Here is a 57,671-nt window from a genome sequence, read left to right as displayed (position 1 = left end):
GGAACGGCTCGCGCGCATCGACGCGTCGTTCGACATGCATTACTGCACGCGGTCGCGCACGCGCACGGCGTTTCTCGACCACATCGCGCGCGCGCCCTATGCGGGCCGCGCGCAGTTTCATTTCGACGACGAAGCCGCCGAGCAGCGCTTCGATATCGCGGCGCGACTCGCCGTTCCCGAACCCGGCACGCATCTGTATGTATGCGGACCGAAGGGCTTCATGGATGCCGTGCTGACGACCGCGCGTGCGAACGGATGGCCGGAAGCGCAACTGCATTACGAGTTTTTCGCGGCCGAAGCGCGGCAAACGGAACACGACGGCCGGTTCGAAGTGCAGATCGCGAGTTCGGGCCGCGTGATCGTCGTCGAGAAGCACGAATCGGTCGTGCGGGCGCTCGCGAAAGCCGGCATCGAGATCGAGACCTCGTGCGAGCAGGGCCTGTGCGGAACCTGCGCGACGCGCGTGCTCGCGGGTGAGCCCGAGCATTTCGACCATTGCCTCACAGCCGAGGAGCGCGCAGCGAACGATCAGTTCATGCCGTGCTGCTCCCGCTCGAAATCGGCGCGGCTGGTGCTGGATCTGTAGCGGGCGAGCCGGCTGCGCCGGCCGATTGCGGGGCGCCGTCGCGGTAAACGAAAGGCGGACGCGCCGCACGCATCCACCGCGAGGTCTCCGGCGGATGCGTGCGGCGCGACGCTTCGATACGACGACCGAAGTCGTCGCGGCGCATCAGAACTTGTGCCGCATCGCGACGCGCAGCGCGATCTGATGATTGGAGGTCGACGGCGTCAGCTGGTTGATCGACGCGACCGCGCTGCGTCCGGTCGAATCGGTCCCGCTCGCGCGCTGATAGGTGCCGACGAGGTAGACGTCCGTGCGTTTCGACAGGAAGTAGTCGGCGCCGAACGATGCCTGGTTGTAGTGTGCACCGCCGGTCGCATCGGCCCCGCTGTTCTTCGTGTACACGTAGTTCGCGCCGACGACGAAGGCCGGCGTGATCTGGTATTTCACGTTCAGTTCGGCATTGTTGAACTTCGCGGTGCCGCTGATACCGCCGGCCGGCACGGGGCCCGACGTGGTATCGCCGAGATGGCGGAACTGCGTGTTCGAATAGGTCGCGCCGACCGTCAGTGAGCCGATCGTGTAGGCCGCGCCCGTGCCGATCACCTGCAACGTATGAGCCGACGCATAACCCGAAATGATCGGCGACGCGCCGAAGTTCGAGCCCGGTACGCCGTTGACGGTCGCGGCGACGGTCCCGCCCGCGCCATAGAACGACGTGTTCGGGTTGCGCACGTTGAGGTAGCCCGCGCCCATCGACAGCGGGCCGTTCGTGTAGCTGGCGCCGGCCGACCAGATCTGGTTGCGGCCCGTATGCCCCGACACGCCGCCCAGCGAGTACAGCGCGGTCGCCGTCAAGCCGTGAAAGACCGGGCTCGTGTACTTGATCGCGTTGTTGACGCGATTGGTGTTGTTGAAGTTGTCGTTGTCGGACGGGTGGGCGGCGAGATAGCCGCCCCACTGATCGCCCGCTTCGAGCAGGCCGACCGAATCGACGACGGAATCGTACTGACGGCCGAGCGTGACGGTGCCGTACGGGCCGGACAGGCCGACATACGCTTGCCGGCCGAATTCGAGGCCGCCCTGGCCGAGCTTGCCGGTATTGAGATCGAAGCCGTTCTCCAGCACCGCGAGCGCGCCGTAGCCGCCGCCGAGGTCCTCCTTCACGCGCAGCCCCCAGCGGCTGCCGTTCAGCACGCCGCTCGCGAGGCTATACAAATGATGGCCGGACGCGTTGCTGACGTAGTTGACCCCTTCGTCGATAATCCCGTACAACTGCACGCTGCTCTGCGCATGTGCCGTACCGCCGACGCAACCCACCGCTGCGCAAAGCGCAATCGTCCTTTTCATTGACTGTCTCCAAAGTTTCTTCTGAATGGTCGTATCGTGACGTCGCGACCGGTGCGACCAATCAATTGATCCGGAAAACTAATTGACTGAACAACGAACACCCGCTTGCCGCAACGTTCGATCGATTAGATGCGTGGCCGATATCACCGTCAATCGATCGGGCAATCCGATTCCGTGCAGTGAAAGAGGTGCTGCGCGATGTGTGGCGAACAGCGTGGAGACCCTTAAGGGTAAAGCCGCAGGGCGATGGTTCGATCGCGATGACGGTCGAGATCGATCGCGTACAGGTGTGGGAGGGCGTGCCGATTCATGGCGCGACGATGTGCCGGCAGGATCGAAGCGTCGTTACTTCACGAGGTGAATCTTTCTTCGCGATCGGTCGGACTTCGACGTCGCGTCGAGACGGCGCGTGCCGCTGCTCTCGACGTTTTCCTTGGCAATGCGCATCGCCTGATCGAACTGCGTGCCGGTGGCGACGTGACGATGGTCGACGCTCACGAGCCACCCGCGCCCGCTGTGACACCAGCGGATCCGCCGCTCGTCGAGCAGCGCGGCGAACCATCGCCACAGCGCGGCATCTTCCGCGTTGGCGTTTTCTCTCGCGCGCGCACGCGCGACCGTCATGCTCGATCCGTGATCCTCGATTCGTTGCTTCTGCATGGTCTGAGTCCTGCAATGAGCCAGGTCGGCCCGTTCGTTCCGGCACCGCGCCGTCTCGGTCGAACAGGGCAGCGCCTTCGACGGCGACACGCCACGCGGTAGCGTCAACAGTGTCGGTTCGACGGGCGCAGCGTCAATAGCGTGCAGGCGACGATTCCGTACTTCGGAAGCCGGATGCGCCACGCCGAGCGCACCGCGCATGACGCGCACCGCGTACCGGACCAAAACGCGCGATGCAGACGTTCCGACGTACGGAACAGGCTGCGCGTGCGCATTGACGCTCCCCGGTGAGCGAATCACGATGGGCGGCGATGCCTGTCGCATCGTCCGTCTAGCGTCGTCGCTTCGGACAGGCGCCCTTCGGGACGCGATGGCGACGCGCGCGAACTTCAACCCGTCATGACGACGATTCCGGCTGGCGCATGCGATGCCGGAGCGCTCGACCTGACCTTCGATCTCGCCCATCCATGAACCATCCAGCATGCGCGCCCGCGCACGCATCGGCCGATGCCCGTCAGGCCGGCGACTGCGATGCGCTTTCCTCGCTGATTCGCCCCGGCGACACCGTGATGTGGGGCCAGTCGCACGCCGAGCCCGTGACGCTGATGCGCGCGCTGGTCGCGCAGCGCCACAGCTTCAAGCGCATTCGCGTCTTTCTCGGCATCGGCCTCGCCGACGTCCTGAGGCCCGAGCATGCCGACGCCATCGATTTCCTCGCCTACTGCGGCAGCGGCGCCAACCGCAAGCTGGCGCGCGCGAACGTGCTCGACATCCTGCCCGCGCACTATTCGCAGCTGCCGGAACTGGTCCGCAGCGGCGCGTTGCGGATCGACGTCGTGATGCTGCAGGTGTCGCCGCCGGACGAGCACGGCCGCTACAGCCTCGGGCTCGCGCGCGAGTATCTGGTGGAAGCGCTGAAGCACGCACGGGCGATCGTCGCCGAAGTGCATCCCGACGTGCCGTGGACCTACGGCGGCCCATTCTTGCGTGCCGCCGACATCGATTTGCTGGTCGCGTCGGACACGACGTTTCCGGATGCCGCCGCGACGACACCCGGGCCCGTGGAGCAGGCGATCGGGCAGCACGTCGCGTCGCTCGTCGAAGACGGCGCGACGCTGCAGACGGGCATTGGCGCGATCCCGGACGCGGTGATGGCCGCGCTACACGACAAGCGCGACCTCGGCGTGCATACCGGCAGCATCGGCGACGGCATCGCGGCGCTGTGCGAAGCCGGCGTCGTGACGAATGCGCGCAAGACGATCGACGCGGGCATCACCGTCGGCGGCGTCATCATCGGCTCCGCGCGCGTGCGCCGCTTTGCCCATCGCAATCCCGCGCTCGAACTGCGCGGCACCGAATACACGCACAACCCGCACGTGCTGCGCCGGATCGAGCGCTTCACCGCGATCAATTCGGCGGTGGAGGTTGATCTGACGGGGCAGGTCAACGCGGAAGTCGTCGGCGGCACGTATGTCGGCGCGGTCGGCGGCGTCGGCGACTTTCTGCGGGCCGCGCAGGCCAGCCGCGGCGGCGTGCCGATCGTGGCGCTGCCGTCCACCGCGGGCGCACACAGTCGCATTGTGACGAAGCTGTCGGGCCCGGTGACGGTGCCGCGCAGCGACGCGTGCGTGATCGTCACCGAATACGGGATCGCCGATCTGCGCGGCCTGTCGCTCGCGCAGCGCGTGCCGAAGATGATTGCGATCGCGCATCCCGATCATCGTGAACGGCTCGCGCGCGAGGCCGGCCTGTCCGCCTGACGCAGCCACCTAAGTCGATCGGCGCGTGCATCCGGCCGGTTCGATCCCGTCGAAGCGAGGTTTCAATTATTCGAAATTGGCCTGTTGGCCCGACCCGCGTAAGCTGGATCGAAAATGGCCATCACATGGAGACAATCGGAATGGGCAATGCAAAGGGGCCGCTCGCCGGCGTCAGGATCGTGGAACTGGGCGGCGTCGGGCCGGTGCCATTCTGCTGCATGCTGTTGTCGGATCTGGGCGCGGACATCATCCGCATCGACCGCCCGCCCGGCTACGACGGCGGCCAGCCGGGCGATCCGCGCTTCAATCTGCTGAATCGCGGCCGGCGCAGCGCCGCGTTCGACCTGAAGAAGCCGGAAGCGACCGACGCGGTGCTCAAGCTCGTCGCGCAAGCCGATGCGCTCGTCGAAGGATTCCGTCCCGGCGTCGCGGAAAAGCTCGGCCTCGGGCCCGACGCGTGCCTCGCGGCCAATCCCGCGCTCGTCTACGGCCGCATGACCGGCTGGGGACAGGACGGGCCGCTCGCGCAGGCACCGGGCCACGACGTCAACTACATCTCGCTGACCGGCGTGCTGCACGCGGTCGGCGCAGCCGGCGGGCCGCCCGTGATTCCGCTGAACCTGGCCGGCGATTTCGGCGGCGGCTCGCTCTATCTCGCGCTGGGCGTGGTGTCGGCGCTGCTCGAAAGCCGGCGCTCGGGGCAGGGGCAGGTCGTCGATGCCGCGATGGTCGACGGCTCGGCGTCGCTGATGACGCTGTTCTACGGCATGTTCGCGAGCGGCTACTGGAAGGACGAGCGCGGCAGCAATCGTCTCGACTCGGGCGCGCCCTGGTACAACGTCTACGAGACGAAGGACGGCCGCTGGGTCAGCGTCGGCTCGAATGAAACACGCTTCTGGCGCAATACGCTGGCGCTGCTCGGCTTGCGCGAGGAAGACATGCCGGATCAGCACGACCGAGCGCGATGGCCGGAAGTTCATGCGAAGTTTACCGAACTGTTCCGCACGCGCACGCGCGACGAATGGTGTGCGCTCGCCGAAGGCCGCGAGGTCTGCATCGCGCCCGTGATGTCGCTGACCGAAGCGCCCACTCATCCGCACCTGCGTGCGCGGCAGACTTTCGTCGAACGTGACGGCGTCGTGCAGCCCGCACCCGCGCCGCGCTTCAGCCGGACGCCCGGCGCGATCCAGTCGTCGCCGGCGCGTCCCGGCGAGCATACCGACGCAGTGCTCGGCGACTGGGGATTCACTGCCGCGGAACTCGCGACGCTGCGCGAGGCCGGCGCGATCGCGTGACCGGAACGCTGCACGCATGACGCGCCCGCCCCGCACGCGGGCGCGTTGCTGCCGTTCTTCAGCCGAAGCCTTGCTCCTTCCCCGCGCATCGCGTGAACGTCACGCGGCGCGGCGGCACGCCCGTCGCCTCCCTGCCTTCGCAATGCCCAGACACCGCTTGTGCACCGCACCCAAGCGCTTCGACATTTTCGAATCGCCGCTTCAAAAATGGCCAGTTGGTTCGCGACGCTGCAGGCCCTAAGCTCGATTCCACGATGAACAGCGCGGCTGCCCGAGCAGACGCCGATAACTGGAGCGAAGACAAATGGCTAACTTTCTCGACGAATCGCAAAGTATGTGGCTCGACACCGTGAACAAGTTCATGGACAACGAGATCACGGTCGAATACGTGCGCAAGTGCGACATGAATCGCGATTACCCGTACGAGGCCTACGAGAAGATTGCGAAGCAAGGCTGGCTCGGGATCCTGATTCCCGAGGAAGAGGGCGGCTCGGGCGGCGACATCTTCGACTATTCGCTGATGGCCGAAGGCCTCGGCAAGTTCGGCTTCGACTTCGCGTGCTCGGTGCTGGTGCCGACCTTTACCGCGATGAACATCATCAAGTTCGGCACGCCCGAGCAGAAGAAGAAATACGTGCAGCCGTTCATCGACGGCAAGATCCGTTTCTCGGTGTCGATCTCCGAACCGGACGCGGGCTCCGACGCCGCGAACACGAAGACGCGTGCGCGTCGCGACACCAACGGCGACTGGATCGTCAGTGGCCAGAAGCTCTGGTGCAGCGGCGCGGCGGCGAAGGATACCGTGATCGCGATGCTCGTGCGCACCAGCACGGACGACAAGCACAAGGGCCTGTCGGTGCTGCTGATCCCGAACGACACGCCGGGCATGGTCATCAACAAGCTGCCGACGCTGTCGCGCCACGCGACGGGCACGACCGAGATCTTCCTCGACGAGGTGCGCGTGCCGGCCGACGCGCTGCTCGGCGAAGAGGGGCAGGGCTGGCGCATCATCACCGAGCACCTCGAGCTCGAGCGCTGCGCGGTCGCGGCCGCCTATACGGGCAATGCGCAGCAGGCCGTGAATACGGCGACGCGCTATGCGCACGACCGCATCCAGTTCGATCACCAGCTGTACGACTTCCAGGTGATTCGCCACATGCTCGCCGACTGCCAGACCAAGGTCGACGCCGCGCGCCTGCTCTGCTATCGCGCCGCGCGCATGGCCGCCGATCACGTGCCGTGCAGCCGTGAGGTGTCGATGGCGAAGCTGTACGGCTCGGAGACGCTGAAGGAATGCGCGCTGGCCGGCATGCAGATCCTCGGCGGCTACGCGAACCTGCCCGAAGCCGACATGGAGCGCTACCTGCGCGAGAGTATCCAGTCGACGATCGGCGGCGGCACGTCGCAGATCCAGCGCACGATCATCGCGAAGTCGATGCGCCAGTAACGGCCACCGCGATTTTCATCGGCGCGGCTCGCATGTGGCCGCGCCGCACCCCGCCATTCCATCATCAGGAGACACCGCCATGAGCGGCATCAACAACAGCATCAACATTCCGCTCGACGAGCTCGAAGTCGGCCAGAAATTCCGTTCGCCGGGCCGCACCGTGACCGAGAGCGACGTCGTGATGTTCTGCATGTTCACCGGCAACTGGATCGAGATCCACTCGAACAAGGAATATGCGGAGAAGACGCGCTGGGGCGAGCGCATCGTGCAGGGCATGTTGACGTTCTCGCTGATTTCCGGCCTGCTGCAGTTCGGTCCGGCGATCCAGGCGAACTACGGCGTCGACAAGATGCGCTTCCTGAATCCGGTGAAGATCGGCGATACCGTCTATGCGACCGCCGAAGTCATCGCGAAGAAGGACAAGGACGACAAGTTCGGCGTCGGCACGATGCTGATCCAGGCGTACAACCAGCGCGGCGAAGTCGTGCAGCGCAGCGAATGGAGCCTGCTGATGCTGCGCAAGCGCGCCGACCTCGACGCGCTGATCGCCGAAGCGCAGCCCGATTTCAAGGTCTGAGGAGCGCAGCCATGACTCCTCGTCCGGTTGCGGCGATCGTCGGCATGGGCGACGCCTACGCGTCGCGCGCGAATCGCAAGGACCCGCTGCAGTTGGCCGCCGAGGCGACGCTCAACGCGCTCGCCGACGCAGGCATCGGCAAGGACCAGGTCGACGCCGTGTTCACGGGGCGCTCGCCCTGGGCCGACAAGCGTTCGCAGTGGAGCAACATCTTCATCTCGCACATGCAGATGCCGGTGACGATCACGAGCGAGCTGACGATGCACGGCGCAGGCCTGACGTCGACGCTCGCGATCGCGTCGCAGATGATCGCGGCCGGCCGCGCCGAATACGTGCTGTGCCTGCAGAGCGACGCGACCGAGCTGTTCGTCGACGCGGTCGCGATGGGCGCGGAAGCCGATGCGGATCCGCAGTTCGAGATTCCGTACGGCCCGACGATTCCGGCGCTCTATGCGCAGGCCGCGCAGCGCTATTTCCACGAGTTCGGCATCACCGAGGACGATCTCGCCGATGTCGCGATCGCGAACCAGCGCTGGGGGCGTCATCATCCGCATGCGGCGAAGGCGAAGTTCGGCGAGATCGATCGCGCGGCGGTGCTGTCGTCACCGTACGTCGCGACGCCGCTGCGCCGCTGGATGTGCTCGACCTGGGGCGGCGGCACGGGCGGGGCGCTGATCGTCACGTCGCCGGAGAACGCGCGTCACGCGCGCGATCCGGTCTACCTGCTCGGCTACGGATCGGCGACCACGCACGAGTACCTGACCGATCGCATGAACCTGCGTCGCTGCCGGTTCGACAGTCTCGGCGCGTTGCCGAACCTGACGACTACCGCGACGGCCGAAGCGGCGCGGCAGGCCTATGCGATGTCGGGGCTGACGCCCGCCGACATCGACATGGCACAGATCTCGGTGAACTTCGCGCACATGGGGCCGATCGTGATGGAGGATCTCGGCTTCGCTAAGAAGGGGCGCGGCATCGAGCTCTATCGCGAAGGCCGCACCGGCGTCGACGGCGACCTGCCGACCGACACCAACGGCGGCTGGCTGTCGTTCGGGCAGCCCGGCATTTCGTGCAACATGGACAGCATGATCGAGGCCGTCCGGCAGTTGCGCGGGCAGGCGCTCGGGCTCGCGCCGTCGCGCCGGCCGCAAACCGTGCTGGTGCAGGGCGCGGGCGGGATGCTGGCTGCCGGCGCCGTGCTGCTGCTGTCGTCCGCAACGTGATATCCGACCGGAGCATTCCATGACCGAAACGCATTCTCCGAATGCCTGGCCGCAGCCTTACCGGCTGCTCGATGCGCAACCGTACTGGGACGCGCTGGCCGAAGACAAGCTGACGTACCAGCGCTGCACGTCTTGCCACGAAGCCGTGTGGCCGGCTCACTCGTTCTGCACGCATTGCGGCGCGAAGTCGCTCGACTGGACCGAATCGTCGGGCCGCGGCGAAATCTATTCGCACAGCACGATCATGCGCGGGCCGACGCCGGTGTGGGCCGGCATCGTGCCGTACACGGTCGGCTTCGTCCGCATGGACGAAGGCTATTACCTGTTCGCGCAGATCGATGCGCCGGCCGAGACGATCGCGATCGGCCAGCGCGTCGAGGTCCGCTTCGTGCAGCGCGGCGAACAAAAGTTGCCGGTATTCGTGCCGTCGACAACCTGAGGGCCGCACGCGGCGCGCCGGCTCACCGGCGCCCGCGCGGCGTGCCCCGCTCACGGAGGAGACATCGTGAAGCCCTTTGATTTTCATATCGTCGACGGAGGCTGACATGGCCGGACCGCTCGACGGAGTACGCATCCTCGACCTGACGTCGAATTTCATGGGCCCGTACGCGTCGCTGTTGCTCGCCGACATGGGCGCCGACGTCTGCAAGATCGAATCGCGCGACGGCGACACGACGCGCCATATCGGCCCGAGCCGCCATCCGGGCATGGGCGCGATCTTTCTGCACCTGAATCGCAACAAACGCAGCCTCGTGCTCGACCTCAAGCATCCGGACGGGATCGGCGCGCTGAAGCGCATGGCGGAATCGGCCGACGTGCTGCTGTACAGCATGCGGCCGCACACGATGGCGAAGCTCGGGATCGCATACGAGGACGTACGCAAGCTCAATCCAAGCGTCATCTACTGCGGCGCGTTCGGCTTCGGTCAGAACGGTCCGTATGCGTCGCGCCCGGCATACGACGACCTGATCCAGGCTGCGGTCGGGGTGCCGGTGCTGCAGAGCCGCAAAGCCGGACCGCCGACCTATGTCGCGACGGCGATCGCCGATCGCGTGGTCGGCATGGCGACCAGCAACGCGGTGGCGATGGCGCTCTACCGGCGCGAGAAGACCGGTGTCGGGCAGCAGGTATTCGTGCCGATGCTCGAGACCTTCGCGCACTTCGTGCTTGGCGACCATCTGTACGGGCACACGTTCGTGCCGCCGCTCGGCGACTGGGGCTATGCGCGGATGATGAATCCCGACCGCCGGCCGTATCGCACGCGCGACGGCTATATAGGCGTGAATGTCTATGCGGACCATCACTGGCAGCGTTTCTTCGTGCTGTGCGGGCATCCGGAGATGGCCGACGATCCGCGCTTCAACAACATCGGTGGGCGCACCGAGCATATCGCGCCGCTGTACGCGTTCCTCGCGAGCGTGTTCGAGACGCGGACCACGGCCGAATGGGTGAACGCGCTGACCGAAGCCGACATTCCGGTGATCGAGATGAATACGCCGGAAACGCTGATCGACGATCCACACATGAAGGCGGTCGGCTTCTTCGCCGAGCTGGATCACCCGTCCGAAGGCCGGATCCGGACGCTCGGCATCCCCCAGCAATGGAGCGAAAGCGCGCCGGCGTTGCGCTATCCGGCGCCGCGCCTCGGCGAGCATTCCGCGGCGTTGCTGGCCGAGTACGGCTTTGGTGCAGAGGAAATCGACCGGATGCTGCGCTCCGGCGGCGCGTATGCGCCGGACGCGAGCGGCTCGCCGCAATCGCAGTAAAACGAAATCAGGAGAAGCGACATGTTGCGTGACCTGCCGCTGTCGGGTGTTGTGGTGGTCGAACTGAGCGATAGTGCGTCAGCGCCGTTCGCCGGAAAAATCCTGGCGTCGCTCGGCGCCGAAGTCTGGAAGATCGAGCGCCCGACCGGGGACTCGGCGCGCGGCTGGGGGCCGAGCGAATGGAAGGGCAGCGGCGCGGCGTATCACGCGCTGAACCGCGGCAAGCGTTCCGCCTGTATCGACATCAAGGACCGCGAGCAACTGGCGACGCTGCACCGGTTGATCGCCGAGCACGCGGACGTGTTCATCCATAACCTGCGGCCGGGCTCCAGCGCACAATACGGGCTCGATGCCGACAGCCTGCGTGTAACCAAGCCGGAACTGATCTACTGCGAGATCGGCGCGTTCGGCCATCTCGGGCCGCTGAACACGCTGCCCGGCTACGATCCGCTGATGCAGGCGTTCTCGGGGATCATGAGCATCACGGGCGAGGAAGGGCAGGCGCCGGTTCGCGCCGGCGTGTCGATCGTCGACTTCGGCGCGGGGCTGTGGGCCGTGATCGGCATCCTGTCAGCGCTGTATCGCCGCCAGATCAAGCACTGCGGCGCGACCATCAACGGCTCGCTGCTGGAAACGGCTATCGGCTGGATGACCGTGGCGATCGCGAACTACAGCGCCGACGGCGATACCGGCGGCCGACACGGATCGGGGGTCGCGTTCATCGTCCCGCATCGCGCGTATTCGACGGCCGACGGCTATCTAATCGTCAGCGCCGCGAACGACGCGTTGTTCGCCAAGCTGTGCGCGGCGCTCGAGCGCCCCGAATGGGCGCGCGACGAGCGCTTCGCGACCAATGCGGCGCGCCTGCGCAATCGCACGGAGATCGACCGCCTGATCGGCGAGCGGCTCGCGACGGACAATCGCGCCTCGTGGCAGACGCGCTTGCAGGCGGCGGGCATTCCCGTCGCGCCGATCCAGACTACCGCCGAGGTGGTCGCGCACGCGCAGACGCACGCGCTCGGCATCATCGAAAAACCGTCCGACGACGAGATCGGCCTGGTCGGACTGCCGCTGTCGTTCGACGGCAAGCGCCCGCCGCCGCTGCACGCCGCGCACGACATCGGCGCCGACAACGCGTCGCTCGACGCGCTGCTGCGCACCGGCCGCTAGGCGCGTCGTGGCAACGGTCTGACGATTGGCGGCGCGGCGCAGCGCGCCGGGCAACCGTTGCGGATGCGCTGCCGCGCCACGGAAACCGCCGCACGCGCGCAGCCGTGCGCGATCGCGCGGCCGCGTCCCGCCGCGCCGTTCGCGTCGATCCGGTGTACGATCGGCGTCGAACGCCGCGATCCTTCACGCGCCGCGCGCGCCGCCACGCCTCGTTTCCCGCACGACGCTCCCGGCACGACGACGATGGCGCGCGAGCGGCCGCGACGCGCGACAACGTCATCGAGACGTGCATGAGGGGAGACATGAGTACATTCAATCGCCTGCACCTGATCCGGCAGGTCGATCTGTTTACGCTGAAGCTGTTTCTGTCGGCGGTCGAGGAGCAGCAGATCGGGCTTGCGGCCATTCGCGAGAACGTCGCCGCGTCGACCGCGACCAAGCGCATCCAGGACCTCGAGGACATCGCCGGCATCAAGCTGCTCGAACGCAGCCCGAAAGGCGTGGCGCCGAGCCCGGCCGGCGAAGTGCTGGTCCGCTACATTCGCCGCATCTTCGACGACCTCGACGACATGCGTTCCGAGATTTCGTCGTTCACCGACGGCATGCGCGGAGAACTCTCCGTCGCGTCGGCGCGCTCGATCATCGTGCCGTTTCTCGCGCGTGAGATCGGCGAGTTTCAGCGCGAGTATCCGCTCGTCGATCTGGTCGTGAACGAACTTGAGAACGTCGAGATCGTGCAGGCCGTCGCGCGCGGCGATGCGGACGTCGGCGTGTTCGCGGCCGCGCACGAACTCGATCTCGGCGGCGTCGACGTGACGCCTTACCGCGAGGATCGCCTCATCGCGGTCGTCCCGCTGGGCCACCCGCTCACGGCGCGCGCCAGCCTGACTACCCAGGATCTGCTGTCGGAAAACCTGATCGTGGTCGGCGCGATGCTCGGCGCAATCCGCGCGGCCGCGCGCCGTATCGGTGTCGATTTCGAGCCGCGGTACGGCGTCAGGAGCGCGGGCGTTGCCGTCAGCCTCGTGCAGGCCGGACTCGGCGTGACGGTGCAGCCGGAGTGCCTCGTCAGTCACGAACTGTTCAGCCGCGTCGCCGTGATGGAGCTGGCGGAGCCGTGGGCCGTGCGCCGCATCCATATCGCGACCGCGCGGGGCCGCGAGCAGGGCCCGATCGCGCGCGCGCTGATCCGGCAACTGCTGGACCGCCCCCCCGGCGACGCGCCGGCGGCGTGACGAAACGCGCGGCCGTCAGGGCTTGCGGTATTTCAGTGCGTCGACCAGCAGCGAGAACGCGGAGGTCTCGTTCCGCCGGTTCGCGTAATAGAGGTGGTAGCCCTCGAAGGTCTTGCGCCATGCGCTCAACACCTCGAGGAGTTGCCCGGACGCAAGCGCCGTGCGCACGTATTCGACGGGCAGATAGGCAAGCCCGAGGCCGGCGAGCGCCGCGTCCCGCACGGGTGCGATGCTCGTGTACACCAGCGGGCCGTCCACCTTGATGCGTTGCTCGTTGCCGGCCCTCGTGAAAATCCACGGAAGAAATTCGCCGTGCGTCGGCAGGCGCAGGTTGATGCACGCATGCGACACGAGATCGGCCGGGCGCTTGGGCGCCGGGTGCCGGTCGAGATACGACGGCGCACAGACGACGGCCATCGGCACATCGGGACCGATCCGCACCGCGATCATGTCCTTCGCGACGAGACGCCCGCGCCGCACGCCCGCGTCGAAGCGGCCGTCGACGATATCGGCCAGACCGTAGTCGGTCGTTATCTCGATCCGGATGCCCGGATGATCGGGCAGGAAACGCGCGATGGCCGGCTGCAGCACGCTTTGCACTGCGAATTCGTCGGCCGTCAGCCGGATCACGCCGGTCGGCTTGCCGATCAGTTCGCCGATCTCCTCAAGGCCGGCATCGATTTCGCTCATCGCTGGGCCGACGCGGTTCAGCAGCCGTTCTCCGGCCTCGGTCAGCGACACGCTGCGCGTCGTGCGCACGAACAGCCGCAGGTCGAGCCGCGCTTCCAGCCCGCGGATCGTCTGGCTCAGCGCCGATTGCGATACGCCGAGCCGTGCAGCCGCACGCGTAAAGCTACGCTCTTCCGCCACCATCACGAACGCAGATAGATCCTTGAGGTTATTGCCGGCCATTGAGAACCCCTGCTTATGACTTTAAGCAGATTTTGCAGGATTATCACTCTACGGGCCAGCGTCTAACATAGGTGCAGTTTCCAATTTTCACCGCAGCGAGGACAACGCCATGCCGCAATCCGTCACGTTCCCCAACCGCTCGGCAAACATTGCCGCCGATCTGTACGTCCCGCCGAACTTCGATGCCGGCACGAAGTATCCGGCCATCATCTGCGGCCACCCGATCAGCAGCTGCAAGGAGCAGACTGCGTCGATCTACGCGCAGAAGCTGGCCGCGCTCGGCTTCGTGACGCTCGCGTTCGACGCATCCCATCAGGGCGCGAGCGGCGGCGAGCCGCGCTACATCGAGGATCCGGCGTCACGCGTCGAGGACTTCCGTTGCGCGGTCGATTATCTGGTGACGCTCGATTACGTCGACGACGAGCGTATCGGCGTGCTCGGCATCTGCGGCGGCGGCGGCTATGCAGTCAACGCGGCGATGACGGAGCGCCGGATCAAGGCGGTGGGTACCGTCGTCGCGGCGAACTACGGCCGCATCATGCGCGAAGGCGACCTGTCGGCCGACGCGGCGCTCGCGACGCTCGACGCGATCGGCAAGCAGCGTACCGCCGAGGCGCGCGGCGCCGACCCGCTGATCGTCACCTACATTCCCGCATCGGAAGCCGCGCGCAAACAGGCCGGGGTCAACGATATCGACATCGTCGAAGCTGTCGACTACTACACGACGCCGCGCGGACAACAGTCTGGCTCGCCGAACAAGCTGCGCTTCTCCCGCCTGCAGGCGGCGGTGGGCTTCGACGCGTTTCACCTTGCGGAGCAGCTGCTGACTCAGCCGCTGCAGATCGTCATCGGCAGCAGGCCCGGCGCGTTCGGGTCGTACCGCGACGGCTATGAACTATTCGAACGCGCGCGTTCGAGCCGGAAGAACCTGTTTGTCGTCGAGGGCGCAAGCCACTACGATCTGTACGACAAACCCGAGTACGTCGAGCAGGCCATGTCGAAGCTCGGGCCGTTCTTTCAAGACAATCTCGGGCCCGCGCGTTGACGCTGGTGGGGCATTCCCGCGCACACATTTCAATTTTTCGTCGGACCGGCGTTCATGCCCGTGCTGCGGCGCTGGCGTGACGACGTCGACCTATCCAGAAAGCGTTTCATGGCAAAGATCTGGCTTGTCACCGGCGCCTCGTCATGCTCGACTATTTCGAACGCGAGGCCGGCAAGCAGGCGGGCGATACTGCGAAGGCGGCGCGCGTGATGGTCGATGCCGTCAAAAGCGACGTGACGCCGTCGCGGCTGACGCTGGGCAAGGACGCGTATCGCGCCTGGGACGCGGCCATCGCCGCGCGTCAGGCCGATCTTGCCGCATGTCATGATCGCGGCGAAGCCACGGCCTACGATGGCGTCGAAGTGACGTCGATCGAGTCACTTTCCGCGTAGGTCGGCGGATACCGCACGCGCTCCGACCGTTCGTGCCGCGCCCGATCCACGATCGGGCGTGCGCATTGCCGCCACCGGCATTTCAAAGTACGGAAGGGACGCCCGGCGCGAATTGACCGGTGCACCGATGCCCGCGCATCGTGACGGTTTGTGCACCGCGTGCCCGCGTATCGCGGCCGCACGCGCGATGCCGCAGCGCGCGCCGCCCTGGCCGCGCCACGACAGGAGACAGCATGCAATCCCCCCACGCCGCCGGCGCATCGGCGTCTGCCCGGACGGATGTCACCGCGGCCATCGCTGCGCATGTCGCGTCCGTCGCGAACCGGTGCGCGACCGATGCCGATACCGTGGCACTGCGCCGACTTTTCCTCGACAACTTCATCGTCTCGCTGTGGGGCGCGACACGGCCGTGGACGGCCCAGATTGCGCGCTGGTCGCGTCGTTTCGCCGGCACGGGCGCGAGCCCGGTGTTCGGCGCCGACTGGACGGCCGACGCATCGGTTGCCTCACTCGTACACGGCACGGCCTCGCACAGCTATGAACTCGACGACACGCATAACGAGACGCTGAGCCATCCCGGCGCGGCCGTCATTCCTGCTGCGTTGGCCGTCGCGGCGAGCACGGGCGCGTCGCAGGCCATGCTGTTCAGGGCGGTGGCCGCCGGCTACGAAACGATGGCGCTGGTCGGCGCCGCAGCGGGCGGAATGGAAACCGTGCATCGCGGCTTCCATCCCACGGCGATTTTCGGCACATTCGGTGCGGCCACCGCCTGCGTCGCTCTACACGCCTACCGCGACGACTCGCCCGTCACGCCGGAATCGCTAGTCCGTGCGTGGGGGCATGCGCTGTCGCAGGCAAGCGGTGCGATGCAGTTTTCGGCCGAAGCGTCGGGCGGGGAGGTCAAGCGCGTTCATGCGGGCATCGCGGCACGCAACGGCGTGCTCGCCGCGGAATTCGCGCGAATGGACGCCGTAACGGCGCCGCGGCGCGTCGTCGAAGGCACCTACGGGCTCGCGGCGCTGTTCGGCGGTCCGCTGCGCGCGGGCGAGTTCGGCGGCACGCTCCAGATCCATTCGATCAGCCTCAAGCCCTACGCATGCTGCCGCCTGTTCCATTCGACGATCGATGCGCTGGCCGAACTGACCGCCAGCTTCACGATGCGGACCGACGACATCCGCGAGATCGTGATCAGCGGCCCGCAGCTCATCGCTGATCAGCACATGCTCGCGCAGCCCGAATCGACGATGACGGCCCAATACAGTTGCCCTTATATCGTTGGTGCGACGCTCAGCTACGGACCGACCCGCTATGACGCTTACGACGACGCGTTCCTCGGCGATCCGCAGATCCGACGCATTGCCGAGCGTGTACGTTTCGAGGCGAGCGACGCGCTGACGCAGTATTACCCGACCCGCTTCGCGACGGGCGTACGGATCGTGCGTGACGACGGCAGCGCACAGTCGAGCGTCGTAATCGACAGCGTCGGTACGCCTGCGAGACCGCTGACGCTCGACCAGATCGTCGCGAAGGGCGAGGGCCTGGCGTCGCATGGCGTGTGCGCGTCGGCGGGCAGAGCGTTCGCCGCGTTCGTTCACGACGAGCGCAACGATGGCCGGATGCTTGCGCAGACGCTGGCAGCCGTGTCGTGCGAAATCAACGCAAACGGGAGCGAGGGATGACTGTCCATGACAATGCCGCGACAACGGAACGCGTCACGCGCGAGCCGCTGCACACGAGGCAGATCACGTTCGAGGGGTTCAGACGAAGCGACGGTCTCTTTGAAATCGAAGGCTATCTGACCGACCGAAAACCACACGATTTCGCGCCGCCGAGCAGCCCGCGCGTGGTGCCGGCGAACGAGCCGATCCACGATCTCGGCTTGCGTGTGGTGTTCGATCTCGACATGATCGTCCACCAGGTCGAGGTGTTCATCCGCGCGTATCCGTACCGCGAATGCCCGGGCGGCGGCGCGACGCTGCAAGCGCTGGTGGGGCTGCGCATTGGTGCGGGCTGGAGCGGCGAGGTCCGCAAGCGGCTGCCGCCCGGCGACACATGTACGCATTTGCGCGAGATCCTGATTCCGCTCGCCACCGCGGCCATTCAGACCGTCAATCCGCTGCGTTCGCAAACCTTGCTCGACGAGACCGACGCCAGCGGAAAACCGCTCAAGATCGACAGTTGCTTCGCATACGGCGCGTCGCGCGAGCTCGTCCTGCAGCGCTGGCCGGCGTTTCACCGCCCGGATCGAAGCTGAACAGCGGGTGCGGCCAAGCGCTCGCGGCAAGCGTTGATCCCGTCACCGGGCGCTGCCCGGCACGCCCGGTGACGTTCGTCTTTTTCCCGTGCTTTTCCCTGCGCGTCGACGTCCCGGCGCGGCCATCTGGCCAGCATTCCGAGGCGCGTGTCCGAACGCGAAGTTTGACTTCGATTGATAAGTCACGCTTATTAGCGTAAGTGCTTTAAGCAGTCTAGTTGCTGACGATATCGATCGCTATATTTGAACCGGTCCGGGATGCAAACGTCGAATCGCCCCGGCAAGACATCTAGCGGAGAATCCATGAAATCAGTCAAATTCATCAACGGCTCGCTCGAAATGGCGGGTAACCTCTATTTCCCCGAAGGCTTCGATGCGTCGCGCCAGTACGCGGCCATCGTCTGCGTTCACCCGGGCGGCGGCGTCAAGGAGCAGACGGCCGGTCGTTATGCGGAGCAACTCGCGCGCGAGGGGTTCGTTACGCTCGCGTTCGACGCGTCGTTCCAGGGAGAGAGCGGCGGCACGCCGCGGTTTCTCGAGGATCCCTATGCGCGCGTCAACGACGTGCGTAGCGCGGTCGATTTTCTGGCGACGCAAGACTTCGTCGATCGCGACCGGATCGGCGCGCTCGGCGTATGCGCAGGCGGCGGCTATGCGGTCCACGCGACGATGACCGACCGGCGCATCAAGGCGGTCGGGGCCGTCAGCGCGGCCAATATCGGCAGCATGTTCCGCGTCGGCTGGCATGGCAACGAGGCGTCGGAGAAGTCGATCGCGTTGCTCGAGCTCGGCGCCGCAGCGCGCACGCGCGAAGCCGCCGGCGAGCCGGTCACCTATGTCCCGTTCACGCCGACGAGCCTCGATGGCGTCGAGGATCGCGACATGCGCGAAGCGTACGACTACTACCGTACGCCGCGTGCGCAGCACCCGAACACGTCGAGCCAGTTCACGACGAGCAGCCTGCCGCAACTCGTGACCTACGACGCGTTCGCATTGGCCGACGTGCTGCTGACGCAACCGCTGCAGCTGGTCGCCGGCAGCGAAGCGGGCTCGCTGTGGCACAGCCAGGACCTCCTCGAAAGAGCGGCCAGCACCGACAAGCACCTTCACGTGATCCAGGGCGGCACGCACATGTCGCTTTACGACACGCCGGAGCAGATGCGTGAAGCGGTGTCGACGCTGGCGCCGTTCTTCGGCAAGCACCTGTAGTCACGCGGGTACCGCGCGGGCGGGTGTCGCGTCCGCTCGGATCAGGTCCGCGGCCTTTTCGCCGATCATGATGCAGGCCGCGTTGGTATTGCCCGCGACGATCTTCGGCATGATCGACGCATCGGCGACGCGCAACCGCGCGACGCCGCGCACGCGCAGCCGCGGATCGACGACGGCCTGCGCATCGACACCCATCCGGCAGGTGCCGACCTGGTGCCAGCCGCTGTTGCCGTAGGTCTTGAGATGGGCGAGCCACTGTTCGTCCGTCGTGACGGCCGCGCCCGGCACGCGTTCCTCGATGATCCGCGATGCGAGCGGAGCAGTGTTCGCGATGCGCCGCATCAGCCGCAAACCCGCGATCGAGCGCCGGATGTCGCCGGGATCGCTCAGGTAATTCGGATGAAACGCGGGTGCATCCAGAGGGGCCGGCGACTTCAGCTCCATATGGCCGCGCGAGTCGGGCGTCAACAGGACGACCGCCGCACCGATGGCCGGGAAATCGTCGACGACCGGCTCGCCGGACGCCGAAAATTTGAACGTCATCGGGCTCACCGTCAGTTGCAGGTCGGCTTCCGGTCGCCCCGGCTCGCTGCGCGCATAAGCCGTCACGGGTGCCGCGCCGAGCGCGAGATACCCGCGGCGAGTCAGCAGATAGCGCACGCCTTCCAGATACTTGTGTAGCCCGCGCAGCCGGTGGTTATAGGAGCTGTCCGGCGTGACGTGCCATGCCAACGACCCGAACCAGTGATCCTGCAGGTTGCGACCCACATCGGGCGAGTCGACCGTCGCCGCGATCCCGTGGCGATGCAGGGCCGCGGCGTCGCCGATGCCCGATAGCATCAGCAATTGCGGCGAAGCCAGTGCGCCGCCCGACAGGATCACTTCGCGCGCGGCAGCGAGGTGCCGCCGAACGCCGCGATCCAGCACCTCGATGCCGGTCGCATGACCGGCTTCGAGAACGACGCGCATCACGCGCACACCGGTGCGCACGGTCAGGTTGCGGCGATGACGCACCGGTTCGATGAACGCGTCATAGGACGAATGGCGGCGCCCGTCGCGGATCGTGTATTGCCGATAGGCGACGCCTTCGTACGGCGGCCCGTTCAGATCCGCGCTGCGGGCAATGCCGGCCTGCTCGGCCGCGGCGATGAAATCGTCGGCGCTCGGATGCGAGATGGCCGCGTCGCTGACGTGCAGCGGGCCCTGTGCACCATGATGGTCGTTCGCGCCGCGCTGGTTCGTTTCCGACCGGATGAAATACGGCAGCACGTCGGCCCAGCTCCATCCGTCGTTGCCGAGCTCCGCCCAATGGTCGAAATCGCTCGGCTGGCCGCGCATGTAGATCATGCCGTTGATCGCGCTGCTGCCGCCGAGGCCTTTGCCGCGCGGCCAGTACACGGTGCGTCCGTCGAGCGTCGGCACAGGCTCGGTATCGAACGCCCAATTGAACCGTTTGTCCATGAACAGCTTACCCGCACCGGCGGGCGTGCGCACCCAGAAGTTTTTCATCTTCGGGCCGGCGTCGACTAGAAGCACGCGCATCGCGGGGTCCTCGGACAGGCGGCTCGCCACCACGCAGCCCGACGAACCTGCTCCTACTACGATGTAGTCGTATGTTTCCATTGAACGAGAGACCTCATGCCGATTTCGGGATCAGCGGCACGACTGTCGCCGCGATGATCGCGGGGATCGCGAACGCGTAGAAATTCCAGTGCAGGCCGAGGTTTGCGCCGACGATCCAGCCGCCGATCATCGGCCCGAGGATCGAGCCGAAACGCCCGACGGCCTGTGCGCCGCCCAGCGCCGACCCGCGGCACGAAGTCGGGAAGTGTGCGGCGATATACCCGTAGATCAGGCTGCTGGTGCCGATCGAACTGAGCCCCGCGCCGAATACGGCGAGCATCAGCCAGGTGGAATCGAGCTTCTGGCTCAGCACGATCAGCGACAAGCCGCCGAGCACGAGAAACGCAAACATGACGCGTCGCGTGCCGACGCGATCGGCCAGCCACGCGCCGCCGAGCATGCCCACGACCGCCCCGAACTGCATCACCAGCAGGAACTGCAGCGACGAGCCAAGCGGATAGCCGGCCGCTCGCATCAACTGCGGCAGCCACGCATTGAGCCCATAAATAATCAACTGCACGCAGAACGTCATGAACGCGAGCAGCAGCGCCGTGGCGCGGAACGGGCGGGACAGCACCAGCCGGTAGCCGCCTGCCGTCCGCGCGGCGCCATGCGAAACGCGTTGGGCATCCTTGTCGCGCAGGATCTGGTCGAGATCGAGCGAATAGCGGGCCGCGAGCGTGCGCGCCTCGTCGATACGGCCGCGATTGACGAGGAAATCCGCGGACTCGGGAAGCAGGAAGTACATGACCGGCAGGATCAGCGCATACAGTGCGCCGAGCGCGTACAACGTGCGCCAGCCGTGCTCGTGAAGCAGCACGATGGCCAGCAGCGCGCTGACGATGCCGCCTACCGAGTAGCCGGTCAGCGTGAGCGCGTTGTAGAACTGGCGACGGCCCTTGGGCGCGTACTCCACCGCCAGCGCCACGGCGGACGGCACCACGCCGCCCATGCCGATTCCCGTGATGAAGCGGGCCGCGCCCAGGAACGTGGGGGAGGCCGCGAACGCGCAGACGAACGAGCCAACCGAGAACCACAGCACGCCCACCATGAGCAGGCGGCGGCGGCCGATACGATCGGTCAGCGGACCGGCCACCGCGAGGCCGACCATCAGCCCGACCAGCGTCCAGCTGCCGATCATACCGGCGGCGGCAGGCGTCAGATGCCAGCCGGGCTCGGCCAGCAGATGTGGAACGGTTGCGCCGTAGACGATGAGATCGTAGCCGTCCGCCACGATCGTGAGGAAGCATAGAAGCACGACGAATAGACTGCTGCGGACCGGCGGCGTTGCTTGATTCATGTTGTCTCCATACCTTTGTTGTAAATGTATTGCCTGACGAATCCTTCTGGATTCCCAACCATGGCGATCCTCCTTGCACGCAATCAATGCCGAAGGATCTATTCCGGAAACGTCCCGGATTTTTCTTATGCGTCGAGTCGGATCCCGCTCGAACGTCGCAATGGGCGTGTGCGTGCACGCCTTGCCGGTGATGACGGACACCGCCTTCGGGTCGCCGGGATGGCCGGCCGGCGAGCGCGATGTCTGCCGTGCAGTTCGATGCTGCTGCAGCCTCGTGCCGATGCGCGCGTATCGCGTTCATCACGGCTGCAATCCGTGATGGGCAGCGTAAGAGCATGCCGCCGGCGAACCAATTGAGTTTTCATGAAGCCGCGATTCGACGGGATCGAATTCGGCAGCCGTGTACCGGCAATCGATCCGCAGGTGCAGGCCGCGCGCCGCGCCTCGGCGTTTCCGGCCCTGCGCATGTGCCCATTCGAAAACCGGAGCGAGGGTTTTGGCGAAAATCTCACGATGTGTCGAACGAGTAAGGAGCGACGCTGCGCCGAAGCAGGGAAGCGGCCGTGCATACGGCCATGAACGCGCGGTCAGGCCGTCGCCGATCTCAAATGCGGTGCGCCGAGCAGAAAGCTCTGCATCCCGACACAGCTGACGATTTGCATGACCTGCAGCACTTGTGCCGGCGTCGCACCGTAGCGAAGCGCGTTACGCATATGAATGCGGACGCCCGGTTCGAACAGATGCGTCGTCGATACGTCGATTGCCACATACAACAGCTCCTTGACGATGGGCGGTAGCGCCGCGGTCTGCCACGGCGCCGACGAAAAGGCCGTATAGCCGTCGAAGAATGCGGGCGAGCTGCGTACCATGCCTTGCAGTTCGTCGCTCCAGTAGCCACGACGCTCGCAGAACTCGGTGCATACCTTGTCGAACGCGCGGTCGAGCGGGAACGCGGCATCGACCGATTCACCGGCGGCGGCAAGCTCCTCGAGCAGGATCGGCACACCGACCATGTACGCATGGATTCCGAGCACGGAGGCGATCTGTAGCACCTCGCGCAGTTCGGCTCGGGTGGCGCCATGTTTGCCGGCAGCGTCGATGTGCTGTCCGACGGCTTCGGCATTCAGATGCGTCACGCTTGCGTTCGCGGCAATCAGGACGAAATGCCGGATCTTCGGCTCCAGGTGCGGCGAGCCGAGCGCGACTTCCGCCATGGACAGGTAACGGTCGAAGAACGCGGGATCCTCGTTCAGACCGATATCGAGGGCGTCGTTCCAGAAGCCGTGAAGTCGTTCGAACCGGGCCTTGAGTGAGACGGGATCGCTCATGATGGTCGTCTACCTGAGATTCGGCGCCGAGGATGGGCCGCGATAGCAGGATAAGGGCCGACTTGCCGCGCGCGAATCCGTTTCGTTCGAGCCTTCCGTACGTTGAAAATCTTCCTGTATCGATTGACCGGCTGGCTCCCCGCGATCGCCGATGCGGCGGGGCGCGTGGACCTTGTTCCTTGTATCCGCATGGTCGGTTCGAGACGACGTGCTGTCGCCACCGCGATTTAGCCGCGAGCCGAGTATGTGGATGCGTCGGTTGCCGGGGCGCGGGCGAGCGGAGCTGCGGCGTCCGTTGCGCGCCCGATCTCGCTCGGAAGTCGGGTTCCGTTGTACGGAAATGACCGCTCGCCAAAATTGACCGTCCCCCGACACGGCGGCACGCTTTACACGCACCTGTCGGCGTCGTTCCGATCGGCACGGTCGGCGCAATCTCAATCGTTCCATGCCGCACGATCGACGCCCGACAGAGACCACTACGGAGACAAGTCATGCCCCTTTTCAACAGCTTGCGATCGAATCGTCGAGACGATGCCGATACACCGGCGACGTCCCGGGCCACACGGGGCGCTGCAACGGCCTCGCGCGTCGCGGAGTAACGCACATGGTACTGGATTCCGACATTGCCACGATACTGAAAAGCCTCGAATCCGCGCCGCCGATGGAGAGCCTGTCCGTCGAGGCACTCCGCGAGGGGCTGGCGTATCCGCCGCTCGACCGGTGCACGGTCGTGGGCGAAACCGTCGATTTCGACATACCGCTCGACGGGCGCGTGCTCGCGGCGCGCCTGTACCGGCCGGTAGAGCGAAAAAGTGACGGCGTGACTGTGTTCTTTCACGGCGGCGGTTTCGTGATCGGCAATCTCGACACGCACGATCACGTGTGTCGCGACCTCTGCGCGGGAAGCGGCGCCGCCGTGATTGCTGTGGACTACCGGCTTGCGCCCGAACATCGCTTTCCCGCCGCGGTCAACGATTGCTTCGATGCGGTGTGCTGGATCGCGCAGCACGCCCACCTGCTGTCGCTCGACGCGTCGCGCTTGGTCGTGGCCGGCGACAGCGCGGGCGGCAACCTCGCCGCCGTGACGGCGCTGCGAATCCGCGACGAAGGCGGCCCTCCACTATGCGCGCAGGTGCTGGTCTACCCGGTGACCGACTATCACACGCCGCCTACGCGTTCCTACGTCGAGAACCAGTCCGGCTATCTGCTCACGCGCGGGGCGATGGTGCGGTTCTGGCGCCACTACGTCGAAAACGAGCAGGACGCGTTTCATCCGCATGGGTGCCCGCTGCGCGCGAAGTCGCTAGCGGGATTGCCGCGTGCACTCGTGGTGACGGCCGGTTTCGATCCGCTGCGCGACGAAGGCGACGCCTACGCGAATCGCCTGTTCGACGCCGGCGTGCCCGTCACGTTGCGGCACTACGAGGGCATGATCCACGGCTTCTTTCGGATGGGCCTCGCATGCGCGGCCGCACAGGAAGCGCTGATGGCGGCTGCGGCCTGGATAAGCGATGCGATGGCGCGTTGACACGTCTAGCCTGTTTGATGAACCGATCCGGAATTTCGAATGGAAACCTTGAAACATATCGGCTTTTTGGGCCTCGGACAGATGGGCGGCCCGATGGCCGAGCGCTTGCTCGGGCAATCGTTCCGCCTGCATGTCTACGATCCGTCGCCTGCGGCCCTCGAGCCCTTTATCGAAGGCGGCGCGGTCATCCATGATTCGCCGCGCGAGGTCGCCGATGCGGCCAGCATCGTCTTTGCCTGCTTGCCGAATCGCGATGTGTCGCTCGCGGTCGGCCTCGGCCCGGACGGCGTCGTGCATGGCAAAGCGATTCGCGTGTACGCGGAGATGTCGACGATCGGTCAGGACATGATCGAGCGAATCGGCGCCGGGCTGGCCGAGAAAGGAATCGACATCGTCGATGCGCCGATCTCGGGAGGCGCGCCCGCTGCGCGGGCCGGCACGCTCGCGATGCTCGCCGCCGGCACGCCGGCCGCGGTCGAGCAGCTCATGCCGCTGCTGTCGCTGATCGGCAAAGCGGTATTCGTGATGGGCGAGCGCGCCGGCATGGCGCAGATCATGAAGATCGTCAACAACATCATCATGGCGACCAATCTCGTCGTCTGCTCGGAAGGGCTCGCGATGGGCGCGAAGGCCGGTCTGGACCCGGACATGATGATGCGGCTGCTCGACGCCGGTACGGCACAGAGCTTTGCGGGCTCGAAGATGCTGAGCCGCGCCGTGTCGGGCCGATTCGACTATGGCGCGGCGCTGGCCATCATCGAAAAAGATATGTCGCTCGGGTTCGACGAAGCGCGTCTGCTGAATATCGCGACGCCGACCATCGACCGCGCGCGCGACGTCTGGCACGCGGCCTACGAAGCGGGGCGCGGGGCGCAGGACTTTTCTTCGATTCTGACGTTCGTCGCGGAGCAGGGTGGCACGCGCGTGCGAGGGCGGACCGCCTGAGTTTGCGTTAGCGCGACGCGCTGCCGCCAATCCGCCTGCATGCCGTCACGGTTCGAAGCGAACGTCGCGAAGCGCGACCTCGAGTTCGTGTGCGGCTTGTTTGAGCGCCGGCACGATGCGCTCCCTGACGGCGCCGATATCCGGTTCGAACCGGATCGCGCCGCAACTGAGCGACATCGGTGTGGCGGCGCGGCCGACGCTGATCGGCCGCGCGATGCCATAGGCGTGACGCTGGTACTCGCCGAACGACATGCATACGCCGTTCGTGTCGAGATCGTCGAAGGCCTTCTCGATGCCGGTTCGCATCGCTTCGCGCTGTGGGCCGGCCGCTTCCAGCAACCGCGCGACGTATTGTTGCCGCTCCGGCTGCCGCAGCGTCCAGAGCCATGCACGCCCGATCGCCGTGCAGCCCATCGGCAGCAACGAACCGACGCCGAGCCGCAGCGTGGCGATGCCTGCGCTGGTCCGATGGGCGATATAGAGCATGTCGAGCCCGTCGGGCGCTGCGAGGGCGACCGACACGTTCAACTGATCGGCAAGCCGCTGCATCAGCGGGTTCGCGAGTCGCGTGACAGGATTGGTTTCGAGGTAGGCATAACCAATGCCGAACACGCCCGTCGCGAGCTCGAAGCGCGCGCCGCCGGCGACGCGGTGGATGTAACCGAGATGGATCAGCGTAGAGGTCAAACGCGAGACGGCCGACCGCGACATGCCCGTGCGCTGCGCCAGTTCGCCGTTGGTCAGCGGTGCCCGCTCCGCGTGAAACGCGCGCAAGATCTGCAGGCCGCGATCGAGCGTCAGCGTGACATGAGTGGCTTCGGGCATTGCGGCTCCTGAACGATCGGGTTGCATGGCCATCGCGGTCCCTTGTTGTCAGACACCGTGCGGCGCGCGCTCGCGAAGCGTCTGCGCGATCGCGACGAGCCGCGGGCCGAGTTCGCGCTCGAGCCTCGCCTGCGCAAGGCGCGCCGTGCGTCCGACGCAGCCGAGCACCAGCGGCGGGCGATGGGGAAGCGATACGGGCGCGGCGACACACGCGAGTTCCGGTTCCCAGTCGCCGTGCAACATGCCGAATCCCAGTTCGCGCACCTGCGCGACTTTTTCGACCATGCGACGTCCGATGGTGGGCCAGTTGTCGTCCGCACGCTGCTCGAGCTCGCGCTGCAAGTAGCGGCATTCCGCTTCGGGCAAGGCGGCCAGCAATGCCCATCCCATCAGCGAATACGCAATATGCATGCGCATGCCGGGCCGCAGCCGCAGATCGAGCACGGTGCGGCTCCCGATCTGCGTATCGAGAATCAGGATGTCGAGACGGTCGCGCGTGCCGAGCAGCACGTAGGTATCGGTCGCCTCGGCCAGTTTCCGCATTTCGCTGCTGGCGAGGCGCTGAAGGTTCGGGTCGACGACGGCCGCGTAGCCGAGCGCGAGCGACGCGGGCGCGAGCGCGTATTTCCGGCTGCTCTTGTCGTGGTGCAGGTAGCCCAGTGCGACGAGCGAGCGGAGCAGGCGCAGCGCCGTCGGCGGGGGAATGCCGGTTGCTTGCGCGATCTCCAGATTGCCGAGCCAGGCCTTGTCCGGGCCGAACGCCGACAGGATCGCCAGCCCGCGCGCGAGCGGCGTCACCATCGCGCTGCTCGGCGCGCGTTCACCGCGCGGCAGTTTCGGCCACGCGGTGTCGACGCCATGCGGGCCATTGCCGGACCTCGCATCGACGTGCGTCGGCAAGGATCTACCGGGTTGCATGCGTGTCTCCGTCTGTTTCTTCGATGGCGGACCGTATTTGGGTCCGACGCGCGTGCGCGCGTCCATGCGGATCGTACTACCTTCGCGCGAACCATGGAGTCGGGACGTGCCCGAGATCGAGACGGAGGGTGCGATGTCGCAGGTCAGTGCGACGCGCGCGCGACGACGCGGCGCAGCCGGTCGCAGATGAATTCCAGCCCGGTACGGCTCCCGGGCAGAATGCCAATCATCATGAGAAAGCCGTGCATCTGCTCGGCGGCGCGAAGATGCTGAACCGGCACGCCGGCCTCCTCGAGACGCCGCGCGTAAGCCTCGCCTTCGTCGCGCAACACGTCGTGCTCGGCGGTGACGACGATCGCCTCCGGTAGGCCCGACAGATCGGCTTCCCGAAGCGGCGACGCGAGACTCGACTGCCGGGCGTCGTCGGTCGGCGCATAGTGCGTCCAGTACCACATCATCGCGTCGCGATTGGTCAGCAGCTGATTGTCGGGCGAGACGTATGAAGGCCGATCGAATACGCAGTCGGTCACGGGATAGACGAGCAGCTGCCCGGCGAACGATACCGCTCGTTCGCGTCGCGCGAGCAGCGTCACCGCAATCGCGAGGTTCGCCCCCGCACTATCCCCGCCGACGAGCACCGGCAGCGTCGTCCCGAGCAGGGCGCGCTGCTCGGCGACGAGCCACTGCGCGGCCTGCCACGCATCGAGCACCGGCCGCGGAAACGGATGTTCCGGCGCCTTCCGGTATTCGACGAGCGCGACCGCAACACCTGCGCCGACCGCGATTTCGCGGCAAAGCGGCGTGAATTCTTCGATGCCGCCGACGACCCAGCCGCCGCCGTGAAAATACACGAGCAGCGCTTGCGGACGTTCATGCGGCACGAACAGGCGCGCGCGCAGCGTGCCGCCGTCGACCGGGATGTCGAGCGCAATGGTGGCACGCACGTCGGCGCCCGCGGACAGGATCGTGCTGATGCGCGCAAACGCGGCGCGCGCCTCGTCCGGCGTCATCAAATGACGCGGTTTCGACGCCGTCGCGGCGAGCTTGTCCATGAAGGCGCGGGTTTCGGTATCGAGGCTCATGATGGCGACTTTTCAGTAGCGCGATGCAGCGTGGCGCCGTTACGAGTAAGCGGTCGACTCCTTGACGCAGTCGAGCAGTGCATGCGATGTTTCAGTGAGCGCGTTTGCCGATGCTTTGCCTGCCAGCGAAAGCGCTCGGCAGCGCGCCCTGCGCGTCAGTTCAAGCCGACTTCGGCCCGCAGCGCGAACACCGGATCGTGCTGATCTCGGCGGCCGAGCATCCATGCCGGATTGAGCTTGGCGTCGGCTGCATCGACGAGGTGCGACTCGATCGCATCGAACACCGTTCGGCGACACGCGATGCGCCATTCGTCGTTGCGCTTCTCGAAGCGGTCGACATAGCGGCCGAATACCTGGACGCGGCTGTTGTGCGTGCTGTCGGCATGTTTCGCGTCGAGCATCGACCGATGTTCGCTCGCCTGCGGCGCGAGCTCCAGCCGCGCGACGAAATAGGTTTCGACGGCGGCGACGCTATCGGACGCGAATTCCACGAGACAGTTGCCGAGGAAGTGCGTGGACGTCAGCAGGCTGGGCGCATCGTGCCGCTCCCTGACCCACGCAATGAACGCGTCGCGCGTGCCCTTGAAGTCGGCATGGTCGTCGTGGCAATCCTCGAAGAATGCGGAACGGACGCGTTCCCAGTCGCGACGATCGACGCCGCGCGCGTAACGAAGCATCACGTCCCGGATCTGGTCGTTGTCGATCAGGCGTTGCATGGCGGCAGACATGGCGTCGCGCTCCTTTCGTTTCCCTGCCGCAACGATGAAGAGCCGGGCTGGCTCGCGTCAATTCGCGCGATGCGCGTCTGCCGTACTTTGAAATCGCCGACGATCGTGCGGCGCGACATGCCAATCTGCCGGCATGCCTGGCGCGTCGGTCCCGCCCTCGGCACGCACGACCGCGACGTCGGCGATTTCAAAGTACGGGAAGGCGTCGCTGTCGGAATTGATGCCGACCGGCGTGCGGTCATTCAATAGGTTCCTGACAAGCACCAATCTTCAGGAGACAACGCAATGAACCAGACCTCGGACGTGCTGGACGCCGTCATCGTCGGCGCCGGCTTTGGCGGACTGTATGCGATCAAGCGGCTGACCGATGCCGGCTTTCGCATCCAGGCATTCGAATCGGGCGACGGCGTCGGCGGAACGTGGTACTGGAATCGCTATCCCGGCGCGCGCGTCGACCTCGAGTGCTGGGACTACTCCTATTCGTTTTCTGCGGAGCTTCAGGACGAGTGGGACTGGCCCGAGCGCTATCCGACCGCGGCGGAGCTCATGCGATACCTGAATCACGTGGCCGATCGCTTCGATCTGCGCCGGCACATACGCTTCAATACGCGCGTCGAGTCCGCCGTATTCGATGAAAAGCGGAATCTCTGGAACGTGACGACATCCGATGGAAAAGTCACGCGCGCACGTTTCTTCGTGCCGGCGACCGGCGTGCTGTCGGTGCCGAAGCCGCCCGAGATTGCGGGAATCGAGACGTTCGCGGGCGAAAGTCATCACACCGGCCGCTGGCCGCACCACGAAGTCGATTTCAGCAACAAGCGGGTCGGCGTCATCGGCACCGGCTCGTCGGGTATCCAGGTGATTCAGGCACTTGCCGGCAAGTGCAAACACCTGACCGTGTTCCAGCGCACGGCCGTCTATGTCGTGCCGGCGAAGAATCATCCGCTGACGCCTGAAATGCATGCGCGCGTGCGGGCGACTTACGCGGAACGGCGCGAGATCAGCCGCCTCACGCGCTTCGGCATCGCCGTGCCGTTCCCGGTCGAGTCCGCGCTCGACGCCACGCCCGAAGAGCGCAAGCGCAAATATGAGAACGCGTGGGAAAACAGCCAGCTGCTCGGCTTTCGCATGTGCTACGGCGACATTCTGTCGAACGAGGCCGCCAACGAGACCGTCGCCGAGTTCATTCGCGGCAAGATCCGCGAGACGGTGAAGGACCCGGCGACGGCCGAGAAACTGATGCCGCGCGGGTTCCCGTTCGGCACGAAGCGCCCGTGTCTCGGCGATACCTACTACAGCGTCTACAACCGCGACGATGTGACGCTCGTCGACCTGAAGGCGACGCCGATCGAGCGCGTGGTGCCGGAGGGCATCGTGACGAGCGACGGGCTGCACGAGCTCGATGTGCTGATCTACGCGACCGGTTACGACGCGCTGACGGGCGCGCTCACGCATATCGACGTGCGCGGCGTGGGCGGCGTCAGGCTCAACGACAAGTGGGCGGCCGGCGCGAAGACCTACCTTGGCCTGATGACGAGCGGCTTTCCGAACCTGTTCACGGTGACGGGACCCGGCAGCCCGGGGCCGCTTGCGAACATGTCGATGAGCATCGAGCAGCACGTCGACTGGATCGCGCGCTGCATGGTCGATTTGCGCGAGGCGGGCGTCGTGCGGATCGACGCGGAGCCGAAGGCGGAAGAGGACTGGATGCAGCACGTCCAGGACGTCGTGTCGAAGACGCTCTATCTGAAGGCGAATTCCTGGTATGTCGGCGCCAACGTGCCGGGCAAGCCGCAGGTGTTCCTGCCGTATCTGGGCGGGCACGGCACCTACCGGAAAAAATGCGATGCGGTCGCGGCATCCGGTTACACAGGTTTTGTGCTGACGGGCGCCGAAGAGCGCAAGACCGAGTCGCGCGATACAGCGGTCGAACAGCAGGCGTAACGAACTCATCGCTGAGCGTGCTCGAGGGCCGCCCTGGTGTCACAAGCGCAAGGGCTGCCTGTCGAGCATCCCGGACTCGACGACATCGTGGTGCTGCACGCGTTACAGACGTGCGCGTGCAAGCGAATCGGCGATGGGGATCGATGCTCGGACGGGAATCGTTCGAACAACATGAAGGAGACGTGAAATGGGCAGGCTTGACGGCAAGGTTGCATTCGTGACCGGTGCGGGCGGCGGCATCGGCGCTGCGATCTGCAAGCAGTTCATCGCCGAAGGTGCACGCGTGCTGGCCGGCGATATTCATCTGGATCTCGCGGAAGCGGCAGCCGAAGCGAGCGGTGGCGCGGAACGGATCGTCCCGCTGAGGCTCGACGTCACCGACAAGGAGAGCGTCTGCGCCGGTTTGGCGCGCGCCGCAGAGGCGTTCGGAAAGATCGACGTGCTCTGCAATACCGCCGGCGGATCGACGCCGCATGATGCGCGCGTGACCGACGCACCCGAAGAAGAGTTCTGGCGGGCGATCAAACTCGATCTCTTCGGTACGTTCCTGGTCTGCAAATACGGCATTCCTTATCTGCAACGAGCGGGTGGCGGTTCGGTCATCAACTTCTCATCGATGGTCGCGCTGATGGCGCTCACCGATCGCGATTGCTATACGGCGGCGAAGGGCGGCGTTCATGCGCTGACGCGTTCGATGGCGCCCGAGTATGCGCGCGACCGCATCCGCGTGAATGCGATTGCGCCGGGACTGACGCTGTCGGAGCGCGTGCGTCATCTGGTGGACGAGCGCGAGGAGCTGCGCAAGCTGGCCGACCAGTGCCTGCTGGGGCCGTGCGAGCCCGTCGATATGGCGCATGTGGCGGTCTATCTGGCGTCTGACGAATCGCGACATACGACCGGGCAGGTCATTCCCGTGGATAGCGGCGTCACGATTTATTGAGCGGCGCGCCCCGCTTGCCCGACACCCCGCGCAGACCGGGAATCGCGGCGGCAGCGGATAACGGCCATTGTCATGCACGGGCATAGATGCCGCTCGCCCGGCGAACATGACTGGCTCGAGATACGCATTCTCTGAAGAGCAGACCATGAGCAAAGGAACTGCAATCGTGACCGGCGGCGCCGGCGTCCTCGGCCAGGCAATTTCCAAAAGTCTCAGGAACGACGGATGGAGCGTGATCATCCTCGATCGGCAAGAGGCGCTCGAGGGCTTCGTCCCGCCCGAAGGGATACGGACCGATGCGCTGGACGTGACGGATTTCGCGGCCTGTCGCGCCTATTTTGCCGGGCTGACCGAACTGTCGGTGCTGGTCAACAATGCTGGCATGGCCAAGCTGTCTCTCGTTCGCGAAATGCAGCTGGAGGACTGGAACCGGACGCTGGAAGTCAATCTGACCGCACCGCTGGTTTTGACGCAACTCGCAACCGATCTTCTGGTGCGCAGCGGCCATGGCGCCATCGTCAACATTGCCTCGATCGCGGGAATCCGGGCAGGTTTCGGCCGGGTCGCCTACGGCGCGTCGAAGGCGGGCCTCATTCAGCTCACGCGACAGACGGCGTTGGAATATGCGCCGTTGGGCGTGCGTTGCAACGCGGTCGCGCCGGGGCCGGTCGATAGCGACATGGTGCGCAAACAGCTGTCGACGGACGACTTCGAAGCGTACCTCGAGGACATTCCGTTCAATCGCATGGCCGAACCCGACGAAGTGGCCAATGCAGTCGCGTATCTCGCCTCTGAAAAATCGCTTTACATCACCGGGCAATGCCTGGCTGTCGATGGTGGGTTCCTTGCTGCCGGGGCGGGCATCAAGAAGGCCCATCAGATGGCCTCTTGAGCCTGGCCCGTCGATACCGAGGAAACCGAAATGTTCAGTCATGTGAATCTGGGAAGCAACGATCTGGAGCGGTCGAAGAAATTCTACGATGCCGTGATGGGCGTGCTCGGCATTGGACCCGCGATATCGGTCAATTTTAATTCGCCGCGCATCTTCTATACGCACGGCGATACGTTACTGACCATTGCCATACCGCTGAATGGCAAACCGGCGCATGGCGCTAATGGCGGAACGATCGGATTTCGTATCGACAGTCCGGACAAGGTCGATGCATGGCATGCCGCAGGCATGGCCAACGGCGGAACGACCTGCGAGGATCCCCCGGGCGTCCGCGACACGCCGGTAGGACACCTTTATCTGGCATATATGCGCGACCCGGACGGCAACAAGCTGTGCGGATTTCATTCGCTGTGACGGACGAAGTGGGTCGCTGCCCCGAACCATCGAATGACGATGAGCGATCCCATGCAAGAACACCATCCACGTCAAGACGGCCCGGTTTCAACGGAGGAGCAGAAACAATGCTGATCAGCAACAAAACGGCAGTGGTAACCGGCGCGGCGGCCGGGATCGGCGCGGCCATCGCCGAACGTCTGGCCGAAGAGGGCGCTCATGTGATTCTGACTGACGTCGACGACGCGCGCGGCAACGAACTTGCAACGCGACTGGTCGACCGCGGCCGGAAGGCGAGCTACCTCCATTGCGACAGCGGCGACCTCGAATCGATCGCCGCGATGACGGCAAGAGCCGTTGCAGAAAACGGCCGCGTCGATGTGCTCGTGAACAACGCGGGCGTGACGCGGAAGATCAAACTGCTCGACTTGACGCCGGCGGATTGGGACTGGATCCAGAACGTCAATACGCGGGGACTGTTCTTCACGATGCAGGGTTTCGCGCGTCACATGGCCGAGGCGGGCGGCGGCGTGATTGTCAACATCGCATCGATTGCGGGCAAGGGCGCGAAGGCCACCTCGAACGCGTCCTATGCGGCTTCCAAGGCCGCGGCGATCGTGATGTCGCGTGTGGCCGCGAACGAACTCGGCGGCAGCGGCATACGGGTGAACGCGGTTTGCCCCGGCGCCACGCGTACCGCGTTGCTCGACGATCTGGAGAAAGCCAATCCGGTCGGTTTTCGCAAGATGCTGGACGACACCGCGCTCGGCCGGTTCGCCAGCCCGCGCGACATAGCCGACGCAGTCCTGTTTCTGGCATCCGATTTGTCGAGCAGCATTACCGGTCAGTCGATCAACGTCGACAACGGCTTGATGTGGGATTAAGTGGCAAGCCGTCATAGGCCGGGCGGCGTGCGATGCTGATTGCGCCGTCGCGCGCCGGCCGGTTCAGATGCTTCGGGATTGAGACTGCGTCGGCCCCGTGTATAAGCCATCTGCATCGCTCACCTGATCTGCCGCTGCACCAACGCGATTGCGCCGCCTACGAGCGCGAGGCCGACTATCATCTCGAAGCCGTCCAGCACGCTCAGGAAGCTTGCCTGATGAGCGATCATCGTCGCCAGTCGGCCCAGCGACAGGCCTCGCGCCGCGTTCGGGTCCAGGCCTTGTGCTTCTAGCGCATGCGTCATCGTTTCAAGCGCGTTCTGGAACGTCGGGTTATACGGGTTGGCGAATTCGACGAGACGCGTGTGATGCACGGCCGTGCGATGCTGATCGACGATGATGAACGTCGCGGTCGACATCGAGTAGGCCATCTGCTTGACGACATTCTTGAAGCGGTACCCGTGCGTGAATTCGTCGTTCGAGAAAATCTGAAATGCGGCGCTCGCCGTCGGCAGCGCGATGAACATCAGCAGGAATCCGCGCAAGACCAATGGCGGCAGAAGCCAACTCGTGCTGACGTCGGGCGGCAGGTTGAGCATCCAGATGCCGATCACGGCCGCCATGATGAAACCCGGGACGATCAGCCATTTGCGCTTGATGAGACGCGAGTACCGGAAATACGCGATCGCCATCGGAATCGCCGCGAGCGACGTAATCCCGACGAGACGGCCGGCATTTTCGACCGGGTAGCCGAGCCCGCCTTGCAACAACCGCGAAACCAGGAAGCCGATCGCATTGCTGATGAAGTAGTAGAAGGCATAGAGCACCATACCTTGCCGGAAGGGCCCCTCACGCAGCGCGTTCAGGCGCACCAGCGGACGCGGATGATGCCACTGTTGCCACGCGAACCAGCCGATCGCCGTCACGCCCGCGACGGTGACCAGCGGCATCAGCGGTGTCGTGCTGAACACTTCGAAGCGCAGTTGCTGCACGACGATCTGCAGCGCGCCCAGTGCAACGGCAAAGACGAGATACGGCCACAGATGCGCGGCGCTGCGCCGCTCGAGCGGACGCCTGCCGATGTGCGGCACGACCAGGAAGGCAAATACCGCGAGCACGGCGCCGCCGACGGTCGAGCACGTGTACAACGCGCGCCAATCGAAGTACGCCACGAGATAACCGCCGGCCATCGGCGCAAGCGCGCTTCCGAGCAGGATCATGATCAAGAAAATGCGCGTCGCGCCGGCGCGATCCTTCGGCGTAAAACCCGTCTGCAACATGATGCGGCAGGTGCCGAGCATCGGTCCGATGAAGTAACCCTGAAAGCCGCGCGCCATCGCGAGCGAAAGCGACGATTCGCTGAGCGAGGCGGCCATCGATCCCGCCGCGAACATCAGCAGGCAGCCGCTCAGGTAGCGCCGGAAGCCGAGACGCTCGATCAGCCACTGCTGTTGCACGATGCCGAGCACGGAAGCGGTCGCATAGGCCGTCGACGACCACACCAATTCGTCCGGCGACGCGTTGATGCCGCCCGCGATATAGCTCGTAAAGAACGAAAAGATCGTGTTGTCGAAGTAGTCGATACCGACCGACAGCGCGATCGCCCAGGGCAGTAGGTCGCTGCGCAAATGTCTGAGCGTGAAGAGGCGGGCGCGGGCGGGTGTGAATTTCATGGCGCGGCGGCCTCGGGCGTCGGCTTAGGAGGCATTTGCCTGTGCACCGATACGGCGGGCGGGAAGGGCAGCGCATGGGGCGCGGTGCCGGTACAAACGTGAGGAGACACCTGAACTCCGGAATGAATCGGATGAAACGCGGGCTGGAAATCAGACGGAACCCATCTTTGATGACGCCACCGGTTGAAGGTCCAGGTGGCGATTTTCATGACGATTGCGCGCATGGCTGCGAGAAGCGGCGGCGTGGTGCCCTCGGTTGCTTTCCGGAAGTTATGACCGGCGTGCCGCAGCGCTACGTGGACAAGGTTCAGGTTGGCGCGACACGGTAGCTGGGCGGCTGGCTGTCGCGGACGCTGACGCTTCGGCGAAATTGGCCGCGGCGGAAATGGCGGCTGCGAAGTGTCATCGACTATCGTTCGGCGCGCCTTCGTCCAGAGACAACGGCGGCGCTCAACGTGCATGTCGAACGATTGCAGCCGTCGCAGATCATCGCCGAGGGACCGTCACAGCGGATTATTCCGGGCGTCACCGGTCGCTATCAATGGATTGCGCTTATGTATTCCGTACTTTGGAATTCATGCGCAAGTCCGCCGACGACGCCGACGGGGCAGCCCGGTAGACCGGAACCGTGCCGGAGGCGCGAAACGATGCAATGCGTGTGCGCTATCCGTGACGCCCATGTGTGCGAGGTCGGAGGGCTATGCCTCTCCAAAGGAAATTCTGAGAAACAGGGTATCCGCCATAGCACCGGTATCATCCGTCGTGCCGCTCAGGATGTCCTCGGCCAACAGGCCCGCCATGCCGACGAGCACCTTCCAGTTCGCAGGTAGCTCGGCAGCGGGAAACCCGTGATTCAACGCAATTGTGCGCATCACCTCAGGGCAGGTGCGGGGACGGAACTGGCCGAGCCACGCGCTCTCATCTGGATTGCCACTCTCGTTTTTCCGTTTTTCCACACGACTGCGTCGCCGGCGCCGCCGAAGCGCTCGTAGAGCATCTTGTGGCCCGCTTCGTGGTATGCGGCGTTTCGGAGCTCTCTGGCAGCGATTTGTTCTTCCGTGAATTGAATCATATCGGTGGTTGTGTTTGGTCCAAGTATGTCAGGTATGTGCGAAGCGGTGGGCGCAATTCCAATCGATGTCAGGGGCGACGCGCAATCCAATCGGCGTGGACGATCGCATTCTCGCGCCCAGCAAACTGTCCCACTGACGAGCCGGACGACGCTCACACCGCGTGCTCCTTCACCACTGCGTCGCGATACACTCGAGCGATGAGCCTCCCCGTCCTCTCGATGTGTCGCCCGGCTGCAGCTTCCTCGATGCAATGCAGCGCATCGAGCGCGCTGTCGCCGCAGACATCGCCGTCTCGCCGCGCGAAATTGAGTTCCTCCATCATTCCATTCCTGGCCAGTTGCGCGGAAAGCCACTCGAACGCGGTGGCTCCGTCGGTCGGTCGCATGTGGACCGGCAACGTCCTCAGCAATTCGGCATTTGCTTCGTCGAACGCGTTGACGCGCACGTATTCCTCGACGTCTGCAAGCAGCCTTGTCGCGCCCCCTGAGGCATGACCGGCGCTATTGATGGTGGCGCGCCAATCGGGAACACACAGCGTGAGCGCCCGGAGAAGGAATGCCACGTTGAAGTCACGCCAGAAGCGCGGGTGGGGTTGATAGACGTATTCGAGCGCGAGCGAAACGGTCGCGGCCGTCAGGTCTGAGGCGCCGAACCGGCAGTCATTCATGAAAGAAACCAGTGCGTCGACGGTTCCAGCGTGAGCTTCTCGAGTTGCTTTGGATTGCATGAGATACGTGCATGAGTGGGGACTTTGCTCGTATAGCTGCAGGCCCGGGGCATGACGGTGCACATGTTCGCTTGCGGTTGAGCCGTTGGGCCGAGTTGGTGCCCCGCGGATACGCCAACCCACATCTGTAGGCCATGCAGCCCATGCGCGGCGGGCTTCTCGAGCAGTTGTAGGCCACGCGCCGCCGCAGGACAATTCCACAGCCCGGCATCACTTGGGCTGGATCCTGGCGCAGCCTGTTATGGCGCGCACGGGCGACGGTACCGGTATTACGCGGCCTGACCGTTTCCCGGCCGCATCCGTCTCAAACCGCGGGGTCAGGGGCGTCGGTTCGGCCCGCGTATCCCGCTTCCCATCCCGCCCGCCGACAGGCTCCCAGCCGTAGACCCAACTTTAGTTGTGCAGGCGGCGATTGAAAGTTGTTCGTCAGTATTGAAGGTATGCCTGACCAGATAAATAACGTTATCAGTCCGTCGCTGATTTTTGCCTAAACTGGTGATCATGAAAACGCGTAAGGACACGTCGGTCAGCGATACCGGTTCCGACTTCCCGGGGGAGGCGGCGCTGGCCGCATTGCGCGGCTGGTACGCCGGCCTGGATGCGCGGACCGCCGTTGCTCGCTATCTTGGTGACCGTCGGCAAGCCGGTGTCTCGTCGCGCGGTATCCTCGGTCGTATCCGTCGGCAACTCGTCGCGTTCGCCGTACAGCGTTACCGCGAGGACCTGGCTGCCGTCTTCGTTGAGCGCTCGTCGAAAGCGTCGGCCGATGACGTGACCCGTGCGATCGAATCGCTGCGCAACCTGTCTATGCCGACGCCGGCGATCACCGACGCGCTCGAAGTGTGGTTCCCGCCGCGCATCGTCGCGGTGCTGCACGCGCATGGCATCCGGACGCTGGCCGATCTAACTGTGCGGATTCCCCGGCGCCGCCGTTGGTGGGCAGCCATCGCAGGACTCGGTGTTGCCGGCGGGCGTCGCATCGAGGCATTCTTCGCCGCGCATCCGGCGCTGGCCGAACGGGCGCGAGCGCTGATTGTCGCTGCGCCGATCAGCAATATCGTGCCGTGGGAGCAACTGCGCGTGCCGCACGACGTTGACGGCTCTCAAGGGCAGTTCCGGGCGCCGCAGGCTGCCTGTCTCTTGAATGCGTCGAACGACTACGAGGCGATCCAGTCCTGGCTAGCGCTGCATGAGTCGGTTGCCACGCAGCGTGCCTATCGCAAGGAGGCGGAGCGGCTGATTCTGTGGGCGATCGTCGAGCGCGGTCGTGCGCTGTCGTCGCTGAACACCAACGACGCAATCGCGTACCGGGGCTTCTTGCGAAAGCCCACACCGCGCGAGCGTTGGGTCGGCCCGTCTCGGCAACGGCACAGTGTCGAATGGCGACCGTTCACCGGCCCGCTCTCGGCGCGCTCAGCGGCATACGCACTGAACGTCCTATCGGCGCTGTTTCGCTGGCTGGTCGAACAGCGCTACGTGCTCGCGAATCCGTTCGCCGGCGTCAAGGTCAAGAGCCAAGCGCAGCGTGCGGGATTGGACGTGTCCCGTGGCTTCTCGGAAGGCGAGTGGCTGCTGATCCGCACGCTTGCCGACGGCCTCGAGTGGTCATACGGCTGGAGCGTGCCGGCCGCGCGGCGCCTGCGGTTCCTGCTGGACTTCGGCTACGCCACCGGTCTACGCGCGAGCGAACTGGTCGGCGCAACGCTCGGCGACGTCCGTCGCGACGAGCACGGCAATCACTGGCTGCATGTGCTCGGCAAGGGCGGAAAGCTGGGCAAGGTGGCGTTACCATCGCTCGCTCGGACCGCGCTTGACCAATATCTCATTCAGCGCGGGCTGCCGGTCACGCCGAGTCGCTGGAACCCGGCGATACCGTTGGTTGCGAGCCTCGATGAGCACGACGCTGGCATTGAAAGTACGAGGCTTTGGCGTGTGCTGCGGCGGTTCTTCATGCTGGTCGCCGACGCGATTCAGGACGAGCGGCCAGCGACGGCAGAGAAGCTGCGCCGCGCGAGCCCCCATTGGATGCGCCACACGCATGCGTCACACGCGCTGGCGCGTGGGGCTGAGTTGCTCATGGTCCGCGACAACCTCCGCCACGCGTCAATCTCGACGACGTCAATCTATCTGCATAGTGACGAGGTGCAGCGAGCCCGGCAGTTCGATCAGGCGTTCGCCATGGACAAATTTAAGCGGTGACTCCCCGATAACCCTCGATCTCGCACCGGGGGCCGTGGATAAGCATATTCATATGTGCGATTCAGTCTCTAATTTGAGGTGCAGTAGGAGGGGGTTTCTAAGTTGTTTATTAAAAAATATTGTCAGTCGGAGTAATATTTTTGTGCGTCGCAAAATCTTTATTTTGTGGCGCAACATGCCATCTATTTCGCCGTGCGTGAGCGATTATATTGGAATATAGTCCCCTATTTGTTTTGTTGGTTTATGATGGGTATTGAATTTCGTGGTAGATGTAACGGCGTCACATTTAAATATTTGGGAAGGGGGCAATTTCGCCGACATGAAGCTGTGAATAAAAAGTTGATGGCAGGTAGTGTTGGATGAAATTTGCGTATCGTCAACATCGACACGAAAGTTAACTTCATGAAAAGCCTCAGCCAGCTTGGGGGGGCGACAAAAAAGCGAATTGCGGTATATCAAACGGGTAGAGGTAAGTGCGAATTATCGTCCCACGACGTTGACCGGCACTCGTCCCTGCTCAAGCAAATCGCACTCGTTAACTAAGGAGTGTCGCCAGCAGAGCGTACCGTCCATTGAGATCCTTGTGTCTGCGTGTTCTGGCAGGGCGTTGATCCGATATATGTGCAAGCTCGTGTGGCCTTCGAAGCAAGTGCAGCATTTTTCGAGCTTGAAAAGCGCGAAGCTCGACGTAGACTCCGTTCCGGATTCTACGAGCTGGCATGACTCCGTCGCGGGCTTGTAAGCATAGAGTTGAATCGGAGCGCAGGAGGATCATCATGAGTTCCGGAACGCTGGCGATGCGAAAGGGTACGTTGGCTCGAAAGCTCGCGGAGCAGGCACGTGCGAACAGGATCGGAGAGTACCGGCGCTGGATTCATACGAGAGACATGCCTGGCTCAGGTGTCAAAACACGGCTGTTCTGTGAGAAGGCGCCAGCAGACGAAGTCCATCTTATGTCTGAGGCCGAGCATGCTGTCTTTCTAGAGGCCTGGTGGCGCTCCGATGTCGTTGCAATACTTGAGCAGTACGCGCTCAATCGGGACAAGACGCAGCGCGCTGCTGCTGAGCTCAACATCGATCATCCAACATATCGACGGACGGGCGAACCAGCCGTTCTGAGTACCGATCTAGTTCTTCTCGTCCAAAGTGGAAACTCGTACCACCGTGAAGTGCTTTCGGTTAAGGGGGTTTGGCCGCGGGGAATCCGTCCGTTGACACGCTCCCAGGAAATTGAACGGAGGACGTGGGAGAACGAGGGAGCGAGATACAAGGCGGTGGCAGTCTATGGCATGCACGCAGACAGGTCGAAGAACCTGGCGTGGATCTTCCGTGCGGCCAACGACATGCTGGGGCGCGATCTTAGCGAAGCAGAATCGACCGCGCAACGAGCCCTGTATCAGCTTGTTCGACGTCGCCCATCGATGTCGGTGATGGAGGCGTGTCGTGAAGTTGACCGATCGCTTGCTATCCCTGTCGGGTCGGGAGTAAGGGCATTCCGGCAGCTAGCGGCAACGAAGCGTATTTGCTTCGACTTGGATACCGTAGACCCACTCGGAATTCGGCTTGCAGAGGTTCAAACGTCGACGACAGGGATGTCTCGCAGACGCTGAGTCCTCGTCGTACGCAAGGAGGTTGCCATGTCGCCGAAGGATACATTTCAGACCGAAATTGCGGTCGGGGACGTGCTCAAGGAGCGTAACGGCGAGCACATATATATTGTCCTGAAGACTGGCGCTGGGCAGCGATGGACCCACCTAATCGATACAGAGTATCAACAGAAGTCCACTGCAAACCACCACGCTCAACCATTCCAACTTAAGACTGACGAGGTGCTGCTCAGACTGTCTCCAAACGTGGAGGCCGAGCTTGCGCTCGAGAAGCTACCAGGATTGCCTGTCATCGTCTCCGAACGGAGACGTGAGCTCCCCTTTGTGAAGTCAAGGCGGTCTGAAAAGTATCGCGCGATAGTCGAGGATCCAACTCTCTCGAAGGGCTTGAAGCTGATTGAGGCGTTGCTCACGTTCGATCAACCACTTCGTGACGATGGCTCGCACGCGCCGTGTTCCATCCACGGTGATGCTTTCGAAGAGCTGCTCCATCGCGAAACGCGCGCTAAGCGTATCTCACGCTGCGCAGAAGTCGTGCACGTCTCGCAGGACACGCTGTACCGAGTTGTCAGGCGTTTTTTTCAGCGTGGAATGATACCGGCTGCGGCTGCAGACGACTACGACCTATGCGGAGGGCGAGGCAAGCCGCGCAACTGGAAACGACGTCCGGGACGTACTGCGACGAAACGGTTGCTTAGTGCCTCAGCCAGAAACGATGAGGTTCAGCGCTTGCTTCAACTGACGGCCGACTACTATTTATCGTTTGAATATGCGAAGGGAAAGAGAGCTCAGAAAACGATGGAAGCGGCTCTGGACTGGATGCGCGCCACGTTTCTTTGTGACCGAGTCGTCTATAACGAGCGACGGGAGATGATCGAGCTGACGCTTAGTCGAAGGATTGTGCTTACGCGCCGACAGCTACAGTATTACATCCAGCAGAATTACCCGTACGAAGTTCGGAGAGTTCGTCAGGCCGGGAAGAAGAGATACACGCTTCACGAGCGACCGCTGACCGGTAAATTAAGAAACTCCCGGGGGCCTGGTGAGAGATTTCATATCGACGCGACGATCGTCGACCTGTATCTCGTCGGAAATATTCTTAGAACAACAGTTATCGGAAGGCCAACGCTCTACTTGGTTATTGACGACTACAGCGCGCTCGTTGTGGGGTTTTATGTGACCTTCGATCCACCGAGCTGGAACGGTGCGATGATGGCGCTCGTCAATGCTGTTTCACCGAAGGTGGAGTTCTGCCGATCGCTAGGTGTCGATATCACGGAGAGTCAATGGCCTGCTCATCATCTATGCGAGGTATTGTATGCAGATCAAGGGGAGGTGAGCAGTGTCCATAAGGCATGTTCGCTGATCAAAGACTTTCGAGTCGAGCTTGCGAACGCACCAGCATACCGCCCGGACTTGCGCAGCGTGATGGAGCGGCGGTTTGGCATCGTTCCGGCGATTTGGAGTTCGTTGGTACCCGGGATTGTGGAGAAAGACTCCCTGGAGCGCGGGGTGGAACATCCTGCCTATCAGGCTGCGCTCAACATACGCGAGCTGCGGCGAGTCATTCTTCGTGCCGTATTGAGTTACAACCGACATCCGATTCGCGGATATCCAACTCCTCCCGAAATGGTGGAGGCCGGGCACGCACCCAGTCCGTTGGATCTATGGACGTACGGTCTGGAAACGAACGGGTACGGGCGGCACATAGATATTGCGGATTTCCGCGCAAAGGTCATGCAGTCCGTGAAAGTACCCATCGACGGATACGGCATTCATCACAAGGGGCTGCACTACACATGCTCAGATTTGTCGATTGTTGAACGGCAAGCGATGCATCGCGGTAGAAGCAAGGCCGATTCGACCGTTGAGATTTGCTTCGACTCCGCCGACGACAGCAGCATCGATCTGCTCGGGTTGGGCACGCCAATTTCACGTCCGTTGATAGAGGGCGAGCGAGACAAATTCGCGGGCCTAACGTATCGGGAGTTGGAGATCTACCGAGACCTGAACTCAAAAAATGTTGCCATGGCCCATGAGGCGGGAGAGGCTGATAGAGCCATGACAGCTTACAACATTGCGAAGATGGGCCGTGATGCAGTTGCAGAGACGAAGGTCGCATTGAAGGCCTCCGGGATGCGGCGCCCGGATATCACGCATATGGAAGAAATGCGTCAGGCCGAACGTTCGATTGAGAGTCGAGCTGGGACAACCAAACCAAAGCAAGTGCAACCTCAGGCGTCTCGCAACGTGTCAAACGAGGTTTCGAGGGAAAATGATCTTGGTATGCCGTCAAGGGCGATGCGAGGAGAGAGCTACGACAGTGAAGGCGACGTGAGCAAAGGGCAGAGCACTGATAGTACCTTGCATACGTGCGGAAACGCTCGGCAGCGCATCAAGGAACTGCGTGAGAAACGTGCCCGTGCGTTGCTGGACGCGCTTGACGAGTAGGAGCGGGAAATGAACACAGCCGCGGTGCCTGAGGAGGCGGTTGTTAGGCGCAACAATGCCGCCGTATATACGCCAGAGATGCCATGCCAGGAGATCCTCGAGGCGAAATATTACCAAGGTGACGACCTACCCCTAGAGTACAAGAGCAATCCGCTCATCTCGGCGTTAGGGCCGTTGTGGGACAGCAAATCGATGATGCGGTCGCTCTCCGTGCCAGTTGCCTCATCAATCTCAGAGCGTTCTCGATCAGAAGAATATCGCTTGCATGTCATTGGTCGTTTATCAGGATTGGTTGTTCCAGTGCCTGCAAGTTTGGAAATTTGCCATCTGGTACAAATGATTATCCGACAAAATTATGTTGGGCAAAGTGTGTTCGTAGATAGTGCTGAAGGGACTAAGGATAGATATAGGGCGGTGAACGAGGGTAAGCTGATTCCTGTATATGATCACGCGCGAACGCATGCATATTGCGCGGGAATATTTGGATTGTCAGGTGCAGGGAAGTCAAATGTGATCGAGGATGCTCTCAGATTCATGCCGAGGGTAATCAATCACGTGAAGTACGGAGTGACACAGGTTGTGGTGATTAAGGTTGATTGCCCTACTAGTGCAAGTCTGAAAGATATAATAAAGAGAGTGATACGTGAATATGATAGATTGCTTGGTTTGAAATATTTGGATCATATATGGAGAGGAGCGACAGTTATAGACCTTGCAAATCTCCTGTATCGCATTGCTAGGCGGCATCGGACCGGGTTGATTGTCATTGATGAGCTTCAAAATGCACTCCGGGCTGTTGAAAGAAGTGATCCGTTATTCGACTTCTTTGTTGGTCTGACTAATGGAGGCGGCATACCTGTTATCGTTATCGGTACGCCAAAATCCGAGCGCTTGTTCAGAAAAACTCTCCGATCTGCACGGCGGATTAGTAGTCACGGCGTGATTCAGTGGAACGGCATGCGTGATGAGCGGGAGTGGAATCGGCTATGCGACCAGCTGGAGAAATATCAGTGGCTAGCCAATGCAAGGCCGCTATCTCCAGATATAAGGAAAGAATTTTATTTTAGAACCCAAGGGTTGCCAGGTATTGCCATCCCCTTGTATCAGCTCGCCCAATACAGTGCCATATACACCGGAATCGAGGAAATTACAAAGGATATAATTCGTGATGTATCTGAGGAGAGGATGGCTTCCTTGACGCCGATGCTTGAAGCGATTCGTTCTAACAATAAAGCAAGGATGGCTCAATACGAAGATCTGTTGGGCGATTCGTTGAAGGATATTGTCGCGATGATGGAGGCGCAGGCCAAGCGGCACATGTACTTCGAGAATGCTATGCAGCATGACCGGGAGGAGTCTGCAATAGATGCAGTCTCGAGGTTGCTGCTGTTAAATATGTCAGAGGAGGTTGCATCAAATCTAGTTGACGTCGTGCAAAAAGAGCTTCCCGCTGCTTCAACAGAAGAGCTATGTGCCGAAGCTATTCGGCGTTTCTATAGCCAGCAACCCCCGAAAAGATCGTCTAGCAGCAGAAGGGACAAGACCTCGACGGTAGCCGATCGACTCAATTGAGTTATATATCTGACCACATTTTTCATTAAGAGATCTCCGGTGTCGGTTGCACTCTTCCCTCTTCGAGATAACGAAACGCTCGAAAGCAATTTTGGGCGATATGCGGAATTCTTTGGGCTCAAGTCCACGAGATGGTTGAGAATGCAACTTTTCGGTTATATTGGAAAACCAGGTATAAAGTTGCCAAATTCTATATCCAGACTTGCCGAGGAGGCACGTGATTATTGGCGAATCAGTGCTGAAGATGTAGTTAAAAAACATACAGAATACTTGTATGCGACAAGGATCGCCTCACCGTCCCTGCGAGAGGAGGTTCTCCGTAATATGTTGCATCCGCCAGAAAGGAGCTTATGTGGCAGGGTGAGCGCCTACGGACAGAGGCGTGAGCGCATTTCAGGGTTGCGATATTGTGAGGAGTGTCTGGCGCAATGGAGGGGTAAGCGTGTTGAGGCATATTGGAAAGTAAATCATCAGTTGCCTGGAGTATTCTACTGCGATGAGCACGGGATTGCGCTGAGGGCGGTCGATCAAAACTTAGTTGATTATGATTTTGGGATAACCATTGGGCGATGCGTGGGCGCACTTGATCGTGTGATTATTCAGCCAGCCTCTGAATCGGAGTCGAGGGCAGTTCTGGATATTGCGAGGCTGAGTGTTGATCAAAGGAGATTCGACGAAAACATTCCGCTGTCACGAAAGTATCGTGACATGCTTCAAAGCGGTGGTTTTTCGAAGACGAAGTTAACCATTAACAGAGGGGCCCTTGTTTCCGAGTGGTTGGCGTACTTTGGCCCGGAATACTGTCACCTCACGGGAATAAGCGCGCGACGAATTGTGACTTGGCTATGTAATATTGAGGAAAATTCAGCCATAGAAAGATTTTCCCATCCGTTCATGTACGTTGCTGCTGAATCATTCCTCAAAAATCGAATTTTATCTATCGGATCATTTGTGCCTGCTCATCGGAGGAAACTAATTCCGGTGAAGTTCAGGGGTGGAAATCCACCATGTTTTGAACTTCCCCCGTGCGTCGGAGCATTGCATCAAGGTGACGACGTCTATAAAGTGTCGGGGTACTTAATCAGGTCTGGTGGTTGGAAGGTGGTATGTTCGTGTGGGGTATCGTATAGGGTTCTGAATGTATGTGTAAGCGAAGCGGCGACAATGATTCCGTTCGCATACGGGGTGCGATATCGCACGAAATTCGCAGAGTTGTTAAAGAGCGGGTGGACTCCCAAAAAAGCGGCGAGCGAACTTCATCTTGGCGCGACAACAGGATGGTCATGGGCTCGTAAAAGCAAGCCCAAGCACCGCGGGCCGATATCCACGGTGGAAATTAAAAATAATCGATCTGAGTGGCGCATTCTCGTTGACAGCGCCCCGCGTACGATGCGTATAACGTCAGCCCAGCGCGCGAACCCAAGGCTATATGATTTATTGAATAAAAATGATCACGTATGGTTTTCGAAATTCAATCGAAGTCATCGATCGTGGAGAACCGAGGCGCTATTTCATGTAAACGGGATAGATTTGGAGGGGGAAAGGGTTCGAAAAGCATGGGCAGAAATCATGCAGATGGAACCCCCTGTACGTGCGACTCGGACTGCTATTCTCGACAGGGCAGGTTTGCCTTTGCACCTGGCTTCTGAGACTCACGCCCTGTCTCCACTTTGGGCCGAATTGGCCGAAACGCGCGAGGCCCATCGGGAAAGAGTTGTTTCATGGTTATGCACGTTTTCGACGAAACATCATATGCGAAGAGGTAATATTGCGATCAATAATGCGATTCGAGGAACTGGATTAAACATGCGAAGCTTTACGGGTGAGCAGAAGGTTCGGATTCGGGAATCTGTATTAAAGAAATCCAAAGAAATTATACGTGGGTAGTTAGTTATATTTTTTAGGGTGAACGCTTTGCATATAAAATTCATCCTTTCGGCATGGCTTGCGCTTGACTCGATATGTAAATATTTCTATTTTCATCGGGAGCGTCGGTGGCGCAGATATTATGGTTTTACTGGAGATATTTTTCGATGGTTTGGTGCGATTGAGTCCACAATCTTCACCGAATCTCCGGTCGGAGCCTGGGAAGACTGTCTTAAGCTGCAGGGGGCGTCGTTTACCGAAGCGTCGAAATGAACTATCCTGCTATCAATTGGCTATACGAAGACAGTCTCCTCTGGATCGGTTGTAAGGACGACGAGTGCGGACGAGATGGTGTAAATACGGAAAGTGTTTTTCGAGCGCCACGTGGCACTACTTCCACATCGAAGGATGCGATTTCGCGTTGAAAGGCGCAATCCTCACAAAGAACATCGGCAATCTTGCAGCAACTTGAAACCTACGCCCATTTTCAATGCCCTAGCTGTGGAGCTCACAGTTCCGACACGATAATTCTTCGGATTCCGTCTCCTTGCGGAACGAATTGTCCATCGGAATTCTATGACGGGGATCAACCGGCGGAATTGGCGTGCCGATACTGCGGAAAGTCGTTCGAGGCAGATGTTTATCTGAAGGCGGATACTTGCGTAGTCGAGCTTCAAGATCATCCGAGAACATATGTCGAGGCCGGCGAATTGCGTTGCCACGAGTCCAAATCTTGGGCGATCTGGGATGATATACCAGTTAACCCGTTTGATATTTATCTCGACTCGTATCATCAAATGCACGATTTATTGCTGGTGCATGGTGAGGAGGATGGTGGTGATATCGTAAATCGCATGATTTTCGTGCAACAGATGAGTGCCTTCGAGGCGTATCTAGGCGATACATTATTAAGTGAGGTTAAGAAAAGCAAAATTGCGATCACCAATCTCTTGACTCGGGATAGGGTACTTAAGAATGCAAGTTTTACGTTGAGAGAAATATTTGAAAATTCAAATTTCGTGATGGATTGTGTTGTCTCCCACCTGAAGGGGATTGTGTATCATCGTCTCGATACAGTGGATTTCCTGTATAGGGTATCGCTGGACGTGAGGATCTGGCCGGATGATGGAGTTCGAGACGAACTTTTTAGGTCGGTGGAGTTTAGGAATGACTGCGCTCACCGAAATGGCTATGACCGAAATGGTCAGCGGCTTGATGTATTTACACCAAACTATGTCCAGAGAATTTCGGATTGCATGAAGGCGGTGGTCGAGCACATACAGTCGCAGGTAATAAATAGGGTCAAATAATCGCCAGGCTGGATGTGGAGCGAACGGGGGTTGGCGGCCAGAAGTAATGACGAGGGGATTAACTATCCGAAGTTTTGTGGTCGGACGGAAAAATCGGATTCGACAATTGCTTCCGTACGTCGACTTGAGGATAGAATTTGAGATTGGCGTCGATTCAGTGCTTTGTATGGGAAATGCTGCATCGCATGACTATTTTCCTCCAACCTGATATGTCGTGTATTCTCGTTCCCGCATCGGAAGCCGCAGGCGCATACTTTGCGGCTCGGAAAGAAGGGGATTTGACGGCCGGTAACGATAATCGGCAAACATTGCGAGCGTTGAGCCTATGCAATTCCGTCTACTATAAGCGCTTCACCGAGCATTTACCGCAGACTTTGTTGTACGCCCATAGCCAGCACGGCGTCGGTGGACGGCGATGTGAACACTTCGCCGCAGACGGCCGCGCTCAGCATCCCGTCGCCGACGTAGCCGCCGTGCGCGGGCTCGTGGCCGCTGCCGCCGCCGGAGAGGACTGCGACCGCACGCTGCGACGGTTCGGGCAGCGCCTTGCGGACGAGCACGTGCTCGTCGCCGAGGATCGCGAGATGCGGCGACTGCCGCGCGATGCCTTCGAGCATTTCGCGCACGACGTCGGACGGGCGGTTGACAAGTTTTTTCATGGCGATGGTTGCTGGGCGGGTGAGAGGGGTTGGGTCGAATTCGTTCGCGCGTGCGGCGGCTTTCGTGCTTCGGAGGCGGGGGGCGTATCGCCGGGTGCATGCGGCGACGAATGGCTGTCGTCCGGTGCGCGCTTCGCGCCACGATACCATCAGGCTCGGAAATCCTTTGCTTTGTCAAAGGCGGTGATCAGGTCGACGGCGCCTCGACGGTGTGCAAATTGCTGGCCAATTTGCCACCGATTGCAGCATCGGGGCGTCAGTGCGTCAGGAAAGTAAGCGTGTTGGAAATGATCGCAGGACGCGGTCGACACGCGCCTGGTGCGGGGCCGTCGTACCCGCATCTAAGGGTCGTCAATGTTCGACCAGGCGGAGGGCTTGAATTTGATTGCGCTGATCGCGCGTATTGCGTCGGCCGATAGCCAACTGCAGCTATCGGCCGTATGCGTGACTGACCGCGTGTGCGGACTCGCAAGCGGGCGACGATCAGCGCAATTGCTCTGTCGTTGACGCATTGGGGACCGTTTGCTGCGTACCCCAAGAGGCTCCGTTGAATGACTTGTAATGAATGCTGGTATTGCTGGCATCTTTGTATGCCAAATATAAATTCTTGTCGAATACCGCCAATGTGACTGGTTCGGTGGTTAGGGAGCCGGAAACTCCGCTGTCGACACCCCAATTTTTTCCGTCGAACGAGTTGTAATAAATCTGGTTGTCGGCGCCGCCACCTTTGTGCGCCATATACAGCTTTCCGTTGAATGACGCTAATGCAACCGGCTGGCTGGTCCAGTCCCGGTCATTGACTTTTTTCGGTTGATCCCAGCTATTCCCGATGAGATCGTATGAAGTGTAGTAAATGCTGTTGTCGCCGACACCCTTGTATGCCAGGTACATCCTGGCATTGAATGTCGCCAGTGCAACCGGCAGGGTGGTTTCGGCGTCATGGACGCCGACATACCCTCCCGATTTCCAGCTCGCCCCGTCGAATGAATGGAAGTAGATGTGTGTGTCGTTGGGGCCCTTGTGCGCCATGTACAGCCTTCCATCGTACGTCACCAATGCAACCGGTTGGCGAGTGCTGTCTCCGGGGACGGTATGTTCCTTGGGATCCCAGTTCGAACCGTCGAATGCCGCGCAATAAATGTTGTTGTTGTCGATGCCGCCTTTGTGCGCCATATACAACTTCCCGCTGAATGTCGCTAATGCAACTGCCTGAGTGGTCCAGAACGCGCCGTTTTTGACTGCTCTCGGCGTGTTCCACCCTTTTCCGTCGAAAGATGTGAGGTAAATGTTGTTGTTGCTACCGGCGCCTTTGTATGCCAGGTATAGTCTCCCATTGAATTCCGCCAATGACGGATAAATCAATGCCTGGGCGGTATCTGAGGAAGTGTCTTGGTTGATTTCTTCGTCAGCAAGCCGATTGTTGTCATTCATGATGTGCCTCTCTCGATTGCTCGGAATATTGGGACGGCCGGCATGTTTGTCACGGCGATTTAAGCCGGTAGCGTGGCATTTCAAAATTCACGCGCACTAAGCGTAGTCCCACTTATGCGGTAGATCTATTACACCCGATTACGCACCTGCGTCATCTGGGCGCGGCCCGATTCGATGGCGCTTGTGAAGTTCGACGATTTCGATGCGCAGCCCTCGCGAGCTGCGCCTCGGCCCGCAGCGGCTTGGCACGCCCCGTAGTGAAAGGGCGGCATCAAGCGTTATTTGCATTTATTGCCGGACCTACCCGGGCCGCCGCTGCATGCCACCGCCCCCCGCTAGTTTTGCCTCGCCAAACCCTAAATGGCTGTAAACTCTCCTTTTTTGCCGCCACGCCCCAACATTCCAGATGTCCCAATCCCCCAAAGTAGGGTTCGTATCCCTCGGGTGCCCGAAAGATGCTAGAAATATACAGCTGTTGGAGCCCGCCTCGACCATTGCGAATGCAGCAGGGAATAGTGTGGAAATTTGTGTGGCGACCGAAAGAATTACTAAGGCGTCCGGCAAACAATCAAGCACTCATTGAGTGGCTCAGCGAGTTGGCAGCAGATCTGTCGAACATCGTTGATGTAATCGTGACATCACAAAAGTCACACTTCGTGCTTCAGGAGTCGCGCTAACCTAGCCGGGGCAGACGCAATGCTGTCAATCATTAATTGTACCTTGCGAAGCTGTTCCAAGTTTTCCAGGAGATCGTTTCGGCGATTGTTCAGATCTTGCACCATTCGAGTTGCACGATCCGCCGTGCCAGTCAATCCGCCGACAATCCAAGTTGTCTCGCCAAAGATATTAGGTCCACCAGTGTACGAATAAGGGAAAGGGAATCTGGAGGTTGGGAGGTGGCTTTCGCTCTTAGGATACTCTTCAGCCTCGACACGAATAAGCACAAATGGCTTATCTAATCCGCCGTCTATGACTGCGTAGCAAATAGATTCCGTCGGTTGTATTGCAGAGCGGATCGTTGATCCACCAACTCCGCCCGCCTCTAGCGCACCACGATGTGGAAAATCACGCAAATATGTTGACTCGGAATTGATGGCGCTTATTATGGGCTGGCAGTCGTTGATGAGCGAATCTCCCCATATTTTAAATATTTTTGTGTAATCCGCTATTAATTTCTTTGTTGTACTTGTTGGGAGGTCAAGAATTCTTTGGCAAACTATAAGCATAACCAAGCCAGATTCTACAGCGGCAAATAGAGGGATGCCTATTGGCCTGTTTGTCTCGCTTTCATTGTGGTTTGCGATATATCCGATTCCGTCTGTAAGGCTTTCGACTGCATCCAAGAATAGGTATTTAAGATTTCCTTCTAGTTTTCTTTCTTGGCGAATTCCCGCCATATATGACGTTAGTGTGGCAATGTGCGTAGTGAGTTGTGCATGTAATGCATCGCGATATTGTTTGCGCTGCTCATCTCTTATATATGTGCGAAGTGCTCTGATTTCATCGAGAATATCGTCAAGTCGTCCAATTATTGTTTGCAGCTGGCCGGATACCTTGCTTTCCCATGGCGTTGGGCCGAACAATATGCTCAATCCAGTTTTTACTAGGGCGCTCGACGCTCCCTCTATGGCATCGTCGAAAATTTTGTCCCATGTCAATTTATCTAATGCGGAGATAATGCTAGGGTCCGAGCCCGCCGTCGCTTGAGCGGAGAATGATTTCTCATCGATTTGATAGGTAAAATGACCGTTCCTTGGGTAAATGGTTTTCATTATTTTGTCCTCCGAATTCCATGTGCGTAAAATTCGTGAGTGATCTACTCATGAGGGTATGGGCGTATTGCAGTTGGGTTATAGCTGAAAATCTACACGGTTGCTTCATGGGGTTTGCCCTAGGCGATACTCTGCACATCGCACTCGTTAAGCAAAAGGGGGGGCAATGTGGGGCTCTCGAGCGGCGACGAACATGGACTTGCATTCGCAGGACGTTGCGGACTCGAGAGCACAACATAATGCTCGGTGCTGAAATTTATGGATTTATTTTATTGACCGTGCATTGCAATGCAAATTGATGTTGAAGCGGCTTGGTCATATGATATCGAGATATTTACTCATCTTCTTTGTCGCCTTTCTTTCTCTCGAATGGCCTAGCTGCCGCATAGGCCTTGAACAAGCTATCATGAAATTGATAGTATCGTTCTCGAATTTTTTCTATAACGGCTCCGTATTTTTCGCTTGCAAGTTGGCCGACATAAACGGAAATTGCGCTCGGATCGATTCCTATCTCGCGAGAGATTTCGCCATAGAGATCTGTTGTGTAAATTTCATCTGCGGCGACGTTCGCAAATTTTTTCAATATATGCTCACGAACGTAGCTATGCCCAACAGATTTTTTGTATAAATTCTCTTGGACCGGTGCCGAGCCTTTGAAGGCAATTTCTGCGAGGGCATCCTTTGCAATGTCCTCAGTTACTAAGCTGGCTTTTTGGGAAATTGCTTTAAGGAGGGCATGTTTTCCGATAAGATGAACATAAAATGGATGGCCTCGTGCAATGCGGGTAATCCAGTCGGTGGCCGATGCGTCGAAAGAGTATTTGTCGTCAAGTGAGGCCATTGCCCTTGTAATTATCTCTGCCAGCTCTTGCGTGTCCATCGGTGGCACCGGGATGGCGCCATCGGAAAGTTGTCTAACCACTGATTCGTGATCGGCGATTAGTTCGTTGATATCAGCGGCAACGCCAACGAAAGCAAACGTAACTTTATCGGGGCCAAGCGATTTTAGGAGGGATGCGACACCTGATTTTTCCTTGATTCGATCGAACTCATCAATGATAAGTAAAAGGCCGTCGCTGGCAATATTTGATGAAACAACATTTTTGCACGCGTTAACAAAAGTCGAGGTAACATCAGATTCAATTTCTACCTGACGCTCAGTTATCGAATCCTCCGATTTTCCGCTGAGTTTGATGATCTTTACGCTCAATTCGCCGCCAATATTGCCGCTCGTCTTCTTTTCGACCACCTTAAAAGGAATCCATTCGGAGAGCCCATTTTGGTCGGTCAGGATTCTAAGTAGAAGTTTTTCGACGTTTGTAATGCTATCGTCGCAGGTGATCGATACGGTAAGGTAATCGAACGTTTTGTGAGGGGGCTCGGATAGGCGGGCGATTGCATTTGGATCATCTGTTGCGATTTGCGCCAGTACACGAGAAAGGGATGATTTTCCAATGCCACGTTGGCCATAGAGGACGATTTGTGCGCCTTCGGATTGAAGAGCGTTAGATAGCGCATCGAGTGTAGCCTGCCTACCTGCGAAGCGGTCGATATCCCTGACTTCCTTTGCGGGTGTAAAAGCATTATGTGGTGTGATCTGCGACATGGTTCGCCTCTAGCAATTGTACGTACGGCCAACTGTGCTTGGCCGTAGAAGCATATCGCTGTTTCATGTCGACGGGAATGCAAATTGCGTTTCCCGTCGACTGCGGAGAGTCTCCGTGTCTGTCAATTCAATGACAGACAGCCATGGCCGATGCACTCGATTGCTATTCGTTCATCGGGCTCGGTTTCGACAATACTCGAAGATGGCCCGTACCCATCAGAAAATTTCGATACGACCTGATCGCCACGTCCCACACTGCGCGCATGACGTTCGGGCCCGAGTCGATGATGCGGCCTTGCACGTCGATCACCGCAAGCGTGGCCGGTTCGCCGTTCGGCGTTGTGATCTGCAACCCCTGAAAGCTGACCGCGCTAATCGTGCTGGTGATCGGCGTGACGACTTGCACGTCGTCACCGCGTGCGATCCCTGTCGGTGGCTTCATCATCATCGCGTCCTCGCTGCCATGCAAAGCTCCGCGCGCGTCCGTATCTCGCGGTCGTACCCGGTGAGCGTGGATTTCCAGTTGCGCGCATACTGCGGGCCGGCGATCGACGTGCCGGCGGCCTGCGCATCGAGATCGGCGTCGCTCGGCAGTGCGTAGCCGGTGCAGATCCGCGCCCCGTGCTTGCGCATGCCTCGCTTCAGCCGGCCGTTCACGACGAGCGATTCGAGGATCGGCTTCATCTGCGCGGCGCGCTGTTCGAACTTCGACGCGATCGACGACACCGCGTAGACCTTGCCGGGACACAGGCGCGCGAGGATTTCGTCGGGGGTGGGGCGATGCAAGCTCATGCGGCACCTCCTGCGCGCATCGCGTCGATCATGGCGTCCGCAATCTCACCGACGCCGTCCGCCGGCACTGCGGCGGGCTGTTCGACAGGGGACGCGGCGAGGAGGGCACGTACGAGCGCGGCACTCCATTGCTCGAACGTCGGGCAGCCGGTAATGCTCGCTGCTGCAGTGACGTACATGGCGGCTGCCTGCTCATCCGTCAGCGCATCAACGCGGTTATTTTCGCCTCCGAATTTTGAACTAGTCTGATTGCGTCCCGCGTCAGGCGGCAGAACAATTCTCACTGCGGCCCGCCTTGCCTCGGGGGCTGCGGAAGCTGCTGCCCTGCTCCCGGTAACGGGTGCGGGGCATTTTTCTGCTTCGGCCTGCGCGGGTGGCAGTGGGGCGGCGTAGAGTGCGCGAACCTCGTAATCTTTCTCGGAAAAGTTAACGGGCTTGCCGTAAAACTCTTCCCATTCACCGGATTCCCCATCGCTGCGGCGGCGGAGTTGCCACATCACCGGCGCTTCTGCCCGTTTGCCCGTCGTCGCTGCCGCGGGTTGCTCGACAGGGGATGCGCGCGCGAACAGTTCCTCCGATTCGAACTTGATGCCGCGAGCGACCAGAGTGCCAACGAATTGCGGGTCGGTGGCGAACTGGAGGGATTCGTCGCTGAATGTCAGAAGCCAGCCGCGGCGCGCGAGCGGTGCCGCGTGCGGCGCGGCGTACAGCACCGGCAGCGCGTCGAGCCACGCCTGCACCTCGCCGCCCGACCACATCTTGCGCAGCATCGTCGGGAACTGCAGCAGGAACGGCTCTGCCGGCGTCGCGCCGGCGATCTGCGCAGCGCCGATGGCTGAACGCAGACGAATCTCCGTGCCGTTGCCTTTGGGTTTGAACCGCGTGATGACGTCGGCCGCTTCCCCGGCGGCGCGCAGCAGGCCGCCCATCGCGAGCAATTGCGCGCGCAGCCATTCGTCGACCTGCTCGCCACGCGGGCAACCGAACTGCAGGCAGACGGCATGGGCGGCGTCGAGTGCCTGGCGCGTGGCGTCGTACACCCATCCTGACACCTGGCGCTCCGGATCGGCCGGCAGCGACCCGCGGTGCACGTCGACGGCGAGCTGGTAGCGCGCGAGGATCTCGCGCGCGTCGGTCGCGTTCACGCCGTGCAGGAAGCTGCGCAGGCCCGTCTCGCGCGCGATGTCGAGCAGTGTCTGCGCGTCGATCGGCGCGCGCGAGCTATCCGGGATGTGGTTGCTGGTCGTGTCGGTCATGATGCCTCCCGTGCGTTGCAGATTTCGACGACGCGGTTGCACGTCGTCACGTCAAACCATCCGATGTGGCATTCCTCGACGTTCTCGATGCCGAGTTGCGCGGCGAGCCACGCGTACGCGTCGGTGCGCGTCATGCCGCCAGAATCCCAGGTCGGGTTGAATGCGGCTTTCGCGCGCTTGCGCGCCTCCGCGCGTGGGTGCGTCGGCCAGCGTGCCGACCGGGATGCCCGTGAACGGGTGCATGCCTATCGGCCTCGCTGCCGACGGCGTAATGCCGCGGCGCCAGGTGCTCACCGCGCGCAAGGTCGGCGGCCGCACGACGTACGTCGCGGGGTTGCAAGCATGAGCGACCTCTGGAAGGAAGTGGGCGGCTTGGCCGCGATCGGAGGGGCAATTGCAATGGGCAAGCTTCTTGTCGGAAACGAGCCTCTGACAGCGCGGCTCATCATCGGGCGTACGATCGTGGGATCAGGCCTGAGTGTCGCCGCCGGCGCCGCGCTGACGCTGTTCCCCGACCTGCCGCCGCTGGCGGTGACGGGGCTTGGGGCGTGCTTCGGGATTCTCGGGCAGTCGTACCTCGAACTGCTCGCGATGCGGGCCATCAATCGACGGCGCGACGGCGAGCGCGCGGACGAGGGGGCGTGACCGGGATTACCGCTTCCGTTTTTGCTCACGTCGCAGGCGCACGACCTCCAAGATCAGCCGATGGATTTCATCAAAGGTGCAACTGCGAGGATCCAACCACCACAGCCGAAGCTCGTGCAGATCGGGCGTCTGATAGGCCGGAAGTGGTCGTTCGGCTGCCTCCCGTGTCGCCGTCGTCTTTGTCGGTGGTAACAGGCCGACCGGCGGTTTCGGCTGAGCATTCCTGTTCCGCCGCGTTTCGTCCAGGCGGTGGGACCGATCGTGCTTGCCGGGGTACCAGTGTGCAGCCTCCGCGTCGGTCATCCAGAAGCACGTTCGCCTGGGTGGTCCTTCGCACGGATAAGGCACGTATTCCCACTGGTACTCCCAAAGCGGTTTCATGATGCGAATTAATTACTGTATGGATATACAGTATATTTCGAGATAAGATTCACTCGTCAAGTCTCAAAAATGCGGTGCGGTCGATGTACACGTATATAAACGACGCGGATCTGCAAGCTGCTGCTGATCACCAGGTTGGTCGAAGCGAGTAGGCGACCCTAAAATTGGGGCAGAGGTACAACCAGCGGTACGATCCAACGGGAAATTACTGAAGCATGAGGCTCAAAAACGAAGACGTTGTCCAAGCATTGACAGGGGGCGGCATTTCACTGGACCGGTGGGTTTCCCTTGGAGATCATCTCGTCGGCTACTTTGACGACGCGGGACGCCTAATGGCTCGCATCATTGAGGATGATGCGCTCGCCTTAGCCGCGTCCGACCTGCTCCGGGAGCGTGGGCAGATTCATCAGGTTGTGGCGGACGGTAATCCAATTTAGCAACGTCCGCTACGAAGAAGTAGCGGT

Annotated in this window: 50 protein-coding genes and 1 pseudogene (1 of these 51 only partly in view); 29 read left to right on the top strand and 22 right to left on the bottom strand. The window is 61.7% G+C overall.

Features of this window, described 5'->3' with window-relative positions; all coding sequences use genetic code 11:
- A protein-coding gene (locus HWY45_RS19085; protein ID WP_059686398.1) for a PDR/VanB family oxidoreductase crosses the window boundary here: on the top strand, positions 1-586 show its 3' portion. The gene continues 377 nt to the left of window position 1, outside the view; 586 of the gene's 963 nt are visible here — the last part of the coding sequence; its start codon lies off the left edge, out of view; it ends in the stop codon at positions 584-586.
- A 144-nt stretch (positions 587-730) separates the two neighbouring features.
- Here the strand turns inward: HWY45_RS19085 and HWY45_RS19080 are convergent, their stop codons facing one another.
- The gene (locus HWY45_RS19080) at positions 731-1,912 is read right to left on the bottom strand and encodes a porin (protein WP_059686400.1); all 1,182 of its coding nucleotides are present in this window, start codon (positions 1,910-1,912) and stop codon (positions 731-733) included.
- 345 nt (positions 1,913-2,257) lie between these two features.
- Positions 2,258-3,037, bottom strand: a complete 780-nt coding sequence (locus tag HWY45_RS36885) for a hypothetical protein (RefSeq protein ID WP_230946899.1) — start codon at positions 3,035-3,037, stop codon at positions 2,258-2,260.
- A gap of 104 nt (positions 3,038-3,141) precedes the next feature.
- On the opposite strand from HWY45_RS36885, the gene HWY45_RS19070 reads away from it, so the two are divergent.
- The 9 genes from HWY45_RS19070 (at position 3,142) to HWY45_RS19030 (ending at position 13,045) form a co-directional block, all read left to right on the top strand.
- The gene (locus HWY45_RS19070; RefSeq protein ID WP_059686554.1) at positions 3,142-4,332 is read left to right on the top strand and encodes an acetyl-CoA hydrolase/transferase family protein; all 1,191 of its coding nucleotides are present in this window, start codon (positions 3,142-3,144) and stop codon (positions 4,330-4,332) included.
- A 140-nt stretch (positions 4,333-4,472) separates the two neighbouring features.
- Entirely contained in the window at positions 4,473-5,627 is a 1,155-nt protein-coding gene (locus HWY45_RS19065) for a CaiB/BaiF CoA transferase family protein (protein WP_059686402.1), read from the top strand.
- Between the two features lie 304 nt (positions 5,628-5,931).
- A complete protein-coding gene (locus tag HWY45_RS19060) occupies positions 5,932-7,074 on the top strand; it encodes an acyl-CoA dehydrogenase family protein (RefSeq protein ID WP_009688657.1) in 1,143 nt (380 codons plus the stop codon).
- Positions 7,075-7,153: 79 nt separating this feature from the next.
- The gene (locus tag HWY45_RS19055) at positions 7,154-7,651 is read left to right on the top strand and encodes a MaoC family dehydratase (RefSeq protein WP_027785850.1); all 498 of its coding nucleotides are present in this window, start codon (positions 7,154-7,156) and stop codon (positions 7,649-7,651) included.
- A gap of 11 nt (positions 7,652-7,662) precedes the next feature.
- A complete protein-coding gene (locus HWY45_RS19050; protein ID WP_059881700.1) occupies positions 7,663-8,874 on the top strand; it encodes a thiolase family protein in 1,212 nt (403 codons plus the stop codon).
- Positions 8,875-8,893: 19 nt separating this feature from the next.
- Complete coding sequence (locus tag HWY45_RS19045) at positions 8,894-9,313, top strand: Zn-ribbon domain-containing OB-fold protein (RefSeq protein WP_059686408.1); 420 nt, start codon at positions 8,894-8,896, stop codon at positions 9,311-9,313.
- 106 nt (positions 9,314-9,419) lie between these two features.
- Complete coding sequence (locus HWY45_RS19040) at positions 9,420-10,640, top strand: CaiB/BaiF CoA transferase family protein (RefSeq protein ID WP_059881702.1); 1,221 nt, start codon at positions 9,420-9,422, stop codon at positions 10,638-10,640.
- Between the two features lie 21 nt (positions 10,641-10,661).
- Positions 10,662-11,810 (top strand): CaiB/BaiF CoA transferase family protein, encoded by a 1,149-nt coding sequence (locus HWY45_RS19035; protein WP_059686412.1) that lies wholly within the window; start codon positions 10,662-10,664, stop codon positions 11,808-11,810.
- A gap of 302 nt (positions 11,811-12,112) precedes the next feature.
- Positions 12,113-13,045, top strand: coding sequence for a LysR family transcriptional regulator (locus HWY45_RS19030; protein ID WP_059881704.1), 933 nt, complete (start codon positions 12,113-12,115; stop codon positions 13,043-13,045).
- Between the two features lie 15 nt (positions 13,046-13,060).
- Here the strand turns inward: HWY45_RS19030 and HWY45_RS19025 are convergent, their stop codons facing one another.
- Positions 13,061-13,957 (bottom strand): LysR family transcriptional regulator, encoded by an 897-nt coding sequence (locus HWY45_RS19025; RefSeq protein WP_059686417.1) that lies wholly within the window; start codon positions 13,955-13,957, stop codon positions 13,061-13,063.
- A 109-nt stretch (positions 13,958-14,066) separates the two neighbouring features.
- On the opposite strand from HWY45_RS19025, the gene HWY45_RS19020 reads away from it, so the two are divergent.
- From HWY45_RS19020 to HWY45_RS19000, 5 genes are all read left to right on the top strand, one after another.
- Positions 14,067-15,002, top strand: a complete 936-nt coding sequence (locus tag HWY45_RS19020; RefSeq protein WP_059686419.1) for an alpha/beta hydrolase — start codon at positions 14,067-14,069, stop codon at positions 15,000-15,002.
- 143 nt (positions 15,003-15,145) lie between these two features.
- Positions 15,146-15,394, top strand: coding sequence for a hypothetical protein (locus tag HWY45_RS19015; RefSeq protein ID WP_059686421.1), 249 nt, complete (start codon positions 15,146-15,148; stop codon positions 15,392-15,394).
- 233 nt (positions 15,395-15,627) lie between these two features.
- The gene (locus tag HWY45_RS19010; protein ID WP_059881706.1) at positions 15,628-17,073 is read left to right on the top strand and encodes an MmgE/PrpD family protein; all 1,446 of its coding nucleotides are present in this window, start codon (positions 15,628-15,630) and stop codon (positions 17,071-17,073) included.
- On the top strand, positions 17,070-17,648 hold the full coding sequence (locus tag HWY45_RS19005) for a DUF2889 domain-containing protein (RefSeq protein WP_059686425.1): 579 nt from the start codon (positions 17,070-17,072) through the stop codon (positions 17,646-17,648). The genes HWY45_RS19010 and HWY45_RS19005 overlap by 4 nt, the downstream gene beginning before the upstream one ends.
- A 303-nt stretch (positions 17,649-17,951) precedes the next feature.
- The gene (locus HWY45_RS19000) at positions 17,952-18,857 is read left to right on the top strand and encodes an alpha/beta hydrolase (protein ID WP_059881708.1); all 906 of its coding nucleotides are present in this window, start codon (positions 17,952-17,954) and stop codon (positions 18,855-18,857) included.
- Here HWY45_RS19000 and HWY45_RS18995 read toward each other — a convergent pair whose 3' ends face one another.
- From HWY45_RS18995 to HWY45_RS18985, 3 genes are all read right to left on the bottom strand, one after another.
- Entirely contained in the window at positions 18,858-20,480 is a 1,623-nt protein-coding gene (locus tag HWY45_RS18995; RefSeq protein WP_059686428.1) for a GMC family oxidoreductase, read from the bottom strand.
- A gap of 13 nt (positions 20,481-20,493) precedes the next feature.
- Positions 20,494-21,981 (bottom strand): MFS transporter, encoded by a 1,488-nt coding sequence (locus HWY45_RS18990; protein ID WP_230946900.1) that lies wholly within the window; start codon positions 21,979-21,981, stop codon positions 20,494-20,496.
- A 386-nt stretch (positions 21,982-22,367) separates the two neighbouring features.
- On the bottom strand, positions 22,368-23,108 hold the full coding sequence (locus HWY45_RS18985; protein WP_059881712.1) for a carboxymuconolactone decarboxylase family protein: 741 nt from the start codon (positions 23,106-23,108) through the stop codon (positions 22,368-22,370).
- 604 nt (positions 23,109-23,712) lie between these two features.
- Here HWY45_RS18985 and HWY45_RS18980 point away from each other — a divergent pair.
- Positions 23,713-24,636: an alpha/beta hydrolase gene (locus HWY45_RS18980; protein ID WP_059881715.1), complete on the top strand. Its 924-nt coding sequence runs from the start codon at positions 23,713-23,715 to the stop codon at positions 24,634-24,636.
- A 39-nt stretch (positions 24,637-24,675) separates the two neighbouring features.
- Positions 24,676-25,581 (top strand): NAD(P)-dependent oxidoreductase, encoded by a 906-nt coding sequence (locus HWY45_RS18975; RefSeq protein WP_059881717.1) that lies wholly within the window; start codon positions 24,676-24,678, stop codon positions 25,579-25,581.
- 45 nt (positions 25,582-25,626) lie between these two features.
- Here HWY45_RS18975 and HWY45_RS18970 read toward each other — a convergent pair whose 3' ends face one another.
- From HWY45_RS18970 to HWY45_RS18950, 5 genes are all read right to left on the bottom strand, one after another.
- Positions 25,627-26,406, bottom strand: coding sequence for an IclR family transcriptional regulator (locus tag HWY45_RS18970; RefSeq protein ID WP_059881719.1), 780 nt, complete (start codon positions 26,404-26,406; stop codon positions 25,627-25,629).
- A gap of 48 nt (positions 26,407-26,454) precedes the next feature.
- Complete coding sequence (locus tag HWY45_RS18965; RefSeq protein WP_059881721.1) at positions 26,455-27,324, bottom strand: IclR family transcriptional regulator; 870 nt, start codon at positions 27,322-27,324, stop codon at positions 26,455-26,457.
- Between the two features lie 143 nt (positions 27,325-27,467).
- On the bottom strand, positions 27,468-28,406 hold the full coding sequence (locus HWY45_RS18960) for an alpha/beta hydrolase (RefSeq protein ID WP_059881723.1): 939 nt from the start codon (positions 28,404-28,406) through the stop codon (positions 27,468-27,470).
- 155 nt (positions 28,407-28,561) lie between these two features.
- Positions 28,562-29,134: a nuclear transport factor 2 family protein gene (locus tag HWY45_RS18955; RefSeq protein WP_059881725.1), complete on the bottom strand. Its 573-nt coding sequence runs from the start codon at positions 29,132-29,134 to the stop codon at positions 28,562-28,564.
- A gap of 57 nt (positions 29,135-29,191) precedes the next feature.
- Complete coding sequence (locus tag HWY45_RS18950) at positions 29,192-29,380, bottom strand: hypothetical protein (protein WP_059881727.1); 189 nt, start codon at positions 29,378-29,380, stop codon at positions 29,192-29,194.
- 39 nt (positions 29,381-29,419) lie between these two features.
- Between HWY45_RS18950 and HWY45_RS18945 the strand changes: the two genes are divergently transcribed.
- The 5 genes from HWY45_RS18945 to HWY45_RS18925 all read left to right on the top strand — a co-directional run bounded on the left by HWY45_RS18945 (position 29,420) and on the right by HWY45_RS18925 (position 34,187).
- On the top strand, positions 29,420-31,078 hold the full coding sequence (locus HWY45_RS18945) for a flavin-containing monooxygenase (RefSeq protein ID WP_059881729.1): 1,659 nt from the start codon (positions 29,420-29,422) through the stop codon (positions 31,076-31,078).
- 187 nt (positions 31,079-31,265) lie between these two features.
- Positions 31,266-32,018 (top strand): SDR family NAD(P)-dependent oxidoreductase, encoded by a 753-nt coding sequence (locus HWY45_RS18940; protein ID WP_054315096.1) that lies wholly within the window; start codon positions 31,266-31,268, stop codon positions 32,016-32,018.
- Between the two features lie 145 nt (positions 32,019-32,163).
- The gene (locus tag HWY45_RS18935; protein ID WP_059881731.1) at positions 32,164-32,910 is read left to right on the top strand and encodes an SDR family NAD(P)-dependent oxidoreductase; all 747 of its coding nucleotides are present in this window, start codon (positions 32,164-32,166) and stop codon (positions 32,908-32,910) included.
- A gap of 30 nt (positions 32,911-32,940) precedes the next feature.
- Entirely contained in the window at positions 32,941-33,324 is a 384-nt protein-coding gene (locus HWY45_RS18930) for a VOC family protein (RefSeq protein WP_059881733.1), read from the top strand.
- A gap of 107 nt (positions 33,325-33,431) precedes the next feature.
- Entirely contained in the window at positions 33,432-34,187 is a 756-nt protein-coding gene (locus tag HWY45_RS18925; RefSeq protein WP_059881735.1) for an SDR family NAD(P)-dependent oxidoreductase, read from the top strand.
- A gap of 119 nt (positions 34,188-34,306) precedes the next feature.
- Here HWY45_RS18925 and HWY45_RS18920 read toward each other — a convergent pair whose 3' ends face one another.
- The 3 genes from HWY45_RS18920 to HWY45_RS18910 form a co-directional block, all read right to left on the bottom strand.
- Positions 34,307-35,860, bottom strand: a complete 1,554-nt coding sequence (locus HWY45_RS18920) for an MFS transporter (RefSeq protein WP_059881737.1) — start codon at positions 35,858-35,860, stop codon at positions 34,307-34,309.
- 698 nt (positions 35,861-36,558) lie between these two features.
- Positions 36,559-36,816, bottom strand: coding sequence for a hypothetical protein (locus tag HWY45_RS18915; protein WP_230946901.1), 258 nt, complete (start codon positions 36,814-36,816; stop codon positions 36,559-36,561).
- Between the two features lie 268 nt (positions 36,817-37,084).
- Positions 37,085-37,660 carry a hypothetical protein gene (locus HWY45_RS18910; RefSeq protein WP_059881740.1) on the bottom strand — a complete coding sequence of 192 codons (576 nt, stop codon included), beginning with the start codon at positions 37,658-37,660 and terminating at the stop codon, positions 37,085-37,087.
- A gap of 501 nt (positions 37,661-38,161) precedes the next feature.
- Between HWY45_RS18910 and HWY45_RS18905 the strand changes: the two genes are divergently transcribed.
- From HWY45_RS18905 to HWY45_RS18880, 6 genes are all read left to right on the top strand, one after another.
- Positions 38,162-39,859, top strand: coding sequence for a phage integrase family protein (locus HWY45_RS18905; protein WP_059881869.1), 1,698 nt, complete (start codon positions 38,162-38,164; stop codon positions 39,857-39,859).
- 719 nt (positions 39,860-40,578) lie between these two features.
- Positions 40,579-41,469 (top strand): TnsA endonuclease C-terminal domain-containing protein, encoded by an 891-nt coding sequence (locus tag HWY45_RS18900; protein ID WP_341772955.1) that lies wholly within the window; start codon positions 40,579-40,581, stop codon positions 41,467-41,469.
- Positions 41,470-41,496: 27 nt separating this feature from the next.
- Positions 41,497-43,917: a DDE-type integrase/transposase/recombinase gene (locus HWY45_RS18895; protein ID WP_059881742.1), complete on the top strand. Its 2,421-nt coding sequence runs from the start codon at positions 41,497-41,499 to the stop codon at positions 43,915-43,917.
- A 9-nt stretch (positions 43,918-43,926) separates the two neighbouring features.
- Positions 43,927-45,489: an ATP-binding protein gene (locus HWY45_RS18890; RefSeq protein ID WP_059881744.1), complete on the top strand. Its 1,563-nt coding sequence runs from the start codon at positions 43,927-43,929 to the stop codon at positions 45,487-45,489.
- A gap of 39 nt (positions 45,490-45,528) precedes the next feature.
- Positions 45,529-47,376, top strand: a complete 1,848-nt coding sequence (locus tag HWY45_RS18885; RefSeq protein WP_081069759.1) for a TnsD family Tn7-like transposition protein — start codon at positions 45,529-45,531, stop codon at positions 47,374-47,376.
- Between the two features lie 437 nt (positions 47,377-47,813).
- Complete coding sequence (locus HWY45_RS18880) at positions 47,814-48,665, top strand: hypothetical protein (RefSeq protein ID WP_150998175.1); 852 nt, start codon at positions 47,814-47,816, stop codon at positions 48,663-48,665.
- Between the two features lie 389 nt (positions 48,666-49,054).
- Here HWY45_RS18880 and HWY45_RS18875 read toward each other — a convergent pair.
- The 8 genes and pseudogenes from HWY45_RS18875 to HWY45_RS36880 form a co-directional block, all read right to left on the bottom strand.
- Positions 49,055-49,324: pseudogene (locus tag HWY45_RS18875) on the bottom strand (dihydroxyacetone kinase subunit DhaK); the annotation flags it as partial.
- 483 nt (positions 49,325-49,807) lie between these two features.
- Positions 49,808-50,755 carry a PLL family lectin gene (locus tag HWY45_RS18870; RefSeq protein ID WP_063895638.1) on the bottom strand — a complete coding sequence of 316 codons (948 nt, stop codon included), beginning with the start codon at positions 50,753-50,755 and terminating at the stop codon, positions 49,808-49,810.
- A 647-nt stretch (positions 50,756-51,402) separates the two neighbouring features.
- Positions 51,403-52,527, bottom strand: a complete 1,125-nt coding sequence (locus HWY45_RS18865; protein WP_150998172.1) for a DUF4200 domain-containing protein — start codon at positions 52,525-52,527, stop codon at positions 51,403-51,405.
- 334 nt (positions 52,528-52,861) lie between these two features.
- Positions 52,862-54,133 carry an AAA family ATPase gene (locus tag HWY45_RS18860; protein WP_081069760.1) on the bottom strand — a complete coding sequence of 424 codons (1,272 nt, stop codon included), beginning with the start codon at positions 54,131-54,133 and terminating at the stop codon, positions 52,862-52,864.
- 163 nt (positions 54,134-54,296) lie between these two features.
- Positions 54,297-54,575, bottom strand: a complete 279-nt coding sequence (locus HWY45_RS18855; protein WP_150998190.1) for a hypothetical protein — start codon at positions 54,573-54,575, stop codon at positions 54,297-54,299.
- A 2-nt stretch (positions 54,576-54,577) separates the two neighbouring features.
- Complete coding sequence (locus HWY45_RS18850; RefSeq protein ID WP_059881752.1) at positions 54,578-54,925, bottom strand: hypothetical protein; 348 nt, start codon at positions 54,923-54,925, stop codon at positions 54,578-54,580.
- A complete protein-coding gene (locus HWY45_RS18845) occupies positions 54,922-56,181 on the bottom strand; it encodes a hypothetical protein (protein WP_059881755.1) in 1,260 nt (419 codons plus the stop codon). The genes HWY45_RS18850 and HWY45_RS18845 overlap by 4 nt, the downstream gene beginning before the upstream one ends.
- Positions 56,178-56,315 (bottom strand): zinc-finger-containing protein, encoded by a 138-nt coding sequence (locus tag HWY45_RS36880; RefSeq protein ID WP_230946902.1) that lies wholly within the window; start codon positions 56,313-56,315, stop codon positions 56,178-56,180. Before HWY45_RS36880 ends, HWY45_RS18845 begins: the two co-directional genes overlap by 4 nt.
- A gap of 208 nt (positions 56,316-56,523) precedes the next feature.
- On the opposite strand from HWY45_RS36880, the gene HWY45_RS18835 reads away from it, so the two are divergent.
- Positions 56,524-56,826 (top strand): phage holin family protein, encoded by a 303-nt coding sequence (locus HWY45_RS18835; RefSeq protein ID WP_059881757.1) that lies wholly within the window; start codon positions 56,524-56,526, stop codon positions 56,824-56,826.
- Positions 56,827-57,671 lie beyond the last annotated feature (845 nt).

Source organism: Burkholderia stagnalis (assembly GCF_902830275.1).
In the GTDB taxonomy this organism is placed as follows: domain Bacteria; phylum Pseudomonadota; class Gammaproteobacteria; order Burkholderiales; family Burkholderiaceae; genus Burkholderia; species Burkholderia stagnalis.
Note: the sequence above shows the minus strand (reverse complement) of the source record. Positions and strands in the feature narration are given on the sequence as shown.

Bases quoted from the DNA above. Each gene is read 5' to 3' on its own strand.
- HWY45_RS19080 (WP_059686400.1), bottom strand. From the start codon at position 1,912: ATGAAAAGGACGATTGCGCTTTGCGCAGCGGTGGGTTGCGTCGGCGGT.
- HWY45_RS36885 (WP_230946899.1), bottom strand. From the start codon at position 3,037: ATGGGCGAGATCGAAGGTCAGGTCGAGCGCTCCGGCATCGCATGCGCC.
- HWY45_RS19070 (WP_059686554.1), top strand. From the start codon at position 3,142: ATGTGGGGCCAGTCGCACGCCGAGCCCGTGACGCTGATGCGCGCGCTG.
- HWY45_RS19065 (WP_059686402.1), top strand. From the start codon at position 4,473: ATGGGCAATGCAAAGGGGCCGCTCGCCGGCGTCAGGATCGTGGAACTG.
- HWY45_RS19060 (WP_009688657.1), top strand. From the start codon at position 5,932: ATGGCTAACTTTCTCGACGAATCGCAAAGTATGTGGCTCGACACCGTG.
- HWY45_RS19055 (WP_027785850.1), top strand. From the start codon at position 7,154: ATGAGCGGCATCAACAACAGCATCAACATTCCGCTCGACGAGCTCGAA.
- HWY45_RS19050 (WP_059881700.1), top strand. From the start codon at position 7,663: ATGACTCCTCGTCCGGTTGCGGCGATCGTCGGCATGGGCGACGCCTAC.
- HWY45_RS19045 (WP_059686408.1), top strand. From the start codon at position 8,894: ATGACCGAAACGCATTCTCCGAATGCCTGGCCGCAGCCTTACCGGCTG.
- HWY45_RS19040 (WP_059881702.1), top strand. From the start codon at position 9,420: ATGGCCGGACCGCTCGACGGAGTACGCATCCTCGACCTGACGTCGAAT.
- HWY45_RS19035 (WP_059686412.1), top strand. From the start codon at position 10,662: ATGTTGCGTGACCTGCCGCTGTCGGGTGTTGTGGTGGTCGAACTGAGC.
- HWY45_RS19030 (WP_059881704.1), top strand. From the start codon at position 12,113: ATGAGTACATTCAATCGCCTGCACCTGATCCGGCAGGTCGATCTGTTT.
- HWY45_RS19025 (WP_059686417.1), bottom strand. From the start codon at position 13,957: ATGGCCGGCAATAACCTCAAGGATCTATCTGCGTTCGTGATGGTGGCG.
- HWY45_RS19020 (WP_059686419.1), top strand. From the start codon at position 14,067: ATGCCGCAATCCGTCACGTTCCCCAACCGCTCGGCAAACATTGCCGCC.
- HWY45_RS19015 (WP_059686421.1), top strand. From the start codon at position 15,146: ATGCTCGACTATTTCGAACGCGAGGCCGGCAAGCAGGCGGGCGATACT.
- HWY45_RS19010 (WP_059881706.1), top strand. From the start codon at position 15,628: ATGCAATCCCCCCACGCCGCCGGCGCATCGGCGTCTGCCCGGACGGAT.
- HWY45_RS19005 (WP_059686425.1), top strand. From the start codon at position 17,070: ATGACTGTCCATGACAATGCCGCGACAACGGAACGCGTCACGCGCGAG.
- HWY45_RS19000 (WP_059881708.1), top strand. From the start codon at position 17,952: ATGAAATCAGTCAAATTCATCAACGGCTCGCTCGAAATGGCGGGTAAC.
- HWY45_RS18995 (WP_059686428.1), bottom strand. From the start codon at position 20,480: ATGGAAACATACGACTACATCGTAGTAGGAGCAGGTTCGTCGGGCTGC.
- HWY45_RS18985 (WP_059881712.1), bottom strand. From the start codon at position 23,108: ATGAGCGATCCCGTCTCACTCAAGGCCCGGTTCGAACGACTTCACGGC.
- HWY45_RS18980 (WP_059881715.1), top strand. From the start codon at position 23,713: ATGGTACTGGATTCCGACATTGCCACGATACTGAAAAGCCTCGAATCC.
- HWY45_RS18975 (WP_059881717.1), top strand. From the start codon at position 24,676: ATGGAAACCTTGAAACATATCGGCTTTTTGGGCCTCGGACAGATGGGC.
- HWY45_RS18970 (WP_059881719.1), bottom strand. From the start codon at position 26,406: ATGCCCGAAGCCACTCATGTCACGCTGACGCTCGATCGCGGCCTGCAG.
- HWY45_RS18965 (WP_059881721.1), bottom strand. From the start codon at position 27,324: ATGCAACCCGGTAGATCCTTGCCGACGCACGTCGATGCGAGGTCCGGC.
- HWY45_RS18960 (WP_059881723.1), bottom strand. From the start codon at position 28,406: ATGAGCCTCGATACCGAAACCCGCGCCTTCATGGACAAGCTCGCCGCG.
- HWY45_RS18955 (WP_059881725.1), bottom strand. From the start codon at position 29,134: ATGTCTGCCGCCATGCAACGCCTGATCGACAACGACCAGATCCGGGAC.
- HWY45_RS18945 (WP_059881729.1), top strand. From the start codon at position 29,420: ATGAACCAGACCTCGGACGTGCTGGACGCCGTCATCGTCGGCGCCGGC.
- HWY45_RS18940 (WP_054315096.1), top strand. From the start codon at position 31,266: ATGGGCAGGCTTGACGGCAAGGTTGCATTCGTGACCGGTGCGGGCGGC.
- HWY45_RS18935 (WP_059881731.1), top strand. From the start codon at position 32,164: ATGAGCAAAGGAACTGCAATCGTGACCGGCGGCGCCGGCGTCCTCGGC.
- HWY45_RS18930 (WP_059881733.1), top strand. From the start codon at position 32,941: ATGTTCAGTCATGTGAATCTGGGAAGCAACGATCTGGAGCGGTCGAAG.
- HWY45_RS18925 (WP_059881735.1), top strand. From the start codon at position 33,432: ATGCTGATCAGCAACAAAACGGCAGTGGTAACCGGCGCGGCGGCCGGG.
- HWY45_RS18920 (WP_059881737.1), bottom strand. From the start codon at position 35,860: ATGAAATTCACACCCGCCCGCGCCCGCCTCTTCACGCTCAGACATTTG.
- HWY45_RS18910 (WP_059881740.1), bottom strand. From the start codon at position 37,660: ATGCAATCCAAAGCAACTCGAGAAGCTCACGCTGGAACCGTCGACGCA.
- HWY45_RS18905 (WP_059881869.1), top strand. From the start codon at position 38,162: ATGAAAACGCGTAAGGACACGTCGGTCAGCGATACCGGTTCCGACTTC.
- HWY45_RS18900 (WP_341772955.1), top strand. From the start codon at position 40,579: ATGACTCCGTCGCGGGCTTGTAAGCATAGAGTTGAATCGGAGCGCAGG.
- HWY45_RS18895 (WP_059881742.1), top strand. From the start codon at position 41,497: ATGTCGCCGAAGGATACATTTCAGACCGAAATTGCGGTCGGGGACGTG.
- HWY45_RS18890 (WP_059881744.1), top strand. From the start codon at position 43,927: ATGAACACAGCCGCGGTGCCTGAGGAGGCGGTTGTTAGGCGCAACAAT.
- HWY45_RS18870 (WP_063895638.1), bottom strand. From the start codon at position 50,755: ATGAATGACAACAATCGGCTTGCTGACGAAGAAATCAACCAAGACACT.
- HWY45_RS18865 (WP_150998172.1), bottom strand. From the start codon at position 52,527: ATGAAAACCATTTACCCAAGGAACGGTCATTTTACCTATCAAATCGAT.
- HWY45_RS18860 (WP_081069760.1), bottom strand. From the start codon at position 54,133: ATGTCGCAGATCACACCACATAATGCTTTTACACCCGCAAAGGAAGTC.
- HWY45_RS18855 (WP_150998190.1), bottom strand. From the start codon at position 54,575: ATGAAGCCACCGACAGGGATCGCACGCGGTGACGACGTGCAAGTCGTC.
- HWY45_RS18850 (WP_059881752.1), bottom strand. From the start codon at position 54,925: ATGAGCTTGCATCGCCCCACCCCCGACGAAATCCTCGCGCGCCTGTGT.
- HWY45_RS18845 (WP_059881755.1), bottom strand. From the start codon at position 56,181: ATGACCGACACGACCAGCAACCACATCCCGGATAGCTCGCGCGCGCCG.
- HWY45_RS36880 (WP_230946902.1), bottom strand. From the start codon at position 56,315: ATGACGCGCACCGACGCGTACGCGTGGCTCGCCGCGCAACTCGGCATC.
- HWY45_RS18835 (WP_059881757.1), top strand. From the start codon at position 56,524: ATGAGCGACCTCTGGAAGGAAGTGGGCGGCTTGGCCGCGATCGGAGGG.